At 67.6% G+C, this 57,671-nt stretch carries 50 protein-coding genes (2 of these 50 cut by a window edge); 36 read left to right on the top strand and 14 right to left on the bottom strand.

The window, feature by feature from the left end:
- From xylA to WS89_RS26115, 5 genes are all read left to right on the top strand, one after another.
- Window position 1: a 1-nt sliver of a xylose isomerase gene (xylA, locus tag WS89_RS26135; RefSeq protein WP_059506318.1), read on the top strand. It extends 1,322 nt beyond the left edge of the window; a 1-nt sliver of its 1,323-nt coding sequence is all that appears in the window; its start codon lies off the left edge, out of view; the stop codon is cut by the window's left edge — 1 of its three bases falls inside, at window position 1.
- Window positions 2–5: 4 nt separating this feature from the next.
- Window positions 6–1,484, top strand: coding sequence for a xylulokinase (xylB, locus tag WS89_RS26130; protein WP_059794535.1), 1,479 nt, complete (start codon window positions 6–8; stop codon window positions 1,482–1,484).
- An 86-nt stretch (window positions 1,485–1,570) separates the two neighbouring features.
- Window positions 1,571–2,599, top strand: coding sequence for a D-xylose ABC transporter substrate-binding protein (gene xylF / locus WS89_RS26125; RefSeq protein WP_059506261.1), 1,029 nt, complete (start codon window positions 1,571–1,573; stop codon window positions 2,597–2,599).
- Window positions 2,600–2,664: 65 nt separating this feature from the next.
- Window positions 2,665–4,224 carry a D-xylose ABC transporter ATP-binding protein gene (gene xylG, locus WS89_RS26120; protein ID WP_059794532.1) on the top strand — a complete coding sequence of 520 codons (1,560 nt, stop codon included), beginning with the start codon at window positions 2,665–2,667 and terminating at the stop codon, window positions 4,222–4,224.
- Window positions 4,221–5,432, top strand: a complete 1,212-nt coding sequence (locus WS89_RS26115; RefSeq protein WP_059794529.1) for a sugar ABC transporter permease — start codon at window positions 4,221–4,223, stop codon at window positions 5,430–5,432. The genes xylG and WS89_RS26115 overlap by 4 nt, the downstream gene beginning before the upstream one ends.
- Window positions 5,433–5,697: 265 nt before the next feature.
- On the opposite strand, the gene WS89_RS26110 is transcribed toward WS89_RS26115, so the two are convergent.
- The gene (locus WS89_RS26110) at window positions 5,698–6,654 is read right to left on the bottom strand and encodes a mannuronate-specific alginate lyase (protein ID WP_059794527.1); all 957 of its coding nucleotides are present in this window, start codon (window positions 6,652–6,654) and stop codon (window positions 5,698–5,700) included.
- Between the two features lie 325 nt (window positions 6,655–6,979).
- Complete coding sequence (locus WS89_RS26105; RefSeq protein ID WP_059794524.1) at window positions 6,980–9,085, bottom strand: TonB-dependent siderophore receptor; 2,106 nt, start codon at window positions 9,083–9,085, stop codon at window positions 6,980–6,982.
- A gap of 394 nt (window positions 9,086–9,479) precedes the next feature.
- Here WS89_RS26105 and WS89_RS26100 point away from each other — a divergent pair, with 394 nt between their 5' ends.
- From WS89_RS26100 to WS89_RS26060, 9 genes are all read left to right on the top strand, one after another.
- The gene (locus WS89_RS26100; RefSeq protein ID WP_059794521.1) at window positions 9,480–11,060 is read left to right on the top strand and encodes an acetolactate synthase large subunit; all 1,581 of its coding nucleotides are present in this window, start codon (window positions 9,480–9,482) and stop codon (window positions 11,058–11,060) included.
- Between the two features lie 49 nt (window positions 11,061–11,109).
- Window positions 11,110–11,922, top strand: coding sequence for an SDR family NAD(P)-dependent oxidoreductase (locus tag WS89_RS26095; RefSeq protein ID WP_059794519.1), 813 nt, complete (start codon window positions 11,110–11,112; stop codon window positions 11,920–11,922).
- A gap of 15 nt (window positions 11,923–11,937) precedes the next feature.
- Window positions 11,938–12,975, top strand: a complete 1,038-nt coding sequence (locus WS89_RS26090; RefSeq protein WP_059794516.1) for a WD40/YVTN/BNR-like repeat-containing protein — start codon at window positions 11,938–11,940, stop codon at window positions 12,973–12,975.
- Window positions 12,976–12,987: 12 nt separating this feature from the next.
- Window positions 12,988–13,503, top strand: coding sequence for a VOC family protein (locus WS89_RS26085; RefSeq protein WP_059794513.1), 516 nt, complete (start codon window positions 12,988–12,990; stop codon window positions 13,501–13,503).
- A 49-nt stretch (window positions 13,504–13,552) separates the two neighbouring features.
- Window positions 13,553–14,158, top strand: coding sequence for an amino acid synthesis family protein (locus tag WS89_RS26080; RefSeq protein ID WP_059794508.1), 606 nt, complete (start codon window positions 13,553–13,555; stop codon window positions 14,156–14,158).
- Between the two features lie 27 nt (window positions 14,159–14,185).
- Window positions 14,186–15,073, top strand: a complete 888-nt coding sequence (locus WS89_RS26075; RefSeq protein WP_179949889.1) for an alpha/beta fold hydrolase — start codon at window positions 14,186–14,188, stop codon at window positions 15,071–15,073.
- Window positions 15,070–16,698 (top strand): bifunctional 3-(3-hydroxy-phenyl)propionate/3-hydroxycinnamic acid hydroxylase, encoded by a 1,629-nt coding sequence (locus WS89_RS26070; RefSeq protein WP_059794504.1) that lies wholly within the window; start codon window positions 15,070–15,072, stop codon window positions 16,696–16,698. Before WS89_RS26075 ends, WS89_RS26070 begins: the two co-directional genes overlap by 4 nt.
- Complete coding sequence (locus tag WS89_RS26065; protein WP_059794501.1) at window positions 16,688–17,020, top strand: NIPSNAP family protein; 333 nt, start codon at window positions 16,688–16,690, stop codon at window positions 17,018–17,020. Before WS89_RS26070 ends, WS89_RS26065 begins: the two co-directional genes overlap by 11 nt.
- Before the next feature lie 83 nt (window positions 17,021–17,103).
- A complete protein-coding gene (locus WS89_RS26060; protein WP_059794498.1) occupies window positions 17,104–18,555 on the top strand; it encodes an NAD-dependent succinate-semialdehyde dehydrogenase in 1,452 nt (483 codons plus the stop codon).
- Window positions 18,556–18,609: 54 nt separating this feature from the next.
- Here the strand turns inward: WS89_RS26060 and WS89_RS26055 are convergent, their stop codons facing one another.
- Window positions 18,610–19,338 (bottom strand): IclR family transcriptional regulator, encoded by a 729-nt coding sequence (locus WS89_RS26055; RefSeq protein WP_059794495.1) that lies wholly within the window; start codon window positions 19,336–19,338, stop codon window positions 18,610–18,612.
- Between the two features lie 279 nt (window positions 19,339–19,617).
- Here WS89_RS26055 and WS89_RS26050 point away from each other — a divergent pair, with 279 nt between their 5' ends.
- A complete protein-coding gene (locus WS89_RS26050) occupies window positions 19,618–20,673 on the top strand; it encodes a porin (protein ID WP_059794492.1) in 1,056 nt (351 codons plus the stop codon).
- A 60-nt stretch (window positions 20,674–20,733) separates the two neighbouring features.
- Here WS89_RS26050 and WS89_RS26045 read toward each other — a convergent pair whose 3' ends face one another.
- From WS89_RS26045 to WS89_RS26020, 6 genes are all read right to left on the bottom strand, one after another.
- A complete protein-coding gene (locus WS89_RS26045) occupies window positions 20,734–21,882 on the bottom strand; it encodes a porin (RefSeq protein ID WP_059794489.1) in 1,149 nt (382 codons plus the stop codon).
- A 195-nt stretch (window positions 21,883–22,077) separates the two neighbouring features.
- Entirely contained in the window at window positions 22,078–22,641 is a 564-nt protein-coding gene (locus WS89_RS26040) for a cytochrome b (RefSeq protein ID WP_059794486.1), read from the bottom strand.
- A 151-nt stretch (window positions 22,642–22,792) separates the two neighbouring features.
- A complete protein-coding gene (locus WS89_RS26035; RefSeq protein WP_059794483.1) occupies window positions 22,793–24,157 on the bottom strand; it encodes an aspartate aminotransferase family protein in 1,365 nt (454 codons plus the stop codon).
- 62 nt (window positions 24,158–24,219) lie between these two features.
- On the bottom strand, window positions 24,220–25,665 hold the full coding sequence (locus WS89_RS26030; protein ID WP_059794480.1) for an aldehyde dehydrogenase family protein: 1,446 nt from the start codon (window positions 25,663–25,665) through the stop codon (window positions 24,220–24,222).
- Window positions 25,666–25,925: 260 nt separating this feature from the next.
- Window positions 25,926–27,365 carry an APC family permease gene (locus tag WS89_RS26025; RefSeq protein WP_059794477.1) on the bottom strand — a complete coding sequence of 480 codons (1,440 nt, stop codon included), beginning with the start codon at window positions 27,363–27,365 and terminating at the stop codon, window positions 25,926–25,928.
- A 291-nt stretch (window positions 27,366–27,656) separates the two neighbouring features.
- The gene (locus WS89_RS26020) at window positions 27,657–28,565 is read right to left on the bottom strand and encodes a helix-turn-helix domain-containing protein (RefSeq protein ID WP_257128229.1); all 909 of its coding nucleotides are present in this window, start codon (window positions 28,563–28,565) and stop codon (window positions 27,657–27,659) included.
- Here WS89_RS26020 and WS89_RS34005 point away from each other — a divergent pair.
- A complete protein-coding gene (locus tag WS89_RS34005) occupies window positions 28,554–28,886 on the top strand; it encodes a hypothetical protein (protein WP_179949887.1) in 333 nt (110 codons plus the stop codon). The two genes, WS89_RS26020 and WS89_RS34005, sit on opposite strands and share 12 nt — an antisense overlap.
- A gap of 258 nt (window positions 28,887–29,144) precedes the next feature.
- Window positions 29,145–30,473, top strand: a complete 1,329-nt coding sequence (locus WS89_RS26015) for an MFS transporter (RefSeq protein ID WP_059794474.1) — start codon at window positions 29,145–29,147, stop codon at window positions 30,471–30,473.
- A gap of 173 nt (window positions 30,474–30,646) precedes the next feature.
- On the opposite strand, the gene WS89_RS26010 is transcribed toward WS89_RS26015, so the two are convergent.
- Window positions 30,647–31,348, bottom strand: a complete 702-nt coding sequence (locus WS89_RS26010) for a FadR/GntR family transcriptional regulator (protein ID WP_034209092.1) — start codon at window positions 31,346–31,348, stop codon at window positions 30,647–30,649.
- A gap of 233 nt (window positions 31,349–31,581) precedes the next feature.
- Here WS89_RS26010 and WS89_RS26005 point away from each other — a divergent pair, with 233 nt between their 5' ends.
- The 9 genes from WS89_RS26005 to WS89_RS25965 all read left to right on the top strand — a co-directional run bounded on the left by WS89_RS26005 (window position 31,582) and on the right by WS89_RS25965 (window position 41,180).
- Window positions 31,582–33,126 (top strand): sugar ABC transporter ATP-binding protein, encoded by a 1,545-nt coding sequence (locus tag WS89_RS26005; RefSeq protein WP_059794471.1) that lies wholly within the window; start codon window positions 31,582–31,584, stop codon window positions 33,124–33,126.
- Window positions 33,119–34,150, top strand: a complete 1,032-nt coding sequence (locus WS89_RS26000) for an ABC transporter permease (protein ID WP_059794468.1) — start codon at window positions 33,119–33,121, stop codon at window positions 34,148–34,150. The genes WS89_RS26005 and WS89_RS26000 overlap by 8 nt, the downstream gene beginning before the upstream one ends.
- A 42-nt stretch (window positions 34,151–34,192) precedes the next feature.
- A complete protein-coding gene (locus WS89_RS25995) occupies window positions 34,193–35,140 on the top strand; it encodes an ABC transporter substrate-binding protein (protein ID WP_059794465.1) in 948 nt (315 codons plus the stop codon).
- A 36-nt stretch (window positions 35,141–35,176) separates the two neighbouring features.
- Window positions 35,177–36,193, top strand: coding sequence for an aldo/keto reductase (locus tag WS89_RS25990; protein WP_059794462.1), 1,017 nt, complete (start codon window positions 35,177–35,179; stop codon window positions 36,191–36,193).
- A complete protein-coding gene (locus WS89_RS25985; RefSeq protein WP_059506235.1) occupies window positions 36,190–37,065 on the top strand; it encodes an amidohydrolase family protein in 876 nt (291 codons plus the stop codon). The genes WS89_RS25990 and WS89_RS25985 overlap by 4 nt, the downstream gene beginning before the upstream one ends.
- Before the next feature lie 22 nt (window positions 37,066–37,087).
- Window positions 37,088–38,098, top strand: a complete 1,011-nt coding sequence (locus WS89_RS25980; protein WP_059794459.1) for a zinc-binding alcohol dehydrogenase family protein — start codon at window positions 37,088–37,090, stop codon at window positions 38,096–38,098.
- 31 nt (window positions 38,099–38,129) lie between these two features.
- Entirely contained in the window at window positions 38,130–39,308 is a 1,179-nt protein-coding gene (locus tag WS89_RS25975) for a D-mannonate oxidoreductase (RefSeq protein ID WP_059794456.1), read from the top strand.
- Window positions 39,305–40,828, top strand: coding sequence for a UxaA family hydrolase (locus WS89_RS25970; protein ID WP_059794452.1), 1,524 nt, complete (start codon window positions 39,305–39,307; stop codon window positions 40,826–40,828). Before WS89_RS25975 ends, WS89_RS25970 begins: the two co-directional genes overlap by 4 nt.
- Before the next feature lie 67 nt (window positions 40,829–40,895).
- On the top strand, window positions 40,896–41,180 hold the full coding sequence (locus WS89_RS25965) for a hypothetical protein (protein WP_257128228.1): 285 nt from the start codon (window positions 40,896–40,898) through the stop codon (window positions 41,178–41,180).
- Here the strand turns inward: WS89_RS25965 and WS89_RS25960 are convergent.
- Window positions 41,161–43,122 (bottom strand): phosphatase PAP2 family protein, encoded by a 1,962-nt coding sequence (locus tag WS89_RS25960; protein WP_059506226.1) that lies wholly within the window; start codon window positions 43,120–43,122, stop codon window positions 41,161–41,163. The genes WS89_RS25965 and WS89_RS25960 overlap by 20 nt on opposite strands.
- Window positions 43,123–43,309: 187 nt before the next feature.
- On the bottom strand, window positions 43,310–44,896 hold the full coding sequence (locus WS89_RS25955; RefSeq protein WP_059794447.1) for a methyl-accepting chemotaxis protein: 1,587 nt from the start codon (window positions 44,894–44,896) through the stop codon (window positions 43,310–43,312).
- Between the two features lie 251 nt (window positions 44,897–45,147).
- Here WS89_RS25955 and WS89_RS25950 point away from each other — a divergent pair, with 251 nt between their 5' ends.
- The gene (locus WS89_RS25950) at window positions 45,148–46,965 is read left to right on the top strand and encodes a methyl-accepting chemotaxis protein (protein ID WP_059794445.1); all 1,818 of its coding nucleotides are present in this window, start codon (window positions 45,148–45,150) and stop codon (window positions 46,963–46,965) included.
- Window positions 46,966–47,005: 40 nt separating this feature from the next.
- Here the strand turns inward: WS89_RS25950 and WS89_RS25945 are convergent, their stop codons facing one another.
- The gene (locus WS89_RS25945; protein ID WP_059794443.1) at window positions 47,006–47,950 is read right to left on the bottom strand and encodes a LysR family transcriptional regulator; all 945 of its coding nucleotides are present in this window, start codon (window positions 47,948–47,950) and stop codon (window positions 47,006–47,008) included.
- A gap of 274 nt (window positions 47,951–48,224) precedes the next feature.
- Between WS89_RS25945 and WS89_RS25940 the strand changes: the two genes are divergently transcribed.
- The 9 genes from WS89_RS25940 (at window position 48,225) to WS89_RS25900 (ending at window position 56,903) form a co-directional block, all read left to right on the top strand.
- Window positions 48,225–49,556 (top strand): cation:dicarboxylate symporter family transporter, encoded by a 1,332-nt coding sequence (locus WS89_RS25940; protein ID WP_059794440.1) that lies wholly within the window; start codon window positions 48,225–48,227, stop codon window positions 49,554–49,556.
- Between the two features lie 23 nt (window positions 49,557–49,579).
- On the top strand, window positions 49,580–50,140 hold the full coding sequence (locus WS89_RS25935) for a carboxymuconolactone decarboxylase family protein (RefSeq protein WP_040129930.1): 561 nt from the start codon (window positions 49,580–49,582) through the stop codon (window positions 50,138–50,140).
- A gap of 13 nt (window positions 50,141–50,153) precedes the next feature.
- Entirely contained in the window at window positions 50,154–50,981 is an 828-nt protein-coding gene (locus WS89_RS25930) for an SDR family NAD(P)-dependent oxidoreductase (RefSeq protein ID WP_059794438.1), read from the top strand.
- Window positions 50,981–51,814: an amidohydrolase family protein gene (locus tag WS89_RS25925; protein ID WP_059794434.1), complete on the top strand. Its 834-nt coding sequence runs from the start codon at window positions 50,981–50,983 to the stop codon at window positions 51,812–51,814. The genes WS89_RS25930 and WS89_RS25925 overlap by 1 nt, the downstream gene beginning before the upstream one ends.
- 78 nt (window positions 51,815–51,892) lie before the next feature.
- On the top strand, window positions 51,893–52,678 hold the full coding sequence (locus WS89_RS25920) for a substrate-binding domain-containing protein (protein ID WP_059794431.1): 786 nt from the start codon (window positions 51,893–51,895) through the stop codon (window positions 52,676–52,678).
- Window positions 52,679–52,710: 32 nt separating this feature from the next.
- Window positions 52,711–53,601: an alpha/beta fold hydrolase gene (locus WS89_RS25915; protein ID WP_082741973.1), complete on the top strand. Its 891-nt coding sequence runs from the start codon at window positions 52,711–52,713 to the stop codon at window positions 53,599–53,601.
- Between the two features lie 62 nt (window positions 53,602–53,663).
- A complete protein-coding gene (locus WS89_RS25910) occupies window positions 53,664–54,557 on the top strand; it encodes an alpha/beta fold hydrolase (protein ID WP_306454019.1) in 894 nt (297 codons plus the stop codon).
- Between the two features lie 173 nt (window positions 54,558–54,730).
- A complete protein-coding gene (locus tag WS89_RS25905; protein WP_257128227.1) occupies window positions 54,731–55,546 on the top strand; it encodes an amidohydrolase family protein in 816 nt (271 codons plus the stop codon).
- Window positions 55,547–55,550: 4 nt separating this feature from the next.
- Entirely contained in the window at window positions 55,551–56,903 is a 1,353-nt protein-coding gene (locus WS89_RS25900; RefSeq protein ID WP_059794425.1) for an MFS transporter, read from the top strand.
- A gap of 87 nt (window positions 56,904–56,990) precedes the next feature.
- On the opposite strand, the gene WS89_RS25895 is transcribed toward WS89_RS25900, so the two are convergent.
- Window positions 56,991–57,671, bottom strand: the 3' portion of a protein-coding gene (locus WS89_RS25895) for a fumarylacetoacetate hydrolase family protein (RefSeq protein WP_059794422.1). It continues 501 nt past the right edge of the window; 681 of the gene's 1,182 nt are visible here — the last part of the coding sequence; the start codon falls outside the window, past its right edge; the stop codon is at window positions 56,991–56,993.

Here is a 57,671-nt window from a genome sequence, read left to right as displayed (position 1 = left end):
ACGCCATGTACATCGGACTCGATCTCGGCACGTCGGGCGTGAAGGCGGTGCTGCTCGACCGCGACGGCGCGGTGCGCGCGAGCGCGAGCCGACCGCTCGCGGTGAGCCGGCCGCAGCCGCGCTGGTCCGAGCAGGCGCCGCGCGACTGGTGGGACGCCGCATGCGGCGCGCTCGCCGCACTCGTGTCGGATGCGCGCACTGCCGGCATCGACCCGCGCGACATCGATGCACTCGGCCTGACCGGACAGATGCACGGCGCGACGCTGCTCGATGCCCACGGCGACGTGCTGCGCCCCGCGATCTTGTGGAACGACGGCCGCGCGGATGCCGAGTGCGAGGAACTCGAACGGCTCGCGCCCGCGCTGCGCACGGTGGCCGGCAACATCGCGATGCCGGGCTTCACGGCGCCCAAGCTGCTGTGGGTGCGTCGTCACGAGCCCGACGTGTTCGCGCGCATCGCCTACGTGCTGCTGCCGAAGGATTATCTGCGCTACCGGCTGACCGGCGCGTTCGCGACCGATCCGTCGGACGCCGCCGGCACGCTGTGGCTCGACGTCGCGAAGCGCGACTACGACGACACGTTGCTCGCCGCCTGCGGGCTGTCGCGCGCGCAGATGCCGGCCGTATTCGAGGGCAATCGCATCACCGGCACGCTGCTGCCGGCCGTCGCACGGGCGCTCGGCCTGCGCGAGATCCCGGTGGTGGCCGGCGGCGGCGACAACGCGGCCGGCGCGGTAGGCGTCGGGATCGTGCGGCCCGGCGACGCGCTGCTGTCGCTCGGCACGTCGGGCGTGTATTTCGCGGTGTCGGACGGGTTCCGCGCGAATCCCGAATCGGCGGTGCACAGCTTCTGTCATGCGCTGCCGGGCACGTGGCACCTGATGTCCGTGATGCTGAACGCGGCCGGCTGCGTCGACTTCACCGCGCAACTGGCCGGTTACGACGGCGTCGCGGCGCTGCTCGACGATGCGGAAACGAACGCACGCGCGAGCCGGCCGTGGTTCCTGCCGTACCTGAGCGGCGAGCGCACGCCGCACAACGACGTGAACGCGAAGGGCGTGTTTTATGGGCTCACGCCCGACACGCGGCGCGCGGATCTCGCGAACGCGACGCTCGAAGGCGTCGGCTTCGCGCTGCTCGACGGCATCGACGCGCTGCATGCGGCCGGGCTCGCGCCCGACGGCATCACCGTGATCGGCGGCGGCTCGCGCAGTGCGTACTGGACGCAGATGCTCGCGGACCTGAGCGGCCGTGCGCTGACGCTGCGCGCGGGCGGCGAGGTGGGGCCGGCGCTCGGCGCCGCGCGCCTCGCGCATCTCGCGCTCGAACCGGATGCGGCGCTTGCCGACGTGTGTCCGCAACCGCCGGTCGTCGCGGTGCGCGAGCCCGATCCCGCGCGGCACGCGTGGTATCGCGACGTGCGGCGGCCGACGTTTCGCGCGCTGTATCGTGCGCTCGAACCGGTGTTTGCGACGGGCGCGTGACGCACGTTGCCGTGACTCGATGCGGGCGGTGCAATCCGGCGGCCGCCCGCGGTTCGTGAGGTGGTTCCATAACAAGGAGTGGAGACATGAAATCCGTGACGCGTCGTACCGTATTGAGTTCGCTTGCCGGCGCCGCCGCGCTGGCAATGCTCGCGCTGGGCACGCCGCTCGCGCACGCGAGCAAGGACAAGCCCGAGATCGGCTTCTGCATCGACGACCTGCGCGTCGAGCGCTGGTCGCGCGATCGCGACTATTTCGTCGCGGCCGCGACGAAGCTCGGCGCGAAGGTGTCGGTGCAGTCGGCCGATGCAAGCGAGGAGCGGCAGATTTCGCAGATCGAGAACCTGATCTCGCGCGGCGTCGACGTGATCGTGATCGTGCCGTTCAACTCGAAGACGCTCGGCAACGTCGTCGCCGAAGCGCGCAAGGCCGGCATCAAGGTCGTGTCGTACGATCGCCTGATCCTCGACGCGGACGTCGACGCCTATATCTCGTTCGACAACGAGAAGGTCGGCGAGCTGCAGGCGCAGGGCGTGTTCGACGCGAAGCCGAAGGGCAATTATTTCCTGCTGGGCGGCGCGCCGACCGACAACAACGCGAAGATGCTGCGCGAAGGACAACTGAAGGTGCTCAAGCCCGCGATCGACCGCGGCGACATCAAGGTCGTCGGCCAGCAGTGGGTGCCCGAATGGAGCGCGTCGACCGCGCTGCGGATCGTCGAGGACGCACTGACCGCGAACAACAACAAGATCGACGCGATCGTCGCATCGAACGACGGCACGGCCGGCGGCGCGATCCAGGCGCTCGCCGCGCAGCATCTGGCCGGCAAGGTGCCGGTGTCCGGGCAGGATGCGGATCTGGCCGCGGTCAAGCGCGTGATCGCCGGCACGCAGACGATGACCGTCTACAAGCCGTTGAAGCTGATCGCGAGCGAAGCCGCTAAGCTCGCGGTCGATCTCGCGAAGGGCACGAAGCCCGCGTTCAACGCGCAATACGACAACGGCAAGAAGAAGGTCGATACGGTGCTGCTGCAGCCGACGCTGTTGACCAAGCGCAACGTCGACGTCGTCGTGAAGGACGGCTTCTATACCCAGGCCCAGCTGGCGAGCCAGTAAGCGTACGACGGGCGCGACGCGCGGTCGCCGCGACGGCGGCCGCGCTTACTGCGAGGCATGAACGAATGACGGAACCCTTGCTGACGATGCGCGGCATCGTCAAGGCATTCGACGGCGTGAAGGCGCTCGACGGCATCGACCTGACCGTGCGGCCCGGCGAATGCGTCGGGCTGTGCGGCGAGAACGGCGCGGGCAAGTCGACGCTGATGAAGGTGCTGTCGGGCGTATACCCGCACGGCACGTGGGACGGCGAGATCCGCTGGGAAGGCGCACCGCTCGCGGCCTCCGGCGTGCGCGACACCGAGCGCGCGGGCATCGCGATCATCCACCAGGAGCTGATGCTCGTGCCCGAGCTGTCGGTGGCCGAGAACATCTTCCTCGGCAACGAGATCACGCTGCCGGGCGGGCGCATGAACTTCGCGGCGATGGTCCGGCGCGCCGAGGAGCTGCTGCACGAATTGCGGATCGACACGATCAACGTCGCGCAGCCGGTGATGAACTACGGCGGCGGCCACCAGCAGTTGATCGAGATCGCGAAGGCGCTGAACAAGCACGCGAAGCTGCTCATCCTCGACGAACCGTCGTCGTCGCTGAGCGCGTCGGAGACGCGCATCCTGCTCGACATCGTGCGCGACCTGAAGCGCCGCGGCGTCGCGTGCGTCTACATCTCGCACAAGCTCGACGAGGTGGCGGCCGTATGCGACACGGTCACCGTGATCCGCGATGGACGTCATGTCGCAACCGAGCCGATGAATGCGCTGACCACCGACCGGATCATCGCGATGATGGTCGGCCGCGAGATCCGCGACCTGTATCCGCGCGAGCCGCACGAGATCGGCGACGTCGTGCTCGACGTGCGCCACGTGACGTGCCGCGACGTGACGAACGCGCGCCGCAAGCGCGTCGACGACGTGTCGTTCAGCGTGCGGCGCGGCGAGATTCTCGGCGTGGCCGGACTCGTCGGCGCGGGCCGCACCGAGTTGATGCAGGCGATCTTCGGCGCGTATCCGGGCGCGTGCACGGCGAGCGTGACGATGAACGGCCGGCCATTGTCGATCCGCTCGCCGGCCGACGCGATCCGCGCCGGCATCGCGATGGTGCCGGAGGACCGCAAGCGCCACGGCATCGTGCCGCAGCTCGGCGTCGGCCACAACATCACGCTGGCGGTGCTGCAGCGCTTCGCGGCGCGCGGGCGGATCGACGCGGCCGCCGAGCTCGACGCGATCCGCACCGAGATGCAGCGGCTGTCGGTGCGCGCCGCGCATCCGTTCCTGTCGATCGCGAGCCTGTCGGGCGGCAATCAGCAGAAGGCGGTGCTCGCGAAGATGCTGCTGACCGAGCCGCAGGTGCTGATCCTCGACGAGCCGACGCGCGGCGTCGACGTGGGCGCGAAGGCCGAGATCTACCGGCTCGTCTTCGCGCTGGCCAAGCGCGGCGTCGCGCTGATCGTCGTGTCGTCGGAACTGCCGGAGGTGCTCGGCCTGGCCGATCGCGTGCTGGTGATCGGCGAAGGCGAGTTGCGCGGCGATTTCGTCAACCAGGGCCTCACGCAGGAACAGATTCTCGGCGCCGCGCTGAAGCCCGCGCGGCTGCCCGCCGAACCCACCGCAGCGAGTGCGATATGAATTCCGAACTTTCTTCCTCGACCCCGGCGGCGCCGGATGCGGACGCGCGTCGTCCGGACGGCCGCGCGCCGCGGCTGGCGTTGCGCCATGTCTTCACGCGCTACAAGGTGCTCGCGCTGCTGTTCGCGGTCGTCGCGATCTGGGCGTTCTTCTCGGTGCTGACGGACGGCGCGTTCGTCACGCCGCGCAACGTATCGAATCTGCTGCGGCAGATGTCGATCACCGGCATGCTCGCGTGCGGCATGGTGTTCGTCATCATCGCGGGCGAGATCGACCTGTCGGTCGGCTCACTGCTCGGGCTGCTCGGCGGCGTCGCCGCGATCCTCGACGTCAACCGCCACTGGCCCGTTGCGGCGACGGTTCCGGCCGTGCTCGCGCTCGGCGTGCTGATCGGGCTTTTCAACGGCTGGTGGTCGACCTATCGGCGCGTGCCGTCGTTCATCGTCGGGCTCGGCGGGATGCTCGCGTTTCGCGGCATCCTGCTCGGCGTGACGGGCGGCTCGACGATCGCGCCCGTGTCGGACGGCTTCGTGTTCATCGGGCAGGGCTATCTGCCGCGCCTGGCCGGGGACGGCCTCGCGGTCCTGCTGTTCGCGGTCGCGACGCTGCTGGTGGTGCGGCAGCGCGGCACGCGGCGGCGCTACCGGCTCGCGGTCGCCCCGTTGTGGCAGGACGTCGCGAAGATCGTCGGCGCCGGGGCGGTGCTGTTCGCCTTCGTCGCGACGCTCGATCGTTACGGCGGTATTCCGGTGCCCGTGCTGCTGCTGCTCGTGTTGCTCGGCGTGTTCTCGTGGATCGCGACGCAGACCGTGTTCGGCCGGCGTATCTATGCGGTGGGTTCGAACCTGGAGGCGACGCGGCTGTCGGGCGTCGACACCGATCGCGTGAAGCTCGTGATCTTCGCGCTGATGGGGCTGATGTGCGCGTTTGCCGGCCTCGTCAACACGGCGCGGCTCGCGGCCGGGTCGCCGTCCGCCGGCTCGATGGGCGAACTCGACGCGATCGCCGCGTGCTTCATCGGCGGCACGTCGATGCGCGGCGGGTCGGGCACGGTCTACGGCGCGCTGATCGGCGCGCTCGTGATGGCGAGCCTCGACAACGGGATGTCGATGCTGGACGTCGACGCGTACTGGCAGATGATCGTCAAGGGCGCGGTGCTCGTGCTGGCGGTGTGGATCGACGTGGTGTCGCGGTCGAACCGGCGGTGACGAAGCCGTGTCGGTCGCGCATCGACACGGAGAAAGACCATGGCGCGAAACGCGATGCGCTTGCCGGACGGTGCCGGCGCCCGGGCCCTTCGCGATGCCGGATGCAGGGGCAGTGCCCGGCCTGGACGACCCGCGCTACCGGCAAGTGATCGCGGATGCACTGCGGCGCTGCTGCGCGAGCGTTTCGACGCGCTTGCCGAAGCACTCGCGTTCGCGATGCGCATCGCCGACCCGTGCGGCCGGCCGCGGCCCGATGCGCCGCGCGTCATGGCAGCGGCGCGCCCCATGCCGCCGTCACGTCGCCGCCGAGCCGCCATTCGCTGAACGGACGGCGCGGCGCGACGATCGCCGGCAGGCGGCGATCGTGAAAGCGCGCGTAGTACGGCTCGACCCAGCTCAGTTCGTCGCGAAACGTCCAGGGGAACAGGTCCTGCTTGATCGGCGTGATCTTCGTGAAACTCGCGGGATCTTCCACTGCGTCGATCACGAGGTTCGCGAGGCGGCCGATCGCGCCGTCGTTTTCGCGGTAGAGATCGATGTTGCGCCGCTGAACGAGTTCGGCCGCGAATACGAGAGGCAGCAGCGCGAACGTGTGATAGTGAAGCGCGCGGGCGCCGCGCTTGACCTCGCGCTCGAGCGAACCGTCCGGGCGGATGTCGCGGATGCCTTCGCGCACCCGCAGCAAGCCGGAATCGATCAGGCTTGCATTGTCGGTCACGGTGCCGATCGCGATCAGGTCGAGCCCGGCCCAATACACGAGGTTGTTGTGCAGATGGTTGATCGCTTCGGCATTGCGGGTCGCGATCGCGATGCGTTCGAGCCACGGGTCGATCGCGTTGAATGCCGCGCGATTCGCTTCGCGCAACCCGTGCGGCATGCGCAGGATCACCATCGCGAAATCGGTGCCGGCCCACGAACGTTCGTAGTAGCCCTGATAGCCGGAGATCGGGCCCATCAACGCATCCGATTGCGCCCAACCGTCGAGTAGCGTCAACGCGCACGACCAGTCGCCGCGATCCGCCGCCGTGTTCAGCTTCGCGACGAAGTCGCGCATCGGCTTCACGTCTCGCGCATAGCCGGTGGGGTCGTCGTAGTAGCCGGGCGGGTCGATCGTCCGCACGGGCGGCGGCACTTCGCATGCATGGCTGGCGGAGGCCGTGCCGGCGAATGTGCCGACGGCGAACAGGACGGCGCACAAGGTTCGAACGGAAAGGGCGCGCATGGGGCTCGACGGGGAAGTTTCGGGCGGGATGCCGAACCGAAGGCAGTCTAGCGCCCGGGGCTTTCGCCCGGCTTTCCACGGCGAGCCGTTGCCGATCCGGCCCGGCTGGCCGTCGGCGCGACGCGTCGCAGCCGTGGCGGCTGCGCGCGACATGCAATACGCAATTCTGTCGTCCTCGACTGCCAGCCCGATCCGATGAAGCGTCCGGCGTTCTCCACCCAACTCGTCATGCCGTGGGCACTCGTCGCGGCGCTGCTGCTCGCGCTGGGCGCGCGGTTCGTGGTTGGCGGCTGACGCGCGATGCCGGTCAGCCGCCCCGGTCGACTCAGAACGAGTACGCGAGCGACGCGAACAGGCTGCGCGGCGCGCCCGGCGTGACCCACAGGCTGTTGTACGAGCTGACGTAGGTCGTGCGATTGAACAGGTTGTTCAGCACGACCGACGCACGCAGGTGCTTGTTGACCTGAAGATAGCCGTTGAGTTGCACGGTCGCATAGGCCGGCAACTCGAAGCCGTCCTGCGTGTTGGCGGTGTTGCCCGCGCGGCGCCCGACGTAGATCACGCCGGCACCGGCGCCGGCCTTGTCCGCGAACGGCAGGGTCGTCTCGTACATGAGCAGCGCGCTGCCGCTCAACCGCGGTACGTCGACGAGGCGCGAGCCGGGCGCCAGCACGGTATCGTGCGTGACCTCGGCGTCGACGTACGCGAAGTTGGCGATGCCGCGCAAGCCGTGACCGAGATCGCCGCTCCATTCGAATTCGACGCCGCGGCTGCGCACTTCGCCGGCCGCGCGCGAGAAGCCGGCATTGGCCGGATCGGCGGTGAGCACGTTGCGCTTGGTGACGTAGAACGCCGAGACGGTCGTGAGCCAGCGTGTGCCCGCCCATTTCGCGCCGGCTTCGTAGCCGCGGCCCTTTTCGGGATCGAACGCACGGCCGCCGACGTCGGCGCCGTTGTTCGGCCGGAACGAATACGCGGTGTTCGCATACAGCGACAATGCCGGGCTCATTTCGTACACGACGCCGAGACGCGGGCTCACCGCGGTCTGCAACTGGCTCGTCGTCACGCCTTTCAGGCGGTTGTCGATCGACTGGTGGAAGCGATCCCAGCGCAGCCCGGCCAGGATCTTCCAGTGCGGCCCGAACGCGAGCGTGTCCTGCGCGTAGACGCCTTGACCGTCGTCGCGTTCGAGCAGGTTGGTCGCGGTGCGCGGCGTCGGCGCGGGCTGGCCGTAGACCGGATCGAAGATGTCGATCGCATACGGCGCGGCGGCGGTCGGTGTGGAGCGGGTGACGAACTGGTCGTAGTTGAAGCGGTACGCATCGACGCCCATCACGAGCGTATGGCCGATGCCGCCCGTGCGGAACGAGCCGGCCGTCTCGAGGCGGCCTTGCAGGTCGTTCGAGTGAAACGCGACTTGCCGGTAGCGGCGCCACAGCGTGCGGCCGTCCTTCTGCAATGCGAAGGCTTCGGACGAGCGCCCCGACAGGTCGGTGTTGCGTTGCGCGACGCCGGCATTGATCGACCAGCTGGAATCGATGCGATGCTCGAGCGTGAACTGGTGGCCCGTGTTGCGCACGTCGTAGTCGCCGTCGCGCGGCTCGCCGAGGAAGCGCGACGCGGGGATCGCGCCAAGCTGCCCGTTGACCGCGAGCACGCCGCGATCGAGCGGCGCGCGCTGACGCGCACTCTCGAACTCGTAGTGGAGCGTCGTGTCGGCGCCGATGTCCCAGGTGAACGACGGCGAGAACAGGTAGCGCTTGCTCGACACCGTGTCGCGAAAGCTGCCGTTGTTCTCGTTCATCGCGACGAAGCGGTACGCCAGCGATTTCGTGACGGGGCCGGTCGAATCGAGCGTCTGGCGCAATGCGCCGTAGCTGCCGGCCGACACGCCGATGGTGTTCGCGCGTGCGAATTGCGGCTGCTTCGTCGTGTAGCTGATGATCCCGCCCGGATCGCCGCGGCCATACAGCGCGGACGCCGGCCCCTTGAGCACTTCCATGCGCTCGAGGTTGACGGTGTCGCGCGGCACGCTCATCCCGCGATTCCACGAGAAGCCGTTGACCAGATAGTCGGTGCCGGACGTGTTGCCGTCGCCGGCGAAGCCGCGCACCGCGTAGTTGTCCCACAGGCCGCCGAAGTTGTTCTGGCGCGAGACGCCCGCGACCCAGTCGTAAAGATCGTCGCCGCGCGTGGCGGCCACCGTCTGGATCAGCTTCGTATCGACGCTGCTGACCGCGAACGGAATCTCCATCACGTCCGCCTCGCTATGCGTCGCGCTCGTCGATTCGCGCGTGCGAAACGGCGCCGTCGCGCGTTGCGCGGACACCTCGATGGTCGGCAGCGCCGCTTCCTGTGCGTCGGCGGCGCCCATGCCGGCCGTGCCGACGACGATGGCCATCGGTGCGGCCGCCCAGTTCCTCCTGCTCATACTCCTCCCTTTTTGGTGTGTTTCGCGTTCGGGCACGGCGGGCGGCCTCGCGCCGACATCGGTGTTCCAAACAGTACATTTGCGCGGCAATTTAATGCAAATGAGAGGCATTTGCAATCGTAATTTTGAGATTGGGTGGGGGAAGGGTGGCGGCGTGCTACACGGAAGCGATCGCGGGGATGTGTGAATTTATTGAAATTCCGAAATGCGGGATTATTTCGATATGTGATGGTGGCCGGATAGAGCTTTCACATCAAAAATACGGCGCATTTTCGCCAAATTAAGGGTAAACGTGAACTTCGCCAGGGCGTGAAAGCGAAGTGAGTGTGTTTGACAAATCCCGTAATTCGGGATTAAAGTAAAAACACTTCAGCCAACCCCGTCGAGCAGCCGCATGAACAACCCCCAGTCGGACAGCGATACCGAAGCAAGAAGCGGAGCGAGTGTCGTGCTCGCGACGGCGCGAGACGCCGGCGTCGACGTCTGTTTTGCCAATCCCGGCACGACCGAGATGCCGTTCGTCGGTGCGCTCGACACCGTGGCGGGCATGCGCTCGATCCTCGGGCTGTTCGAGGGCGTGTGCACGGGCGCCGCGGACGGCTACGGCCGCATGGCCGGCAAGCCCGCGATGACGCTGCTGCACCTCGGGCCGGGCCACGCGAACGGCATTGCCAACCTGCACAATGCGCGCCGCGCCCGCACGCCGATCCTGAACATCGTCGGCGATCACACGCGCGAGCATCTGAAGTACGACGCGCCGCTGACGTCCGACATCGAATCGCTCGCCCGTCCGGTGTCGGTGTGGTATCGCAGCGTGGCGCGCGATACCGATCTCGCGACGGATACGGCCGACGCGATTTCGGCCGCGATGGGCGCGCAGCGCGGCGTCGCGACCCTCGTGCTGCCCGTCGATCTCCAGTCGGCCGTGGTGCGTGGCGCGGCGGCGCCCGCCGTCGTTCGCCCGGCCACGGTGTCGTTCGATGCCGCTCGAGTCGAACGCGTGGCCGATCTGCTGCTCGGCGACCAGCGCACCGTCCTGCTGATGGGCGCCCGCGCACTGTCGGCACGCGGGCAGCGTGCGGCGGCGCGCATCGCGGCGGCCACCGGCGCGACCTGCTTCAGCGAGACTTTTCCGGCGCGGGCGGAGCGCGGCGGGGGCCTGCCGGACATCGACCGCCTGCCTTATTTCCCCGAGCCGGCGCGGGCCGCGCTCGCCGGCCGGCGCGTGGTGCTGGCCGGCGCGCTCGCGCCCGTCACCTACTTCGGCTACGAAGGCATTCCGGGCGAACTCGCGCGGCCCGAGGACATCGTGATGCTGGCGGCGCCGGGCGATGCGGCGGACGACGCGCTGGTGGCGCTGGCCGATCGTATCGGCACGGCAACGAACGACGAGGGTGTCCGCGTCGAGCGCTGGCGCGTGGAGGACGGGCCGCTCACGCCGCAGGCCGTCGGCCGCGTGCTCGCGAATGCGTTGCCCGACGACGCGATCGTATCGATCGAAGGCGGTACGTGCGGCTATCCGTTCGTGACCGCGTCGGCGCGCGCCCGTCGCCACACGATCCTGACGAACACGGGCGGTGCGATCGGCCAGGGCCTGCCGGTGGCGCTCGGCGCCGCCGTCGCCTGCCCCGGCCGCCGCGTGTTCGCGCTGCAGTCGGACGGCAGCGCGCAGTACACGATCCAGTCGCTGTGGACGATGGCGCGCGAGCGTTTGCCGATCGTGATGCTGATCGCATCGAACCGACGCTACGGCATCCTGCAGACGGAGCTCGCGCGCAGCGGCTTGCCGGCCGACACGCCGCACGCCAGCCGCCTGACGCAACTGGACGACCCGCCGATCGACTGGCTCGCGCTGGCGCGCGGCTATGGCGTGCCGGCCGGGCGCGCGAGCACGGCGCAAGCGCTGGTGCAGGCGCTCGACGACGCACTCGCGCATGCCGACGGGCCGACGCTCATCGAAATGCAGTTGTCCTGATCGCACAACCCGGTCCTTTCTCCAATCCCGACTCTCACCTTTCATCGTTATGGATCTGCAACTCCACGGAAAAGCCGCATTCATCACCGGCGGCAGCATGGGCATCGGCAAGGCGGTCGCGCTCGAACTGGCGCGCGAAGGCGTCAACGTCGCAATCGCCGCGCGGCGCATGGAACACCTCGAAGCGGCGGCCGTCGAGATTCGCGCGGCGCTCGCGCCGCTGGGCAACGCGGCCGGCGCAATCCTGCCCGTCACGGTGGACACGACCGACATGGTGTCGATCGAAGCGGCGATGGCCGCGAGCGTCGAGCGCTTCGGCCGGCTCGACATCCTGCTGAACGGCGCCGCGCATCCGGGCGGCCTCGTGCGGGCCGAGCTCGAACACGCCGATCCGCAGGGGCTGCTGCAGGACATCGATATCAAGGTGGTCGGCTATCTGCGCTGCGCGAAAGCGGCCGCGCCCTACATGCGGCGCAACGGCTTCGGCCGAATCGTCAACGTCGGCGGCCTGACGGGGCGCGGCAGCAAGCAGCTGTCCGGCATGCGCAACGTGGCGATCGTGCACCTGACCAAGACGCTGTCCGACCAGCTCGGCCCGTTCGGTATCACGGTCAACACGATTCACCCGGGCGTCGTCGAGACGCCGCACATTCACGAACTCTACGAGAAGGAAGCGCGCAAGCAAGGGCTCACGGCCGCGGAGGTCGAGGCCAACTACGTGAAGGCCACGCCGATCCGCCGCGTGCTGCAGCCGGCGGAAATGGGGTGGATCGTCGCGTTTCTCGCGTCGCCGAAGTCCGGCTCGATCACCGGCGAGTCGATCGGCTGCGACGGCGGGCTCACGCGCGGCATTTTTCTCTGACACAAGGAGCATTTCATGACCGCAACCGTACTGGTCGCCACCGCAGGGCAAGGCATCCTGCGCTCGAACGACGACGGCAAGACCTGGCACCGCCTCGGGCTCGCCGAACCGATCGAGTTCGACGGCATCGTGCGCGCGCTCGCGGTGGATCCCGCGACGCCGTCGCGCGTCTATGCCGGCGCCGATTCGGGGCTGTGCATCAGCGAGGATGGCGGCGCGCACTGGTTTCGGCCCGAAAACCTGCTGAACGGGCAGACGGTCTGGTCCATCGCGATCGACCCCGCGAATCCGGCGGTGCTCTATGCGGGCACCGGCGCGCCGTCGCGCGCCGCGCTTTACAAGTCGAGCGACGCGGGCGTGACCTGGGAGAGAACGGCGCCCGAGCTTCCGGAGTTCTGCTCGGGCGTCAATCGTCCGCGGTTGCTGACGATCTGCGTGGATCCGGACGACAGCCGCAACGTCTGGTACGGCGTGGAAGAGGGCGGCGCATGGCGCAGCCGGGATGCCGGTGCGAGCTGGACGCGGGTGGACGGCCCGGGTACGGCGATTCGCAACAGCGATATTCATGCGATCGTGATCCTGCCCGCCACGCAGGGCCGGCCGAAGACCACCGTGCTGCTGACGGTCAATGCGGTGTACGTGAGCGAAGACGACGGCCGTTCGTGGGACGGCAAGCTGTCGCGCGACCGCTTCGACGGGCTGTACTACACGCGCACCGTCGTGCAACTGCCGCAGCCGGAAGGCGACCTGCTGATGGCGATCGGCGACGGTACGCCCGGCACCCGCAGCCGCATCTACCGCTCGACCGATCGCGGCTACGCGTGGCGCGAGACGGATCTGCACACGGCGCCGAACTCCACGTTCTGGGCGTTCGGGGTGCATGCGGCCCAGCCGGCGCTCGTCTATGCGGGCACCAAGTACGGACACCTGTTCCGTTCGCGCGACGGCGGCCGGAACTGGACCAAGGAATGGCGCGATTTCAGCGAGATCACGGCGGTTGCGTGGACCCCGTTCGAGGCGCCGCTTGCCGCCCACGCGCAATCGACCCACTGAGCGGAGCGAACGATGACACCGTCCGATATCCGGCAACACGCCGAGCGTGCGAACGCGAGCGGCCTGCCGCTGCCGACGCCGCGCGTGCAGCGCACGCACCTGTCGCTGTTCGTACGGGACCCTGTCCGTTCGAGCACCTGGTACGCCGAGGTGCTCGGCATGACGGAAACCGCGCGCGGCGAGCAGTGGGTGTTCATGTCCTTCGGCCAGAAGCACCACGACATCGCGCTGATTCGGGCGGCGTCCGATGCGGAACTCGGCACGATCGGCCTGCAGCACTACGGCCTCGAAATCGCCGGCGGCCTGACCGAACTGCGTCGCTTGTACGGCATGCTGATTCGCCGCGACGTGCCGATCGTCAAGATCACCGATCACAAGGTCGGGATCGGCGTGTATTTCACGGACCCGGACGGCAACCGGCTCGAATTCTTCTGCGAAACCGTCACGGACGACGAGGAGGGCAAGCGCGTGCTGCATCGGTACAACGCGCCGAGCGATCCCGTCCAGCTGGAACCGCTGTTCGACTGACGCGCTGCGTTTCAACACGCATCATCGACGTTTTTATAAAGGAATACTAATGAGCAAGACAGCCAATTTCGAAGGCTTTCATATCCGCAAGTGGTACACGCAGATCGAAGATGCGCTCGCAAACGAATCCGGCCAGCTTGCGGATGGGGAGCCGCTGCGCAAGATCGTGATCGCCGCGGCCGTTCACAACCCGTATGCGGGGCGATTCAGCGAAAACCTCGACGACCTCGTGCGCCCGTCGCCCGCACTCGGCAAGGAGTTCGCGCGGCGCATCGAGTCGCTTGCGGCCGGGCGGGCGATCGAGAGCTACGGCAAGGCCTGCCTGGTCGGTTCGGCCGGCGAATACGAACACGGCAACGCGTTCCTCACGTCGATCTTCGCGGAGCCGATCCGGGCCGCGCTGGGCGGCGGCAAATCGTGGGTGCCGTCGAGCGGCAAGCGAGGCCCGATCAATACGGTGATCGACGTGCCGCTCGCGCACAAGGATGCGCTCTACGTGCGCTCGCACTACGACACGGTGACGTGCCTGTTTCCCGATGCGCCCAACGACGACGAAGTGCTGGTGATCTTCGCGTTCGCGACGCGCGGCCGGTTGCACGCACGTCTCGGCGGCCTGAAGGCGAGCGAGATCGTCGGTCGCGACGGTCTCGTCTGATCGCGCATGCCGGTCGAGGAGCAGATGATGAATACGGCATCCGCCAAGGATGGATGGGTCGGCAACGATGGGCTGAGGCTGCACTACGTGAGCTGGGGGCGCGACGATGCGCCGGCCGTGGTGATGCTGCACGGCTTGCGCAGTTACGCGCATACCTGGGCGCCCGTCGCCGCCGCGCTGGTCGACCGCTACCGGGTCGTCGCGCTCGATCAGCGCGGACGCGGGCTGAGCGACTGGGATCCGCGGCGGGACTACTATGCGCCGGCCTACGTGCGCGATCTCGACGCGCTGGTGCGCGCGCTCGACCTGCGGCGATTCGTGCTGGTCGGGCACTCGATGGGCGGCGCCAATGCGCTCGTCTACGCCGCGGCGCAACCGGAACGGCTCGCGGGTCTCGTGATCGAGGACATGGGCCCCGGCGCGTCGGCCGGCTCGCCGGGTTCCGAGCGCATCAGGCGCGAGCTGCAGGACACGCCGGACGCGTTCGCATCGTGGGACGACGCGCGCGCGTTCTGGCGACGCCAGCGGCCGAACATCGCGGAATCCGCGCTCGATTCGCGCGTTGCGCACTCGCTGAAAGAGAGCGCGCCGGGGCGGATCGTATGGCGGCACGACGCGCAAGGGATTGCCGCGGCACGGCTGGCCGCGACGCCTGAGCAGCTCGTCCATCTGTGGCCGTCGATCCTCAATCTGCACGTGCCCACCTTGTTGTTGCGCGGGGGCGACTCGGACTTCCTGTCCGCGGACGTGGCGGCCGAAATGGCGGCCGCCAATGCGGAAATCGAGCGGATCGACATTCCGGGGGCGACGCATTACGTGCATGACGATCAGCCGGCCGCGTTCAATCGCGCATTGCGCACCTGGCTCGATCGCCTCGAGGATCCTGCATGGCGCGCGGGAGGCGCGGACGAATGAAAGCGAACAACCGGAACCGGACCTCGGTCGCGATCGTCGGCGCGGGGCCGAACGGCGTGGCGATGGCGAACCTGCTCGGCCTGTACGGCGTCGATACGATCGTCGTCGAGCGGGCGCCGCAGATCGTCGAATTTCCGCGTGCGGTCGGCATCGACGACGAGGCGCTGCGGCTGTTTCAGACGGCCGGTCTGGCCGACGAACTGAGCCGCGACATCATCCAGAACGTGCCGCTGCGAATGTTCAACGCGAACGGCGAATGCTTCGCCGACATCCGTCCGTCGATACGCGAGTTCGGCTGGTGGCGCCGCAACATCTTCATGCAGCACCTGGCCGAACGCACGCTGCGCGATGCATTGGCCCGCTATTCCCATGTGTCGCTGCGTACGGGCGAAGAGGTCGTCGGTTTGGCGCAGGACGAAGAATGCGTGACGCTTCAGGTGCGCGCGGCCGACGGGCGGCAATACGAACTCGACGCCGACTACGTGGTCGCGGCCGACGGCGGGCGCAGTCCCGTCCGCGAGATGCTCGGCATCGAGCTGGCCGGGACGACGCATCCGATGAAGTGGGTGGTGGTCGACGTCAGGAACGCGCAACTCGACCAGCCGTGTACCGCGCTGAACTGCGATCCGCGACGCCCGAACGTCTGCATCTATCTGCCGTTCAACTATCGGCGCTGGGAATTTCTCGTGTTTCCGCACGAGGACGAAGAGGCGATCGCGCAACCGGAGTCGATCCGCGCGCTGATCGAACCGTACGTCGACGACGTCGAGCAGCTCGAGATCGTGCGGGCGCGTACCTATACGCATCACTCCCGCGTGGCCGAACGTTTCGTCGCCGGACGGGTGGCGCTCGTCGGCGACGCCGCGCATCTGAGCCCGCCGTGGATCGGCCAGGGGCTGAACGCGGGGCTGCGTGACGTCGGCAATCTGGCCTGGAAGCTTGCGGGGGTCGTGAACGGCACGTTGCACCGGAGCGTGATCGCGACGTACGAGTCGGAGCGCCGCGATCACGCGAAGGCGATGATCGATCTCGCGGACACGTTCGGCGCCATGCTGATGCCGACCAGCCGTCCGATCGCGTTCCTGCGCGACCGATTCCTCGCGTTCGCACGGTATGCGCCGGGCCTGAAGGATTACGTGCTGCAGATGCGTTTCAAGCCGATGCCCAGCTATACGCGCGGGATCGTGGTCGCGGGTACGTCGGACGCAGTCGGGCGGATGATCGCCCAACCCGACGTCGAAACGGCCGACGGCGCGCGCCGCAAGCTCGACGACGTGCTCGGCCCGTGGTTTTCGATCATCGGCTGGCGATGCGATCCACAGGCGTGCCTGAGCGACGACGATCGCGCGTTCTGGACCGCGCTGGGCGCGAAATTCGTGCAGATCGTACGGTCTCGCAGCGGAACGTGCCGTGAGCAGCGCATCGCGAGCGCACACGACAGCGTGTGCGTCGAGGACGTCGACAACGCGATGGCCGAATGGTTCGACAAGCATGCGGGGCCGCTCGTCGTCGTCCGTCCGGACCGGTACGTGGCAGCGCAGACGGACGCCGTCGGCATGGCCGGCGTGACCGCCGCGTTCCGGGCGTTTGCAGCGCGACAACGGGAGACCGCGGATGTTTGTTGAGCAACGCACCTACACGCTGGTGCCGGGCGGCGTCGCCGAGTATCTGCGGCTGTATGCGGAATGCGGTCGCGCGCCGCAGGAGCAGGCGCTCGGCACGATGGTCGGTTGTTTCGCGACGGAGATCGGACCGCTGAACCAGCTCGTCTATCTGTGGGCGTTCGAGTCGCTGGACGATCGCGCCCGCCGTCGTGCCGTGCTGATGGCCGATCCCGCGTTCAGGACGTTTCGCGGCAAGGTCCGGCATCTGCTCGTCCGGCAGGACAACCAGATCCTCCGACAGGAAATCGGCGGCCTGCTGCGCGTACCGCCACCGGCCGCGTGATGCGATCGACGCACTGTCCGGCCCATCGTGCAGTCTTTACCGAGGTATCCGTCTTGATTCCGTTTACGCCCCTGACTTCCCGCATGACGCCTGATGTGCAACGCGATTACGCATCGCTCGGGCTGTATATCGACGGCCGGTTTCTTCAGGCCGACGGCCGGCGCACGCAACCCGTTCTCGATCCGGGAACCGATGGCGTGCTCGGCGACCTGCCGCATGCGACACCGGACGATATCGACGCCGCGGTGCGCGCCGCACATCGTGCGTTCGCGACGTGGCGCCGCGAGTCGCCGCTCGCGCGCTCGGACATTCTGCGCCGGGCAGCCGCGCTGGTGCGCGAACGGGCCGAGGCGATCGGCCGTCACATCACGATGGACCAGGGCAAACCGCTGCGCGAGGCGATCGCCGAAGTCGTGTCTTCAGCCGAGCAGCTCGAATGGCATGCGGAGGAGGGGCGCCGCACGTACGGCCGCGTCGTGCCGTCGCGCTCGCCGGACGTCGCGCAGACGGTGCTGCGGGAACCGATCGGCGTGTGCGCGGCATTCTCGCCGTGGAATTTTCCGTTCAGCCAGGCGATGCACAAGATCGCGGCCGCGCTGGCATCGGGCTGCACGCTGGTGCTGAAAGGGCCGGAGGAGTCGCCGAGCGCGATCGTCGCGCTCGCGCGCATCTTTCACGATGCCGGATTGCCCGCGGGCTGCCTGAACATCGTCTGGGGCGTGCCGGGCGACGTGTCCAGGCAACTGATCGAATCGCCGCTCGTGCGCAAGATCTCGTTCACGGGGTCGGTGCCGGTCGGCAAGCAACTGGCGGCGCTCGCCGCGTCGCACATGAAGCGCATGACCATGGAGCTGGGCGGGCATGCGCCGGTGCTGGTCTGTGCGGACGCCGAAATCGAGCGCGCTGCGACGATGCTGGCAGCATACAAGTTTCGCAATGCCGGGCAGGTGTGCGTATCGCCGACGCGTTTTTTCGTGCAGCGCCCGGTGTTCGAACGGTTCGTCGTCGCGTATCTCGAGGCGGTCGGCAAGATTCGCGTCGGCCATGGGTTGGACGAGGCGACCACGATGGGGCCGCTCGCGCATGCGCGCCGCGTATCCGCGATCGATGCCTTCGTTGCCGACGCGAAGGCAAAAGGGGCGGAGATTGCCGCGGGCGGGACGCGCTTGCCGGGGCCGGGGCACTATTTCGCGCCGACGGTCGTGCTGGGCCCCGCGCGCGATACGCGGCTGATGAACGAAGAGCCGTTCGGCCCGATCGTCGGAATCGTGCCGTTCGATGCGCTCGACGATGCGCTCGACGAAGCCAATCGCTTGCCGTTCGGCCTTGCGTCGTACGCGTTCACGACGTCGGCGCGCGATGCGCACCGGATCGGCCGTGCGCTCGAGGCCGGCATGGTCAACATCAATCACTTCGGCATGGGGCCGGCGGAGATCCCGTTCGGCGGCGTCAAGGACAGCGGCTTCGGCAGCGAGGGCGGAACGGAGACGTTCGACGGTTATCTGGTCACCAAGTTCATCACGCAGATGAACTGACCGCGTATGCGTCGGCGATCGGGCGCGGCGTCGCGCGCGATGCCGCGCGAATGCTCAGGTGGCGCCGCCGATCTGGGCGGTGGCGTCGATCAGGAGCTTGCCGAGGACGTGTTCGTCGAACAGTGCGAAGTGTTCGGCGCGGAAGATCAGCGACAGGCTGCTGTTGACCTCGCCGCTGCTGGCGGTGCGAATCGGTGCGGCGATGCCGACGAATCCTTCATCGAGTTCGCCCCGCGAGATCCAGTATCCCGCGTCGACGATCTGCTGGCAGGCGCGCCAGAACTGCGTCCAGTCGGCGGCGAACTCGCCGAGCTCGGCGTTGTGCCGTTCGTGCAGGCGCTTGAGCCGCGCGCGCGACATCGCGGCCACGATCACTTTCGACGAGGCGCCCTGGAACAGCGGCATGATGCGGCCGCGGCCAAAGCCCAACTGCAGGTTCTCGGCGCCGGTTTCGTGCATCACGTTGATGATCTGCTCGTCGAACAGCGTCGAGACGAGCGCATCGCCGCCGGTGACCTGAACCAGTTTCTGGATGACGGGCTTCGCGGCGGTGAGCGTCGGGTCCGACTGCCGCATGTTGTAGTCGAGATGGATGATGCGCGGGCCCAGCGTGTAGCGGCCGTTGCTGCCGACGAGCAGGCCGACGGAAGCCAGTTCCTTCACGTAGCGGTAGCACGTGGTGCGCGAAAAGCCCATGTGTTCGGCGATTTCCTCGGCGGTCATCGACGTCGCGGACGAAGAGAAGACGTCGAGGATGGACAGCATTTTGGTGAGGCTCGACATGACGTGATCCGGGATTCAGACGGCTTGCGGCAATGGAACGGACGGACGAATGCGGTTCGGGCTGCCGGCCTGCGGCACGGGATGCGCCGCCGCGGGCGACAGGCCGTAGTCTAACGTAAGTCGTGCAGGCGGCAACCGGAACGGCGTTGGGGTGGATCGCTTCGGCGCAATTGATATGGATTCCTATTCTAACGGGTGAAATTTTACCGGATCGATGTTGCTGCCGTGTCGGTCGCTTCACGGGCGCATCGGCCGGAACGATTCGATGAGGAGAAGACGATGAAAGCGTGGTTCAGGATGGTGGCATGGTGCGGCTGCGGTGCCGTTGCGCCGGCGTTTGCGCAATCGAGCATGACGCTTTACGGTTCGCTGGACACGGGGCTGACCTATACGAGCGACGTGGCGTCCGCCCCGCGCGGCGGGCGTCAGCTCGCGTTACAGGCCGGCGTGTCGCGCAACGACGTGTGGGGCCTGACGGGCAGGGAGGATCTCGGCGGCGCCAACTTCGCGATCTTTCGGCTGGAGAGCCAGTTCCAGACCTCCGACGGCGCGTTGACCGTGCCGGGCTCCGCGTTCAGTTCGCAAGCGTACGTCGGGCTCGGCGGCGACTGGGGGACCGTGACCCTCGGGCGGCAGTTCGATTTCGTCGGCGATCTCCTGCCGGCCTTCGCGGTCGGCGCGAATACGCCGGCCGGCCTGCTCGCGTGGGGGTTGCCGACGAATGCGTCGGCCGGCGGCGCGTTCGACAACCGCGTGTGGGGTGTCCAGGTGAACAATGCGGTGAAGTACGTGAGTCCGACATTCGGCGGTGTGGCGTTCGGCGGCATGTGGGGGTTCGGCAACGTGCCCGGCACCGTCGCGCGCAGCAGCGTGCAAAGCGCGATGCTGTCGTACACGCAAGGGGCGTTCAGCGCCGCGCTCGCTTATTTCGGTCAGCACGACGTGGCTGCCGGCGGCAATCTGCGCAATTTCTCGGGCGGGGCAGGCTATAACGTCGGGCCGTTCCGTGTCTTCGGCATGGTGTCGGACGTACGGATCAGCGCCGCCGCGTCGCAGCGGGCCACGACTTATGACGCCGGATTGACCTATGCCGTCACGCCGTCGTTGCAGCTGGGCGGCGGTTTCCAGTATCAGCAGCGCGGCGGCGATATCGGCTCGGCCAACCAGATCACGTTGAGCGCCGACTATTCGCTGTCGAAGCGTACCGGCCTTTATGCGGTATTCGCTCGCGGGCATGACAGTGCGTACGGCGCGCAGGTCGAAGCGGCGCTCGGCGGGGCGGCGTCCGGCTCGACGCAGACCGCGGTTCGGCTCGGGGTGCGGCATCAGTTCTGACGGGACGGGAAGACACGGGCTGCCGCGTACGCCGTGCGAGCCCGTGTTTTTCCGCAGCGTTCAGAAGCGGTGCATCATCCCGATGCGCAACGCCAGCTGGTTGCGGCCCGACGACTGCCCGGCCGTGCCGAGCACGTGCGCGTAGTCGAAGTCGGTGCCGGTATTGCCGGTTGCATGCTGGTACGCGCCCTGGATGTACGTCGAGGTCCGCTTGCTGAAATCGTAGTCGAGCATCATCGACACCTGGTGCCAGCTCGGCGACGCATCGCCCGCCGCCGTTGCGACATGCGCGTGCGTGTAGGTATAGGCGGCGCCGAGCCAGACGTCCGGGCGGAAGAAGTACTGGCCGTTGACCTCGACGTTGTCGAATTTCCACGCGTTCTGCGAGCCTGCCGCCGGCTGATTCGCGAAGTAGAGATTCGACTCGGGGTTGGTCACGTCCACGTGCGAATACGCGGCGGACACCGTCAGCTTGTCGCTGAACTTGTACGACGCGCCGGCCTCGATGTTCTGCTGCGAGCGGCCGCTGAAGACCGTATCGTCGCCCGACAACGCACCGCCCGCGGTAGCGCCGCCGTCGTTGGCCTTCAGGTACGCGACAGCAGCGGAAAAAGCGCCCGCCTGGTATTGCACGGCGGCGCTGTAGACGCGGTTCCGGGCAAAGCCGCCAGCCTGGTTCGCGAGCCCGTAGAGCACTTCGCCCTTGAAGCCCGCGTACGCGGGCGACACGTACTTGACGCTGTTCTGGATGCGGTAGTCCCAGTCGGCGTTGTCGTTGTCGTACGGGTGCGCGCCGAAGTCGCCGAGCCAGTTGCCGGTGGCCGTGAAAGGGCTCCACATGTCGAGCGTGGGATCGTACTGGCGGCCGAACGCGAGCGTGCCGAACCGGCCGGAATCGAGCCCGACGTAGGCCTGCCTGCCGAACATTCTCGACGCCACGCCGAGCGCGCCGGTGCTCGCGTTGAAGCCGTTCTCGAGCTGGAACAGCGCTCTCAGGCCGCCGCCGAGGTCCTCAGTGCCTTTCAGTCCCCAGTTGCTGCCGACGGTATCGCCGCTGACCATCTGGTAAGCCTTGCTGCCGCCCGCGTTGCTCGTGAAATTGATGCCTTCGTCGATCAGGCCGTACAGCGTCACGGTGCTTTGCGCATGGGCCGTCAGGCCGAAACCCATGGCGCTCGCGGCCGATACGGCCGCCATCATTTTCTTCATCGTCGATCTTCCAGGTGTGGGCGGCCCACGCGAAACACGCGGTTTCCGACGGTGCGCGGTGGCGCCGGACGCGTGCCGCGTGTCCGTTTATAGTTAGTAAAACGAAATAGGAATCGGGAAGAAAATCGGTCCGCTGCGATCGAGCGGACCGAATGCGTGGCCCCGCCGGGCGCGAGGCTCCGCGTGGCGTCGGCGTTACAGCATCCGCCGCAGCACGTCGTTTTCCGGGTTGCGGTCGAAGAAGCGGTGCTTCAGCGCGCCAAGTACATGCAGCACGACGAGCGCGAGCAACGTGTAAGCGAGCGTCCGGTGCAACCACTGAAACGCCTCGAACCAGTGGTCGTTCTTGGGCAGCAACTCGGGTACGCGGAAAAAGAAGAACGGCACGCCGTCGCTCTGCGTAAACGTACTGGACATCGAATATCCCATCAACGGCACGACGATCGCCAGCGCGTACAGCAGGTAATGACCGACCTTGGCGAGCTTGCGGTCGAGCGCCGGTAGCGTGGAAGGCAACGGCGGCAGCGGCTTCATCGAGCGAATCGCCAGTTGCGTGACGACCACCAGCAGCGTGAGCACACCGAACTCCTTGTGCGTCGGGTAGTACCAGTCGAACTTGGCCGGCAGGTTGTCGTCGAGCCGGACCATCGTCCAGCCGGTCCAGAGCTGCGCGCCGATCAGGATCGCCCTGACCCAGTGCAGCAGCCGAAGCGCGAGCGGGTATTTCTCTACCGTGAATGCAATGGCCTGGTGTTCCATTTGATTTGTCTTCCTTTGAAACGACACTGCGACAGGCGGGACGCCGGTCATCCATTTCGACGTTCCGCACCGATCTTCGTCGAACCGAGGCCGGATGGCGATGCGCACGAACCTTCGACGAAAAGTCCGTGCGCCGGGCTGTTTCGGGCGGTCAGGCGATCGCGAGCGAATCCGCGCAGCACTCCTGCAGCGCTTCGCGCAGGGTCACAGCGATGAAGTCGGCCTCGTCCTGCCGCAGCGTCAACGGCGGCGACATCACGATCTTGTTCGCGATCGCCCGCACCAACACACCGCGCCGGCGCGCGGCATCGGCCACGCGTGCGGCGAATCCTTTGCCCGGATCGAGCGGCGTGCGGCTGGCCTTGTCGGTCACCAGGTCGAGCGCCAGCATCAGCCCCTTGCCGCGCACGTCGCCGACGGTCTCGAAGTCGGCCTTCAGCGGCAGCAATTGCTCGAGCAGGCGCTGGCCAACCCGTGCCGCATTGCCCGGCAGATCCTCGGCCTCGACGATGTCGAGCACGGCGAGCGCGGCGGCGCACGCGAGCGGATGCCCGCTGTACGTATAGCCGTGCATGACCACGTGCGAGAAGCCTGCGCCGTGTTCGATCGCGTCGGCGATACGCCCGTTGTACAGCGTCGCGCCGAGCGGGACGTACCCGGCGGAAATGCCTTTGGCGACGCACAGGATGTCGGCGGCGACGCCCCAGCCGCGGCTGCCGAGCAGGTTGCCGGTGCGGCCGAAGCCGGTGACGACTTCGTCCGCGATCAGCAGGATGCCGTTGCGGTCGCAGACGGCGCGCACGCGCGCCCAGTAGTCGGAGGGCGGCACGATCAGCCCGCCGGCGCCTTGTACTGGCTCTGCGACGAACGCGGCAATGGTCTGCGGACCGTGGAACGCGATCGTTTCCTCGAGCTGCCGGATGCAGTGCTCGACGAGCTGGCGCGGATCGTCGCAGTTCCACGGGTTCCGATAGAGCCACGGCGTGTCGAGCAGCACGCAGCCGGGCAGCAGCGGGCCGTGATTGTAATGGTAGACGCCGTTGCCGCCGATCGACGTGCCGCCCATGTGCACGCCGTGATAGCCGTTGCGCAGCGACAGGAATTTCGTGCGCGACGGCTCGCCCGCGGCGATCCAGTACTGGCGCGCCATCTTGAGCGCGGTCTCGATCGCGTCGGATCCGCCGCTGCCGAACATCACCCGCTGCATGTCTTCCTGCGCGAACATTGCGCACAGGCGGTCGGCCAGATCGTAGACGCGCGGATGGGCGACGCCGTCGAAGGTCTGGTAGTACGACAGCTCGTCCATCTGCCGGGCGATCGCGCTTTTCACTTCCGGCCGGTTGTGGCCGACGTTGACGTTCCACAGTCCGCCCACGCCGTCGAGCATGCGGTGGCCGTCGACGTCGTACACGTAGTTGCCGTCGCCGCGCGCGATGACGACGGTGGGGGTCGTATGTCCGGCGGCCGCCGAGCTCATCGGATGCCAGAATCGTTTTTGACGCTTTTGATAGTCCATGGTGTCTCTCGTCTCTCTTACGAAGTGCTTGAACAGGAGGCGGCGCGGTGTGCGCCGCGGGGTCACAGGGCGGCGGTGACGATTTTTTCCTCGAGGTACGAATCGAGCGCGGCCTTCGACAGGTCGCGCCCGATCCCGCTTTGCTTGGTGCCGCCCCACGGCAGGCGTGCGTCGATCGGGCTCCACGCATTGATCGCGACGGCGCCGACGTCGAGCCGCTCGGCGACGCGGTGCGCGGTGCCGACGTCCTGCGTCCAGATCGAGGCGGACAGGCCGAACGGCGTGTCGTTGGCGATGCGAACGGCGTCGTCCTCGGCATCGAACGGCATGACCATGCCGACCGGGCCGAACACCTCGTCGCGGGCGATCCGCATGCCCGGATGGACGCCGCCCAGGATCGTCGGGCGCATGAAGCAGCCGCGCGGCGGCACCTGTTCGTCGCCGGCCAGCATGACCGCGCCTTCGGCGAGTGCGCCGTCGACGAGCGCACGTACGCGCGCGAGGTGACGCGGGTTGATGAGCGCGCCCATCTGCACGCCGGGTTCCGAAGGCGGACCGACCCGGATCGCGCGGGCCGCGTCGGCGAGCCGCTCTTCGAGCGCGTGCGCGATCGAGCGGTGCGCGAGCACGCGCGAGCCGGCCGCGCACGTCTGCCCCTGGTTCGCGAACATGCCGGCCATCAGCGACGGAATCGCGCGGTCGAGATCGGCATCCGCGAAGACGATCTGCGCGGCTTTTCCGCCGAGTTCGAGCGTGACGCGCTTGAAGGTCTTCGCCGCGACGCCGGCGATCGCGCGGCCGACTTCGGTGCTGCCGGTAAAGCTGATCTTGCTCACGAGCGGGTGTGCGACTAGCGCGGCGCCGACTTCCGCGCCCACGCCGTGGACGATGTTCACGACCCCGGCGGGCATGCCGGCTTCGCAAACGAGCTCGCCGAGCCGGGCGACGGCCAGCGGCGCGTCCTCCGACGGCTTGATCACCACCGGGCAGCCGGCCGCGAGCGCCGGCGCGAGCTTCCACACGGCGATCATCAACGGCGCGTTCCACGGGATGATCTGACCGGCGACGCCCACCGGCGCACGCCGCGTGTAGCTGAGCGTCGGGCGGCCCATGAAGCCGTCGGTCGGAATCGTGCGGCCCTCGAGCTTGTCGGCCCAGCCGGCGAAGTAGCGCAGCGTGTCGACGCACATCGGCAGGTCCATCATGCGCATCTCGGCAAGCGGGCGTCCCTGTTCGACGGCCAGCAATTCCGTCAGTGCGTTGCCATTGCGCTCGACCAGGTCGGCCAGCCGAAGCAGCCAGCGGGCGCGGGCCGGGCCGCCCGCGCGTGCCCATGCGTCGTCGTGCAGTGCGGCGTGCGCGGCACGCACCGCGCGATCGACGTCCTCGGCCGTGGACGCGGGCACGGCGGCGAGGCGGTCGCCGGTCGCGGGCGCCAGCTTGTCGAAGGTGCGGCCGGCCGCTGCGTCGCAATGCCGGCCGGCGATCAGATTCTGAATTTTCATCATGGTGTCCGTGTTTCCCAGGGGCGAATCGTCGGACCGAACGGTTGAGGACGATGGCAGCCGCCACGGTCCGGTTTCGACGTCGCATTCACTGTATGTCGATGAAAGCGCGCGTCTTGTCCGCTATCGGCAATCGTTGACGCGCGCTCGGAATAGGGAATACCCGCGCCGGCGCGACGCATCGCAGGTCGCGTCGGCGGCGGGACATCCTCGGGGAACGCGCAATGAGACGACGGTGCGGCGCGGCACCGTCCGGGCGGCGGCTACTGGACGGCGCGTCCGAGTGCGCGGTACAGGTCGGGGTCGCTGCGCTTCAGCCGCAGCGCGGCACGGATGCCGAGCGCGCCGACGGCGATCAGGAAATACGGAAACATCGCGACGAAGGTCGAATCCGATCCGCTCAGCACGGACAGGTTGCGCACGACCAGCACGAGGCAGGCGCCGAGCGCGATCACGCTGACGAGCGGCGCGATCAGGCGGTGCACGACGCCGGCGTCCCGATGGTCGCGCGCGAAGAACGCGATCACCGAGGCCGCCACCAGGATCTGCACCGCGATGATGCCGATCGTGGCCAGCGCACTCATCCACGAGAACACGACCGCGAACGGGTCGAGGCGAAAGGCCGCCGAGCCGGCGATGGCCGCGAGCGCGATCAGCGTCTGCACCTTGCCGGCGACGTCCGGGCAACGATGCACGGGGCACGTATGGCCGAGCTTGCGCCACAACACGCGCTCGCGGCCCATCGCGTAGAAATAGCGCGTGATCGTGTTGTGGAACGACAGGATGGCCGCGAAGAGGCTGGTGACGAGCAGGACGTTCATCGCGTCCGTCGCGATGCCGCCGAGCAGCCGGCCGCTGACGGCAAACCAGAGATTGGCCGGATCGCGCGCGGCCTGCGCGGCGATCCCGCTCTCGCCCCAGGCCTCGACGATCGCCCACGACGACAGCGCGTAGAACGCCATGATGAGGATCACGGCCAGATAGGTGGCGCGCGGAATCGTGCGCTTCGGGTCGCGCGCCTCCTCGGAGAAGATCGCCGTCGCCTCGAAACCCATGTACGAACCGAGCACGAACACGAGCGCGGTGCCGAGCCCGGGCGCGAACACCATCGCTGGGCTGAACGGTTTCGCGCTGAAGCCGCCGGCGCTCGCGCCGTGCACGACGATCGCGAGATCGAGCAGCATGACGATCGCGATCTCGCCGATCATCAGCATGCCGAGCAGCCGGCCGCTGAACTCGATGCGCCGCGCGCCGCAGACGTGCACGGCGACGACGCACGCAAGCGCGAACGCCCACCACGGCACGTCGACGCCGTAATGCCGCTGGATGCTGTCGTTCAGGAAGAAGCCGAACATGCAGTAGATCGCGATCTGCACCGCGTTGTACGCGACGATCGCGACGAATGCGCCGCCCACGCCGGCAGGGCGGCCCAGTCCGTTCGCGATGTACGCATAGAAGGCGCCCGCATTGGAGATGTGTCGGCTCATCGCCGCATAGCCGATGCTGAAGATCAGGTACATGATGCCTGCCAGCACGAATACGCCGGGCACGCCCGGGCCGTTGCCGAGCGAGAATGCGGCGGGTGTCGCGCCGACCATCGCGGTGAGCGGCGCGGCCGCGGCGACGACGAAGAAAACGATGTGAGAAAGTCCGACGGCGTTCTGGCTGAGCCCCGCTTCGGACCGGGGTGACGATTCGTTCATGGGTAGTCCTGCTGGCCGGATCGTCCGTCAGGAGTCGACACCGGCATGCCTGATCGATATTCCCGTGCCGTGCGCCGATCCTGACGAGCCGGCAATCGATGCCGACCTCCGCTGACGACACGGGTGTGCGCTTCGACGGCCGCTCGATGCGGTGCAGCACGCATGCGAGCAGGGCCGACGACAAAATTTACGGTGCCGAAAAGACGGGCGTTGTCCGTTATCGGCAATCCGCATGCGCCGGGGCGGCAGGGGATTACCCGGATGCGCCGTCGCCATGCGTCTGTCGTGCGCTCAGCTCAGGCGCGGCGTGTGCGACGGCAGCTCGTGGAAATGCTGCTGGTAGTACGCGGAGAAGCGTCCGAAGTGACAAAAGCCGAATTGCGCCGCCGCGTCGCCGATCCGCATCGTGTCGGGCGTCGTCATCAGGAAGCGGCGCACGGCGTTCAGCCGGATCGAGCGGAGATAGGCGGTCGGCGTGGTGCCGGCCACGTTCTGGAAACTGTATTGCAGCGTGCGGCGGCTGATGCGCAGGTGGTGACAGAGATCGATCACCGTCGGCACGTCGTCGCATTCCAGTGCGATTTCCTGGCTGCGGCGCACGATGTAGCTTTGCGTCGAGGCCGACGGCAACGCGCCGGCATCCACATCGTCGGACTGCACGAGGTCGAGCAGGATGCCGACGACACTGTACGCGAGCACGCGTTCGTCGAATGTATCGCGCGCGGTGAGCGAACCGCTGTCGAGCGCCTGGCAAAGCACGCGCTCGAGCGCGTCCAGCGCTTGGCCGTAGCGTGCGGGCGAGATCGGCAGCACCGGCTGCTTCAGGATGCGGGCGGGCAGGTTCGCGAGTTCGTTCAGTTCGCGATCGGCCGTGAGTGCGCCGTCGATCGTGAAGGCGAGCACCTCGGTGTCGCACGGCAGATGCGCGACGAACTCCTCGCCGCCGCGCAGAGTCAGCAGGCTCGGGCGCTCGACGGTGCGCCCCTGGACCACGGGCGCGACCGCACTGGCGATCGGCAGCGCGAAGCAGAGCCGGTCGCGCGGCGCGAGGCCGTGCTGCATCACGCGCTGGTTGATGCGTTCGCGAAAGACGTGGAAACGCTGGCCGGCGACCTGGCGCAGTGTGGTCGTCGCGGTGCCCGGACTGATCTGGTCGTAGTGCTGCGACCAGTTCACGATCGCCTGGGAATGGAGGAACACATCCGAGAAGCACAGTGTTTCGGCGCGCAGGTTCATGGCGTGGCTAATGCATTCCGTCTCAAATTCGATGCCGGCAGAAGCCGGTTCATGCTGCCAGAGCGCGGGCAGCGCGATCGCGACATGCGTGCGGCCGGCATGGATCGCTTCCGAAGGCGCCATGCGACGCGACCGGTGCTGCCGGCGATCATATCCAGAAAAAAACAGCCGGTGACGCGATCGAAACCCGTTGACGACCATATTTTTTTGAAATCTCATTATAAGGGATTCAATTTATTTTTAAGGTGGGGTTTACGCATGGCGTCGTGCGATACCTTGCAATGAAGGCGCAGTGATCAATGCAACCGTAGAGCATCGCTATTTTCTTACAATTCTGACGAATGAAGGGAGGGGGGGCAGCACGCGCGGGCCCGGCATATTCCCTCGTGTTAACTACCAATAAATCCCGAAATACGGGATTTGTATAATTACCCTGCGGCTCTTTCCCTGCTCGTGCACGCGCAACGCACGTCGGCGCCGTCGATCGCGGCCCCGAGCAATGCAGGCGGCTGCCGACGTATTTCCACCTACCGGGAGCGGTCCATGTACGAATCACCCCCTGCCGTCTTGTACCGTCGGATCGCGCTGCGCGTGATTCCGTTCCTGTTCCTTTGCTATGTCGTCAACTTCGTCGATCGCGTCAACATCGGGTTCGCCAAGCTGCAGTTCCTGCAGGACCTCGGCTTGAGCGAAGCCGTGTTCGGCTCCGCGACGGCCATCTTCTTCATCAGTTACGCCGCCTTCGAGGTGCCGAGCAACCTGGTGCTGGCGCGCATCGGCGCGAGCCGCACGCTGATGCGGATCATGGTGCTGTGGGGCCTTTGCACGGTGGCGCAGATGTTCGTGACCGGCAGCGTGTCGCTGTACGTGGTGCGCTTTCTGCTCGGCGCCGCCGAGGCCGGTTTCTTTCCGGGCCTGATCCTGTACCTGTCGTACTGGTTTCCGGATACGGTGCGCGCCCGTGTCAACAGCGTGCTGCTGCTCGCCGTTCCGGTGGCCGGGATGATCGGCGGGCCGCTGTCCGGCTGGATCATGGCGCACATGCAGGACACGATGGGGTTGCGCGGATGGCAGTGGCTGTTCCTGATCGAGGGATTGCCGGCCATCGCGCTCGGCCTCGTTGCGCCGCTGATGCTGAGCGACCGGCCGGAACAGGCGGCATGGCTGTCGCCGCCGGAGCGGCAAGCGCTCCTGCGTGATCTGGACGCGGAGCGGGCCTCGGCCGTGGTCGGCCATGGCCGGGTCGGCGTGCTCGACATCGTTCGCAACGGTCGTGTGCTGGGGCTTGCGGCGATCTATTTCTGCGTCTACGTCGGCATGGGGACGGTGACGTTCTGGTCGCCCACGGTGCTCAAGGCGGCCGGCGTGGCGAGCGTCTCCGGAATCGGTTGGTTATCCGGACTGATTTCCGTGTTCACGATGATCGGCAACGTGGCGATCGCATGGAGTTCCGACCGATTTGGCGAGCGCCGGTGGCATACGGTGGTGTGCATGCTCGTCACCGCGTGCAGCCTGTTGCTCCTGCGCTTCTCGGTCGGTCATGTGTGGATCACCGTGGCCTTGCTTGCGATCGCGCAACTGTGCGCGTTCACCGTGCCGATCGTGTTCTGGACGATTCCGGCGGCCCAATTGACCGGCCGCGCGGCGGCGGCGGGCATCGCGGTGATCAGCATGCTGGGTTCGCTGGGCGGCGCGTTCAGTTCGTGGCTGGTCGGCGCGCTGTTTGCGCGGACCGGCACGCCGTATGCCGGGCTCGCGGTGGCTGCGGGGCTGCTGGTGGTCGGCTCGGTGCTGGTGACGAGCCTGGTGCCGCGCACACTGTCGCCGCGCCGCACGGCGAGCGAACGGGCGGCGTTGCAGGGTCTCGAATAGCGCGTTGCTGGCATCGGCTCGGGCGAACTAGGCGGCCTCGGTCGACGCCGGACGCGGCGATCCTGCCGCATTCGAGCAGCAAGCACCCGGGTTTTTCAACCAGGATCGGGACGGAAGCCGGGCCGGCCTCGCGTGACGACGCGCTTGCCGACGCGTGCGGCGAGCGCGTGCGCTCAATCCGGATCGGCTTTGAGCCCGCCTTCGATCCACCGCGCTTCTGACGCACGCAGATGCGCGCGGATCGCCGTCTGCGCGGCGATCGGGTCGCCGGCTTGCAGTGCGAGGAGCACGTCCTCGTGCTCGCGCACGGCGGCGGTCCAGGTCTGAGGATTCTCCGCGTGGCCGCGCATGGCCGTCGCGATCGGGTCGTGGCGGCTGTCGAACAGCTCGCCGACGAAGCGGGTGAGCACCGAATTGCCGGCGGCTTCCGCGATCAGCATGTGGAACTGCCGGTCGGCTTCGACCGGCGATTTGCCGGCCTCCGCGAGCCGCTTCATGCGCTGCACCGTGCGGCGTAGGCGCTCGAGCATCGCGGCCGTCATCCGCGCGGCGGCCAGCGCGGCGACGCTGCCTTCGACGGCCGCGCGGGCCTGCATCAATTCCGACGGGCTGTCGCCGAGCGTGGCCATCGGGCCGACAGCATCGGCCGCCGTGTCGCGCACATACACGCCGGAGCCCATCCGGATCTCGATCTGGCCGCCGATTTCCAGTGCGATCAGCGCCTCGCGAAGCGACGGGCGCGAGACGCCGAGCGTCAGCGCCAGCTCGCGTTCCGGCGGCAGCCGCTCGCCGATCGCGAATTCGCCCTGGCGAATCAACGCGACGATCTGGGCCGCGACCGATTGGTAAAGCCGCTTGGGTTCTGTCGATTTCATCCGATGCAGTGGGATCAATGCGCTTTCGGCGCAAGCGCGTGTCGCGGAGTCTATCACGCGCGCCGCTTTGCCCAGTGTGGCGGCCCGTTGATCCCGATGTCCGGGTTTTCACCATTGGTAAGATCAGATGTGAATAGTTAAATTGGCTTGACCAAAATTGGTTTGATTGCTGTAATTCGTCTAAATTGGACTGACCAGAGGATGCCGAGGTCGATCCACCCCAAGGAGACGCAATGGCATTGCCTCGCAATCTGCCCGATCAGGTCGTCCAGGACGAAGCGGACCGGGAGATCCTGTGCCTGGAAGGGATTCGCAAGCGCTTTCCGGGCGTGCTGGCGCTCGACGGCATTCGCCTCGACCTGCGCCGCGGCGAAGTGCATGCGGTGTGCGGCGAAAACGGTGCGGGCAAATCCACGCTGATGAAGATCATCAGCGGTCAGTACCTCCCCGACGAGGGCGTCGTTCGCTATCGCGGCGCGCCGGTGCGCTTTCGTTCGGCCTCCGAAGCGCAGGCGGCCGGCATCGCGATCATTCACCAGGAGCTCAATCTCGTCCCGCACCTGAGCGTGGCGGAGAACCTGTTCCTCGCACGCGAGCCGCGGCGCGGGCCGTTCGTCGATACGAGGCGCATGAATGCGGACGCGGCGCGCTGCATCGCGCGAATCGGCCTGAACGTCGCGCCGACGACGAAGGTCGGCGTGCTGTCCATCGCGCAGCAGCAAATGGTCGAGATCGCGAAGGCGCTGTCGCTCGATGCGCGCGTGCTGATCATGGACGAACCCACGTCGTCGCTGACGGAAGCGGAAACGGTGCAGCTCTTTCGCATCATCGAGGAACTGCGCGCCGACGGCGTGGCGATTCTGTATATCTCGCACCGGCTCGACGAAATGGCGCAGATCGTCGATCGCGTGACGGTGTTGCGCGACGGGCGCCATATCTCGACGGACGATTTCGCCGACGTGAGCATCGACGACATCGTCGCGCGCATGGTCGGACGCTCGCTCGACGACGCCTATCCGTCGCGGCAGTCGGCGCCGACGGACGACGTGCTGCTCGACGTGCGGGACCTGCGCCGCGACGGCGTGTTCGGGCCGGTGTCGTTCGCATTGCGCCGCGGCGAGATCCTGGGTTTCGCGGGATTGATGGGCGCCGGGCGCACCGAGATCGCGCGCGCGATCTTCGGTGCGGACCGTCCCGACGGCGGCACGATCGCGCTGCACGGCCGGCCCGTGACGATCCGCTCGCCGCGCGAGGCGATCCGGCACGGCATCGCGTATCTGTCGGAGGACCGCAAGACGGAGGGGCTCGCGCTGTCGATGCCCGTCGCGGCGAATCTCACGCTCGCGAACGTGCGCGGCATCGCGTCGCGTCTCGGGTTCCTGCGCTTCGACGACGAATTGAACGTGGCGCGCCGCTACGTGCAGGACCTCGCGATTCGCACGCCGTCCGTGCATCAGCGCGTGCGCAACCTGTCCGGCGGCAACCAGCAGAAGGTCGTCATCGGCAAATGGCTTTACCGCGGCTCGAAGATCCTGTTCTTCGACGAGCCGACGCGCGGCATCGACGTCGGCGCGAAATTCGCGATCTACGGGCTGATGGACCGGCTCGCCGCCGACGGCGTCGGCGTGGTGCTGATCAGTTCGGAACTGCCGGAGCTGCTCGGCATGACCGACCGGATCGCCGTTTTTCACGAAGGTCGATTGACCGCATTGCTCGACACGAAACACACCAGTCAGGAGGAGATCATGCACTACGCGTCGGGGCGTTCCCATGCTTGAAATGACATCCGATCGAAGCCAGGCCGACGAACGGGCGGCGCGACAGCGGCGGCGCGACCTGATCCAGAAGTTCGCGGCGCTGGGCAGTCTCGTCGTGCTCGTGTTCGCGTTCTCGATCTCGAGCGCGGCGTTCTTCTCGGTCGACAACCTGATGACGGTCGGCCTGCAGGTCACGTCGATCGCCTATCTGGGCGTGGCCGCGACCTGCGTGATCATCACGGGCGGCATCGACTTGTCGGTCGGCTCGGTGCTCGCGCTGGCCGGCGTGTGCGCGGCGCTGCTGGTCAAGGCCGGCGTGCCGGTGCCCGCCGCGATGGCGGCGGGCGTCCTGGTCGGCGCGCTGTGCGGGCTCGTCAACGGCATCTGCGTGACGCAGATGGGCCTGCCGCCGTTCATCGCGACGCTCGGCATGATGCTGGTCGCGCGCGGCATCGCGCTGCAGATCACGGGCGCGCGGCCGGTATCGGATCTCGGCGACGCGTTCGGCGCGCTCGGCAACGGCGCGCTGTTGCGGATCTCGCGCATCGGCGCGGACGGGTTCCCCGACACGACCTTTCCCGGCATTCCGTATCCGGTCGTGATCATGGTCGTGCTGTTCGTCGTGGTGTCCGTCCTGCTGTCGAGAACGGCGCTCGGCCGTCATATCTACGCGGTCGGGTCGAACGCGGAGGCGGCCCGGCTGTCGGGCGTGAACGTGCAGGGCGTGAAGCTGTTCACCTACGTGCTGTCCGGCGCGCTCGCGGGCGTGACCGGCTGCGTGCTGATGTCGCGGCTCGTCACCGGGCAGCCGAACGAGGGCGTGATGTACGAGCTCGACGCGATCGCCAGCTCGGTGATCGGCGGCACGTCGCTGATGGGTGGCGTCGGCACGATTTCCGGCACGGCGATCGGCGCGTTCGTGATCGGCGTGCTGCGCAACGGCCTGAACATGAACGGCGTGTCGAGCTTCATCCAGCAGATCATCATCGGCGTCGTGATTCTGGGCACGGTGTGGATCGACCAGTTGCGCAATCGCCGGCCCTGACCGGCAGCAAGCAGTCCCTACCAACGAGAAGCGGAGCGAGACATGAACAAATCCATCCTGCTGGCGGCATCGGCGTGCGTGTTCGCGGTATGCAGCAGCGGCGCGCAGGCGGCGGGCGGCGAGATCGCCGTGATCGTCAAGACGGTCAATTCGAATTATTGGCAGAACGTGCAGAAAGGCGCGAAGGCGGCGCTCGACGGAGCCAAGGGCTACACGATGACGTTCCAGGGGCCGGCGGCCGAGTCGGACATCAGCGGGCAGGTCAACATGGTCGACAACGCGGTCACGCGTCATGTTGCGGGCATCGTGCTCGCGCCGTCCGACCCCGATGCACTCGTCCCCGCGATCAAGAAGGCGTGGGAAGCGCACATTCCCGTCGTGCTGATCGACTCGGCCATCGCGGACGCCGGCAAGCCGTATTACCAGGCGTTCCTGTCGACCGACAACGAGAAGGCGGGCGCGCTGTGCGCGAAAGCGCTGATCGACCGCGTCGGGCAATCCGGCAAGATCGCGATCATGTCGTACGTGCCGGGCGCGGGCTCCGAGGTCAGCCGCGTCGGCGGGTTCCGAAAATATATCGAGAGCCATTCGAAGCTGCAGATCGTCGGTCCGTACTACTCGCAATCGCAAATGGCGACCGCGCTGAACCAGACGACCGACGTGCTGTCGGCGAACCCGGACCTGAAGGGCATCTTCGGCGCGAACGAGCCGACCGCGGTCGGGATGGGCCGCGCACTGAAGCAGTCGGGCAAGGCGGGCAAGGTGGTGGCGATCGGGTTCGACGGCAACGAGGATCTGCAGGGCTTCGTGCGCGACGGCACCGTGCAGGCGATCGCCGTGCAGGGATCCTGGCAGATGGGGAACCAGGGCGTGCGCACGGCGCTCGACGTCATCGCGCGCAAGCCCGCGCCGAAGCTGATCGATACCGGCGTCGTGATGGTCGACAAGCAGAACCTCGATTCGCAGGCGGCGAAGAATGTCCTGTACTGACCGGCCGTGCCGCTTTCCCGTATCGAGTCGCGACTCATGAACGCAAACGACACGCACAGCTTGCCGCGCAGCGGGATGACGATGTCGGCCCTCGGTCTCGGCTGCTCGCAGCTGGGTGGCCTTTATCGCCCGATGTCGGCCGTCGATGCCGCTGCGCTCGTCGACGCCGCGTGGGCGGCCGGCCTGTGCTATTTCGATACCGCGCCGTTTTACGGCTACACGCTGTCCGAGCGGCGCGTGGGGGCGGCGCTCGCCTCGCGCGAGCGCGGCGCCTTCACGCTCAGCACGAAGGTCGGGCGGCTGATGCGCGCCGACGCGAGCGTGCGGCCGGGCGACGACGGCTGGGCCGAGCCGCTGCCGTTCCGGCCGGTCTACGACTACAGCTACGACGGGATCATGCGCTCGCACGACGACAGCCGGCAACGGCTCGGGCTTGCGCGAATCGACATGCTGTACGTGCACGACATCGGCGCGATGACGCACGGCGATCGTCACGCGCACTATTGGGAACAGTTGACTCGCGGCGGCGGGTTTCGCGCGCTGGAGGCGCTGCGCTCGGGCGGCGAGATCGGCGGGTTCGGTCTCGGCGTGAACGAATGGGAGGTCGCAGCCGATGCGCTGAACGAAGCGGCGCTCGACGCCGTGCTGCTGGCCGGCCGCTACACGCTGCTCGAACAGACGGCGCTTGAACCGCTGCTCGACGCGTGCGCCCGTGAAGGGACGGGCATCGTGATCGGCGGCGTGTTCAACTCCGGCCTGCTCGCCGGCAACGGCAAGTTCAACTATGCGGACGCGAGCGCCGACGTGATCGACAAGGCCACGCGGCTCGGCACGCTGTGCAGCCGCTTCGACGTGCCGCTTCCCGCCGCTGCGTTGCAGTTTCCGTTCGGCCATCCGGCCGTCGTGTCGTGCGTGGTCGGCGCGCGCAGCGTGGCCCAGTTGAAGCAGAACATCGCATGGTTCGAGCGCCCCGCACCGGCCGAACTATGGGATGCGCTGCGCGACGAAGGCCTCATCGCTGCGCACGCACCGGCTCCGGGAGCATGCGCATGACCGTTCGCATCGACGCCCATCAGCACTACTGGCGAATCGGCGCGCGAGCCGGCTGCTGGCCGCCGGCCGAACTCGACGCGATTCACCGGGATTTCGGCCCCGCCGATCTGGCGCCGCTGCTCGATGCCGCGCGCATCGACACCACCGTCCTCGTGCAATCGCTGCCGAGCGAAGCCGACACGCGCTTTCTGCTCGATCTCGCGGCCGCCACGCCGAGCGTCGGCGCCGTGGTCGGCTGGGTCGACATGAAGGCCGACGACGCGCCGGCGCGGATCGCCGCGTTCGCCTCCGCGCCGAAGGCGCGCGGCTTGCGACCGATGCTGCAGGATCTGCCCGACGACGCGTGGATCGACGATCCGCAACTGGATCGCGCGGTCGCCGCGATGCTCGAGCATCGGCTCGGTTTCGATGCGCTGGTGATGCCGCGCCATCTCGATGCGCTGCATGCATTCGCGCGACGCCATCCGGATCTGCCGATCGTGATCGACCACGGCGCGAAGCCTTTCATCGAGCGCGGCGTGCTGCAGCCGTGGCTGTCGGCGATGCGCAGGCTCGCGAGCCTGCCGAACCTGCATTGCAAGCTGTCCGGCCTGTGGACGGAGGCCGGGCCGTCGGCCGGCCCGGATGCCGTGCGCGCGCGCACGCGGCCGTATGTCGATGCGCTGGCCGAGCTGTTCGGGCCGACGCGCCTGATGTGGGGCAGCGACTGGCCGGTGTTGCGGCTGGCGTCGGCGTGCGGCGGCTACGGCGAATGGCTGGCTGCATGCGAGGACGACTGCGCGCGGCTGCTCGGCTCCGCTGCGCTGGCCGACCTCTTCGGCGGCAACGCGCGCCGCTTTTACCGGATCGACACAGCACGCCACGACGAATGAACCATAACGAAAGGAACCCGACATGCTCAGCGTGATTTGCGAATCCCCCGGCGTGCTGCGCGTACAGCAGCGCGAGCTGCCCGTGCGCGGCAGCGGCGAAGTGCTGTTGCGCGTGCAGCGCGTCGGCATCTGCGGCACCGATCTGCACATCTTCACCGGCAACCAGCCGTATCTCGACTATCCGCGCGTGATGGGGCACGAGCTTTCCGCGGTCGTCGTGGAGGCGGAACCCGAGTCGGGGCTCGGCGCCGGCGACGCGGTGTACGTGATGCCGTATCTGTCATGCGGACACTGCGTCGCATGCCGTCACGGCAACACGAACTGCTGCGTGAACATCAAGGTGCTCGGCGTGCATCGCGACGGCGCGCTGGCCGAATACCTCAGCGTCCCTGCACAATTCGTCCACAAGGCCGACGGCATTTCGCTCGATCAGGCGGCGATGCTGGAATTTCTCGCGATCGGCGCGCATGCGGTGCGGCGCGCCGACGTCCGTGCCGGGCAGCGGGCGCTGGTCGTCGGCGCCGGGCCGATCGGCATGGCCGCGATGATTTTCGCGAAGCTGCGCGGCGCAGACGTCACGTGCCTCGACACGCGGGCCGACCGGCTGGCGTTTTGCCGTCAGCACCTGGCGGTCGATGCGGCGGTGGAGGTGGGGGCAGACGATGCGGCGCACCTCGCGTCGTTGACGAACGGCGAGTATTTCGATGCGGTATTCGACGCGACGGGCAACCTCGATGCGATGAATCGCGGCTTCGAATTCGTCGCGCACGGCGGCAAATACACGTTGATCTCGATCGTGCGCGGGCACGTCACGTTTTCGGATCCCGAATTCCACAAGCGGGAAACCACGCTGCTCGCGAGCCGCAATGCGACGGCCGAGGATTTCGCGACGGTGCTCGACGCGATGCGCGCGGGGCGCATTCCGGATCGCGCGCTGAACACGCACCGGATGCGGCTCGAAGAGGTGCCGGACGCGTTTCCGCGTCTGCTGGAAGCGGGGCAGACCGTCGTGAAGGCGCTCGTCGAATGCTGAGCGAACGAATCCGGCACGCGGAGCGCACGCGATGACGCCGCCGATCCTGCAGTTCGGCACGAGCCGCTTCCTGCTGGCGCACGTCGACCTGTTCGTGTCCCAGGCGCTGGACGACGGCAACGCGATGGGCGGCATCGGTATCGTGCAGACGACCGGCAATCCGGCCAGCCGCGCCCGCATCGACGCGCTGCGCGCCACCGGTCGCTATCCGGTGCGGATTCGCGGGCGCGACCGCGGCGGCATCGTCGACGAAGTCGTCGAATGCCGCGCCGTGCAGCGCGCGTGGGATGCCGAGCGCGACTGGGCGGAGATACGCCGTGCCGCGGTCGAGACGGTGCGCGTCATCGTGTCGAACACCGGCGACGCAGGCTATCGCGCCGATCCGCGCGACGCCGCGGACTTGCTGGACCGGCCGGAGCAAACCCCGCGCGGCTTTCCGGCAAAGCTGCTCGCGCTGCTGCATGCGCGCTGGCAGGTGCGGCCCGACGACGGCATCTCCGTCCTGCCTTGCGAATTGGTGACCAACAACGGCGACACGCTGCGCGACATCGTGCTGGACCTCGCGCGCCGGTGGCGGCTGCCCGACGCGTTCGCCGACTATCTGTGCAACCGCTGCGTGTGGGTCAACTCGCTCGTCGACCGCATCGTGTCCGAGCCGCTGCATCCGGTCGGCGCGATCGCGGAGCCCTATGCGCTGTGGGCGATCGAACGGCGTGCCGGCATGGCGCTGCCGTGCCGGCACGCGCAGATCGTCGTCACCGACGATTTGCGCAGCCACGAGCGCCTGAAGCTGTTCTTCCTCAATCTCGGGCACAGCTGGCTCGCGGAGCAGTGGCTCGCGGCGGGGCGCGACGCATCGGAAACCGTGCTGGACGCGATGCACGATGCGCGGCTGCGCGACGGCCTCGAGACGGTGTGGCGCGATGAGGTCGCGCCGGTATTCGTCGCGCTGGGCTTGCGCGAAACGGCGGAACGGTACGTCGACAGCGTGCGCGAGCGTTTTCTCAATCCGTTTCTCGCGCATCGCATCGCCGATATCGCGGTCAACCATCGCGAGAAGGTGGCGCGGCGGATCGAGCCGTTGCTCGCGCTCGCGGATTCGCTGACGCTGACGGCCGAACAACCCCGGTTGCGGCAACTCGTCGCCCGCCATGATCCGGCGGCCGGCGATCCGGCGGCCGGCGCAACGACAGGGAGACATGCATCGTGAAGCAACCGGCAATCGTGATCCTGCACGGCGACGACAACGTCGCCGTCGCACTCGACGCACTGGCGCCGGACGTGCCGATCGACGTGCGCGGCGCGCCGTTGCGGCCGGCGGCCGCGGTGCCGGCCGGCCACAAGATCGCCACGGCGCCGATCGCGCGCGGCGACGCGATCGTCAAATGCGGGCAGCCGATCGGCCTCGCGCTGCGAGACATCGACGCGGGCGAGCACGTGCACGTGCACAACGTCGGGATGCCCGAGCGACATGCGCATGACGACGCGCGTGCCGGCGACGCGCACGAGGTTCCGGCCGATCGCGCCGATACCTTCGACGGATTCGTGCGGCCCGACGGCAGCGTGGGAACCCGCAACTACGTCGGCGTGATCGCGAGCGTCAACTGTTCGGCGAGCGTCTGTCATGCGATCGCCGATGCATACCGGCACGGCGCGCTCGATGCGTTCGGTCATGTCGACGGCGTCGTCGCGATCACCCATCAGAGCGGCTGCGGCATGTCGGCAACCGGGGACGGCATCGAACTGCTGCGGCGCACGCTCGTCGGCTATGCACGGAACCCGAACTTCGCCGGCGTGTTGCTCGTCGGCCTCGGGTGCGAGGTCAACCAGGTCGGGGCGCTCGCGCAACGGCTCGATGCGGCCGCGCCGGGCACCGTGCGTACGCTGGTCATCCAGGACGAGGGCGGGGTGCGCGATACCGTGGCCCGCGGCGTGTCGATCGTGCGCGAATTGGTGGAGGCGGCCGACGGCGCGCGTCGCAGCGCGGTGCCGGCCTCGCGGCTGAAGGTCGGCCTGCAATGCGGCGGGTCGGACGGCTACTCGGGCATCACGGCGAACCCGGCGCTCGGCGTGGCCGTGGATCTGCTGGTCCGCAACGGCGGCACCGCGATTCTGTCCGAGACGCCCGAGATCTACGGCGCGGAGCATCTGCTGCTCGCGCGGGCGGCCTCGCGCGACGTGGCCGAGCGTCTGCGCGGCAGGTTGCAGTGGTGGGAGCGCTACGTCGCCGATCACGGCGGCGAAATGAACAACAATCCGTCGCCCGGCAATCTCGCCGGCGGCATCACGACGATTCTCGAGAAGTCGCTCGGCGCGGTGTCGAAGGGCGGGCGCTCGCCGCTGCGCGCGGTCTACGATTATGCGGAGCCGGTGAGGCAAGCCGGGCTCGTGTTCATGGATACGCCCGGTTACGACCCGGTGTCGGCCACCGGGCAGATCGCCGGCGGCGCGAATCTCGTGTGCTTCACGACGGGCCGGGGTTCGGTGTTCGGCTCGAAGCCGGTGCCGACGATCAAGATCGCGACGACGACCGGCCTGTTCGAGCGGATGCGATCGGACATGGATTTCGACAGCGGCGGGATCGTCGCCGGTTCGCTCACGGTCGACGAAGCGGGCGCGCGGCTGTTTCGGCTGATGCTCGACGTCGCCTCCGGACGACGCTCCCGCAGCGAGGACAACGGTATCGGCGAACGCGAGTTCGTGCCGTGGCTGCGCGGCGCGGTCATGTGACGCGAAAGGCGATGTGCGACCGCGTGCGCAATCGGACAGCGAAGGAGAAGCCGCGATGGAAACCCGCATGAGCGAGCCGGCGATCGGCGAAACCGGCCACGGCGGCTCGCTGTCGGAACTGGAGAAGGGATTGCTCGATGAGGCGCTGCGGCTGCTCGCCGAGACGCGCGCGCGTGCGCTGGAACTCTGTGTCGAGGTCAGCCGGCGGCAGGGCGCCGCCGCGCCGGATGTTCACGATTTCAACCTGCCGACGATCATCGAACTGCAACGGCGCTTCGGTACGCGGTCTTGCCCGTGGGCGGCGCCGTTGCAGGATCGATCTTCGCGGCCGGCTACGCCGCCGACAGCGTGATCGACACGCCCGTCGCGGTGTAGACCGGCGTGGCCTTGAAGCCGTCGACCGTCACCGTCGAGAACTTCGCGGCAGCCGCCGCGCCGTCGATCAGCGCGATGGTGTCGCCGGCCTTCGGCGCGTAGCCGTTCACGAACTTCACGTGCAGCGTGCCGCCCGCGATGGTGAGCGGGCCGCCCACGCGAAGCCGCCCGCCGCCGTTGCCGTCGATGTCGAGTTCGAGCGTCGCGTTGTCGAGCTGCGTGTAGCGCGCGGCGATCGTCACCGGCGCGGCGGCCGCGATGCGCACGCTGCCGCCCGGGCCGACGTACACGTCTCCTTTGCCGAACGCCGTCGTCGACGCGGCTGCCAGCGTGCCGCCGCTCACCTGCGTGCCGCCCGTGTAGCCGTTGTTGCCCGCCAGCGTCAGCGTGCCGCTGCCCTGCAGCGTCAGCTTGCCGGCGCCCGCGACGTCGTTGCGCCACAGGTCGGCGGCATTGAAGCCACCCTGCGACGCATCCATCGACACGATCACGTTGCCGTTGAACGCGCCGTAGCCGTCGGCCGCGGCGAACAGGTTCAGGCGGCCCCAGCCTTCCGCGTCGTCCATGACCGGATAGCCGGACGGCAGCTCGGTCGTTTTCAGCACGACGCGCCGCTGGTCGGCGCTCAGATACGGAAAACGCGTCTGCAGCAGAATCTCCGCGCCTTTCGGTACGACCGGCGGTGCGTTCGTCGATTCGAGCGCGCCGAAGCCGAACGTCATGCGGCGCAGGAACGCGGCGCGGTTCGCCGTGTAGTCGGCGAACCGGTCGGTGGCCGTCGTGCCGGAATGCGCGAATGCGGAGAACGTCGTGGCGCTCGTTCCCGTCAGCTGCTGCAGCGTCTGATGGGCTTGCGTGTAGGCGGCCTGCGCGTCGCCGGCGTACGCGGTCAGGTTCGCCGCGCTGACGGCCAGGGCGAGCATGCGGCCGCCGATCACGTCGAGCGGCGAATGCATGCCGGCCAGAATCCGGTTCTCGCCGAGCTCGAGGCCGCGGCTGACCATTTCCTGGAAGCGTTCCGGCACGAGCCACGCCATCGTCGTCGCATCGCGCACCGCCTCGGCCGTGTGGCCGCTGATGAAGCCGCCGTCGGTCGCGGGCGTCGCGCTTTCGGCCGGCACGAGCGTCGGCGCGACGATCACGCTCGTGCTCCAGCGGTACGGACGCGCGTATTTGAAGAAGCGCTTGGACGGTTCGGTCGACGCGTTGTTGCCCATTTCGTTGAGCAAGTCGACGACCTTGCCGAAGCTGGCGTTGCCGCCGCTGCTGCCGACGCCGACGTTGTTGCCGGCGTCGTTGTACAGCACGGTCGTCGCATCGGCGGGCACGCTGGTGATGCTGGTCGTCTGCTGGGCCGCGGTGCGCCACGCGGCGGTGAGCGGGCCCATGCCGTCGGTCACGCTGTATCCCTTGCCGCGCCGGTCGTCGTAGTACGCGGCATCGGCCTGTTGCGGCGTGCGCGCGGTCGTCGCGTCGATCACGTACTGCACGTTGGCCGACAGCACCGCATCGTTCAGGATCGTGCCGCACGGCACGCCGCTGTTCGGCAGCCCGGAGCAGGTTGACGGCGAGACGGCCGGAAACGCGCCGTTCGCCGGCGCGGACACGCCCGCGTCGACCAGCATCGTCGACGGTTGCCAGAGATCGAGGAAACGGCTCAACACGCGTACCGCGGCGTTGGTCGACAGCGTCGCATAGCGCGCATCGCCGCGCTGGTTGGTCGCGACGTTGTCGACGAAAGCGGGCGCGCTCGGGATCGGCGCGCTGTCGACGAAGCCGGGGTCGGCGGGCGGCGCGGGCACGGCCGCGGCGATCGTGCCGGTCGACGCGACGTCGTCGCCGCCGCCGCAGGCAGCCAGTACGATCGCACTCGACAATGCCGCGACGTGCAGCGGGAAACGGCTTCGTGACGCAAACATGCAAGACTCCATCCTGATGGTCGAAGAGGGAGGATTGTGGTGAGCGATCGTTACGCGGCCGTTACGGAATTGTTTCGCGTCGTCGTCGATACGCGACATTCCCACTATCTGGTTAATTTCCGCTACTTAACATGACGGGTGCGCGAACGCGTGCACCCGTCACCGATACGGGGCGGCGGACGCCGGCCTACGCGCCGGTCGCACGCGCGTCGAGCCGGAACAGCGATACGGCCTCGGCAAGCCGGCTGCCCTGTTCCTCGAGCGACTTCGATGCGGCGGCGGCCTGCTCGACGAGTGCCGCATTCTGCTGCGTGACTTCGTCCATTTGCGTGATGGCCAGATTGACCTGCTCGATGCCGCGGCTCTGCTCGCTCGATGCCGCGGCGATCTCGCCCATGATGTCGGTCACGCGCGAGATCGCATGCGTGACCTCGCTCATCGTCTCGCCCGCATTGTTCGCGATATGCGAGCCGTCCTGGATTTTGCGAACCGATTGCGAGATCAGCTCGCGAATCTCCTTCGCGGCGCTCGACGAACGCTGCGCAAGACTCCTGACTTCGCTGGCCACCACCGCGAAGCCGCGACCCTGCTCGCCGGCGCGGGCGGCCTCCACGGCTGCGTTGAGCGCGAGAATGTTGGTCTGGAACGCGATGCCTTCGATGATGCCGGTGATCTCGGCGATCTTGGTGGAGCTCGTGCTGATGTCCGTCATCGTGTCGACCATCAGGCCGACCGCCGCACTGCCGCGCTGGGCGACCTCCGATGCGTTGTTGGCCAGGCCGCTCGCCTGCTGCGCATTGTCGGCGTTCAGGCGCACGGTGGATGTCAGCTGCTCCATGCTCGACGCGGTTTCCTGCAACGATGCGGCCTGCTGCTCGGTGCGGGAGGACAGGTCCTGGTTGCCGGACGCGATTTCGCCGGCGCCTGTCGCGACGTTGCCCGATGCGGTACGGACTTCCGAGATCAGGAGAATCAGGTTCGCCTGCATGTCGCGCATGGAAGCCAGGACGCTGCCGGGCGGCGCGGCGCCGGTCGTGGATTCGGCGCCGAGGTTGCCGGCGGCGATATGGCCGGCGATCTCGCTGAGCGCGGCAGGCTCCGTGCCCAGCGCGCGCAGCAGGCCGCGGGTGATGAAGACGCCCGAGATGGCCGCCGCGGCCGCCGCCGCGATGCAGATGGCGATCAGCATCAGTCGTCGCGAGGTATAGCGGTCGTTCGATTCCGTCACCAGTTGGGCGGCCCGCAAGTGCGCGTACGTCGCATATGCGTCGGTGGCCGCGACGAGTTGGGCCAGCAGCGGGCGGCACTGTTCGTTGATCATCGCGATCGCCTGATCGCGCCGGTTGTTGGCCGCCGCTTCGACGATGGCGCGCGCCACGGGGCCGTACTGCGCCTCGACCGCCACGATTTGCCGAACCAGTTCGCGCGATTTGTCGGACGCGCCGCTTCCCTCGCGAACCGCGTTCGTCAGCTCGCCCAGCAGCGCACCGACGTCGCGGTCGGCCTGCAGTGCCGCTTCCTTCTCGACGTCCGCATCGCGCGCCCCGGTCGCCAGGACCTGGTTGCGGGCGGCGATCGCGCGCCGGTCGACCGCGACGCGAACCTTGTCCGCCAGCGTGGCGCGGGCGTTGGTGCCGTTGACGTAATGCTCGAATGCCGCGTTCGCGTTGCCGAGCGACACGATGCCGAGGAGGGAGACGAGCACAACCGTGCACGTCAGCAGTCCGAAGGCGATGATCAGCTTCGTGCGAACCGTTAACCGTCGATCGTTCATGGGGAAATTCCAGTCGTGAGTATCAAATAGCTTTCCTTATTATCGGAATGGTGAATGAACAATTTAGGACCGCCGCCCGCGCAATCGTTTGCGCGTGACCGACCAGCGAAAAAATTCGGGCTTCGCGCCGCACGCATCACGCCTTCGTTCCGGCATCGCTCAACTTCCCGCCCCCGGTGCCGTTAAATGGATCAGGATCGGCCTGTTCACCGATCCAGTTCAATTACGCGGTAACGGAGACCCAAGTCATCATGCTGTCATCAATTCGCGCCCGGATACTGGCGACGTGCGTCGCCATCGTAGTGACGGCGCTGGCCGTAACCGGGGGGCTCGTCTATTACGTCGTCAAGACCCACAACGACGAGGCCATCGACCAGAATCACAAGTCGATCCTCGCCGGCCACGCACTCGCGATCGACGAATGGGTGGCGAGCCGGGCGCGCGAAACCCAGGCGCTCGCGGACACGATCGCGATCGGCGAGGGCGATCCGGTGCCGGCGTTGAAGCTGCTCGGCAAGTCGGGCGGCTTCGAGGTGCTGACGCTCGGCCTGCCGGACAAGACGGCGTTCTCGAACGTGCCGCTCGCACCCGGCTATGATCCGACCGCCCGGCCCTGGTACAAGCAGGCCGTCGGCGCGGGCCGTCTGGTCGTGACGGCGCTTTACCGCGATGCGACGAGCGGCAAGCCGGCCGTGGCGTTCGCGGTGCCCGTGGTGCGCGACGGCGCGGTGAAGGGCGTGCTGGCAGCCAGCCTGTTCATGGAGAACGTGAGCTCGATCGTGACTTCCGTTCACCCGACCCCGGCGAGCTTCGCGTTTCTGGTCGACAAGAGCGGGCGCGTGATCGCGTCGGCCAGGACCGACCTGATCATGAAGCCGGCCACTGGTCTCTCGCCGGAACTCGATGCCGATCGCCTCGGTGCACTGCAGACGGCGTCCGCGCCCGTCGCGGTCGACATCGACGGCGCCGCCAAGCTGATGCGCGCGCAACCGATCGTCGGCACCGACTGGTCGCTGGTGCTCGCGCTCGACAAGGGCGACGTGACGGCCGGCATGCGGGCGGTCGCGACGACGACGCTGCTGGCGATCGTGATCGTCGCCGTCGTCGCGGCCGCGCTCGTCGGCGCGATGACGAACGCGGCCTTCAAGCGCATCCTGATGGTGCGCGATGCGCTCACGGACGTATCGAGCGGCAGCGGCGACCTGACGAAGCGCCTGCCCGCCGACGGCGCGGACGAAGCCGCGCAGATCGCGCGAGCGTTCAACGCCTTCGCCGAGAAGATCAGTGCGATTCTGCTGCAGATCCGCGAGTTCAGCACGTCCGTCAACCTCGCAAGCGCCGAGATCGCGCAGGGCAACCAGGATCTGTCGGCCCGCACCGAACACGCGGCGTCGAGCTTGCAGGAAACGGCCGCCGCGCTCGAGGAGATCGCGGGCACGGCCCGCAATTCGGCCGATGCGGCGAGCCAGGTGAACCGTCTGGCGGAATCGGCGTCGGATGTCGCGCTGCGCGGTGGCACGGTCGTGCGCGAGGTCGTCTCGACGATGAACGACATCACGCAGGCATCGGGAGAGATCGCCAACATCGTCGGCGTGATCGACGGCATCGCATTCCAGACCAACATTCTCGCGTTGAACGCCGCCGTCGAGGCGGCACGTGCGAACGAGCATGGCCGCGGCTTCGCGGTCGTCGCCGGCGAGGTGCGTGCGCTCGCGCAGCGCAGCGCGCAGGCCGCGCGGGAAATCAAGCAACTGATCCATGCGTCGGTCGAGAAGATCGAGGGCGGCTCCGGGCTCGTCCAGACGGCCGGCGCGACGATGGACGAAATCGTCGACGGCGTGCGCAACATCACGAGCGTGATCGCCGAAATCAGCGTCGCCGCGAAGGAGCAGAGCACGGGGCTCGAGCAGGTGAATCAGGCGGTGTCGCAGCTCGACGATACGACGCAGCAGAACGCGGCGCTCGTCGAGCAATCGGCGGCTGCCGCGACGTCGCTCCGCGAGCAGGCGGCCCGGCTCGCGCAGACGGTCGGCGAGTTCAAGCTCGCGGAGCGCACCGTGCCGGCGTGACGGTCCGGTCGACGAGGCCGGCCCAATCGTCCCGGGCGGGCTATTCGCCCGCGCCGCCGGCGAGCCACACGACCTGGTCGCTCCAGGTCTGGTCGCGCGTGAAGCTGAACAGTTTGTCCTTGAGCAGACGAATCCACGCGTCGACGAGCCGTGACGGACGATTCTCGCGCAGCGTGCTGATCGATACCGTCGAGCGGATCGCCGGGCGCTCGATCGCGATCGCCTTCAGCTCGCCGCGCGCCAGTTCTTCCTGGATCGCGACATACGTGAGCAGCGAATAGCCGACGCCCGCGCGCACGAGCTGCTTGGTCAGCGCGACGCTGTCGATTTCGAACTCGATGCGCAAACGCACACCGTGCTGAACGGCGGCCTGGTCGATCAGCCGCCGGTTGCTGTGCGGCAGCCCGGGCAGGATCAGCGGCACGTTGGCGAGATCGCGAATCTGCATGTTCCGGGTCGCCAGCACCGAATCGGGCGGTGCGACGAGGATCAGCGGCTCGCTGAAGAGCGGCACGATGTCGAACGCCTCGAGCGGCGGCTGGTTGTAGACCACCGCGAGGTCGACGCGCCGGTCGAGCACCCATTCCTGAAGCGAATTGCTGAGCCCTTCGCGGACATGCAGCGACACGCCGGGCCACCGCGCATGGAAATCGCGAACGAGATCGGTGCCGATCAGCCTGCCGATCGTCGGCGGCAGCCCGACCGCGAGATAGCCGCGCTCGGCATCCGCCGATGCACGCACCTGATCCGCGGTTTCGCTGACCATTCGCGTAATCATCTCCGCATGCTCGAGGAGCCGCGAGCCGGCGGCGGTCAGGCGAACGCCGCGCCCGTAGCGCGTCAGCAGCGCGACGCCGATCTCCTCCTCGAGCTTGGCGATTTGCCGGCTCAGCGCGGGTTGCGCGATATACAGCTCCGCCGCCGCGCGGCTGAAGCTGCCCGCGCGGGCCACGTGTATGAAACTGCGCAGTTCTCGAATGTCCATGTCGATCCGAAGCTATGCCGTTACGGCATAGAAATACATGTCCATAAGGTCTTTGTCAAAGAGTCTGCTCGGATCTATGCTGGCAACACATAGCAAACCAATCCAATAACGCCTTCGGAGACATCATGAACCCAGCTCATCCCGCCAGTCCGCCGCCCGTTCGCGTCGGCATCGCCGTGTCCAGCCGCCGCCGCGTCGCGCCGTCCATCTGAGCCGTCGCCGCCGGCTTTCGTTCGACCGGAACGTCACATCCACGGTATAAAAAGGATTACTGATGAAGAGCTTGAGGAAGCTGCACGTCCAGGTATTGATCGGCCTGGCCTGCGCAATCGTGCTGGGGCTGCTCGCACCGAACACCGCGATCGCGATGAAGCCGTTCGGGCAGGGATTCATCGCGCTGTTGAAGATGATGCTCGCGCCGATCATCTTCTGCACGCTGGTGCAGGGCATGGCCCACGTGAAGGACCTCAGGATGCTGGGTCGAATGGGCGTGAAATCGCTCGTCTACTTCGAAGTGGTCAGCACGGTCGCGATGGTGCTGGGCTTCGTGATGGTCAACGTGTTCCCGCCGGGAGCGGGCCTCCATGCCGCCAACATCGCCGAGAGCGCCGAAGCGCTCAAGACGACGTCGCACGCCGGCGAGATCTCCGTCGTCACGTATTTGCTGAGCCTCATTCCGCATACGCTCGTCGATGCGTTCGCGAAAGGCGACATCGTGCAGGTGCTGATCATATCGATCCTGGCCGGGCTCGCGCTGAACGTATCGGTCGGCGCCGATTCGGTGCTGCTGCGCGGCATCGACGAGGCGCAGAAGGTGCTGTTCCGGATGCTCGCGTTCATCATGCGCCTCGCGCCGCTCGGTGCGTTCGGCGCGATGGCGGCCGCGGTCGGCAGTTACGGCGGCGTGACGCTGCTGTACCTGCTCAAGGTCATCGTTCTCTACTACGCGACGTCCGCGATCTTCGTGTTCGGCGTGCTCGGCGCGATCAGCTGGTCGATCGGCCTGCCGTTCGCCGGGATCATGCGGCTGATTCGCGACGAGCTTCTGCTGACGCTCGGTACGGCCTCGAGCGAAGTGGTGTTTCCGCGCCTCGTCGAAAAGATGAAGCGCGCCGGCTGCGACGAGGTCGTGGTCGGGTTCGTGCTGCCGGCCGGCTACAGCTTCAATCTCGATGGCACGGCCATCTACATGGCGATCGCGATCGGCTTCATCGCACAGGCGACCGATACGCCGTTCTCGCTCTGGCAGCAGCTCGGCCTGCTCGCGATTCTGAGCCTGACGTCCAAGGGCGGCACGACGGTTGCCGGCGGCGCATTCGTCAAGCTGGCCGCCACGCTGCAGTCGGTCCGCTCGTTGCCGCTCGCCGGGCTCGGCCTGCTGTTCGGCATCGACCGGATCATGGCGACCGCGACCGCACTCGTGAACGTGGTCGGCAACACGATGGCGGTATTTGCGATCGCCCGCTGGGAAGGGTTGTTCGACGCGGCTGCGTTCAACCGCGAAACCGGGCGCACGGCACGACGTTCGATGCTGCGCTCGCGCACCGCGGCCGCCCAGGCCGAGGCGCGGACCGAACGGTCCGGTGCGGCCGCCGAAGCCAACTGAATTCTGTCGAGGTGATTTCATACATGGAACGCATTTCCCCGCTCGCGCCCGAGCAATTGTCCGACGAGCAGCGCCAGGTGTACGACGCCATCGCCAGCGGCCCCCGCAAGGGCGTGCGCGGCCCGCTCGCCGTCTGGCTGCATCGTCCGAGGCTTGCCGCCTGTGCACAGGCGCTCGGTCAGTACTGCCGGTATGACAGCAGCGTGCCGCCGCGGCTCTCCGAGCTGGTCATCCTGTCGATGGGGCGCCACTGGCTGGCCGAGTACGAATGGGCCGCACACAAGCCGTTCGCGCTGGAGGCCGGGCTCTCGATCGACGTGATCGATGCGATTCGCGACGGCGTCGAGCCGCCGTTCGTCCGCGACGACGAAAGGCTCGTCCATGCATTCGTCAAGCAACTGCATGAACGGCATGAAATCGACGACGCGCTGTATGCGGCGCTCGTCGACACGCTCGGCGAAGGCGCGGTCGTGGATCTCGTCGGCATTGCCGGCTACTACACGCTCATCTCGATGACGATCAAGGTTTTCAACGTGCCGCCGCCGGCCGGCGTGGCACCCGAACTTCCCGCAACACACGGTTGAATACGCACACATCATGAACGACACATCCATCACGGAAGCAGGCGCAGGCCGCCTGCAAGGCAAGGTCGCGATCGTTACCGGCGCCGGCTGCGTCGGGCCCGGCTGGGGTAACGGCCGCGCGGTGGCCGCATTGTTTGCCGCCGCCGGCGCAAAGATCTTCGCGGTCGACATCAACATGGACGCGATGGCCGAGACAGTCCGTCGCGTGACCGAGCTTGGCGGAGAGATCATCGCGCACACGTGCGACGTCACGGACAGCGCGGCCGTCGCGGCCATGGTCGATGCGTGCCGCGAAACTTACGGGCGCGTGGACATCCTCGTCAACAACGTCGGTGGCTCGGCGGCGGGCGGCCCAGTTGCGTTGTCCGAGGAGGCGTGGGACAAGCAGGTCGCGTTCAACCTGAAGAGCGTGTACCTGACCTGCAAGCACGTGCTGCCGATCATGGAGCAGCAGGGGGCCGGCGCGATCGTCAACACGGCGTCGACCTCGGGCATCCGCTGGACCGGCTCCGCGCAGGTCGCGTACGCCGCGTGCAAGGCCGGCGTGATCCAGTTGTCGAAGGTGGTGGCCGTCGAATACGCGAAGAAGGGCATCCGCGTCAACACGGTCGTGCCGGGCCAGCTGCATACGCCGATGGTCGAGGCGCGCCTCGCCGGGCAACGCTCCGGCGGCGACGTCGACAAGCTGCTGGAGAGCCGGCTCGCGCGCATTCCGCTCGGCTTCATGGGCGACGGACGCGACACGGCGAACGCCGCGCTGTTCCTGGCTTCCGACGAAGCGCGCTTCATCACGGGGACGGAAATCGTCGTCGACGGCGGCATGACGGCACGGTGCGACTGATGGCGCAAATTCCGCAAGGCGGCCAGGCCCGCAGCGTGTGGGATTGTCATACGCACATCTACGGACCGTGGGAACAGTTTCCAGTGCCGGCCGACGCGGCCTATCGACCGGAGCCGGCACCGATGTCGAGTTTGCTTGCGCTGCACGAACGACTCGGCGTCACGCATGGCGTGATCGTCCAGGCCGCGTGCTATCGGCACGATCACGCCGCCTTGCTTGCCGCGATCGCCGCGACCGGCGGCGCCTACCGCGGTGTCGCGCTCGTCGACGATACGACGGACGACGGCACGCTGCGCGAGCTGCACGCAGGCGGCGTACGCGGCATCCGGTTCAACTTCATGGGGCACCTGCCCGGCGAACGCGACACGGACAAGCTGTTGCGCACCGCCGAGCGGGTCGCGGCGCTCGGCTGGCACGTGCTGCTGCACGGGCGGCTCGCCGAATTGCTGCCGGTGCTCGACAAGTGGGCCGGCGCCGACATTCCGATGGTGATCGATCACATGGCGCGCCCGTCGTTGCACACGCCATGGACCGACGCCGAACGCGACGCGTTGATCGTCCATCTGGGCAATCCGCATCGCTGGATCAAGCTGTCCGGCGTGGATCGATTCGCGGGCGATGCACGTGCGTGGCCGGATGCGCGGCCGCTCGCGCGCCGATTGCTCGATGCCGCGCCCGACCGCGCGATCTGGGGAACGGACTGGCCGCATCCGAACATCGAAGGCGCGGCCCCGGACGACTTCGCGCTGCTGACTTTTGTCCGCGGTGTGTGCAGCGACGACGCGCTCGCTCATGCCGTGCTGGCCGACAACCCGCTGCGGCTCTACGGCTAAGCCGAAGCATCAGCCGAATGCCCTGCGGCGAATGAACACAAAACAGATTCGACCTGCAGTGAACCTCAAGGAGGAGACATGAAAGAGAAATCGGGCTGGCGCGCCTGGCTGGGCGCCACGGTATGGATGACGCTGTGCGCGGCGTCGCCGGGCGCGCATGCCGACGACGTTCGCGTCCTGGCGACCGGCGCGCTGCACGGCGCGTTCGACCAACTGGTGCCGATGTTCGAAAAATCGTCGGGCCATCGTCTCGACATTGCCTGGGGGCCGTCGTACGGCACCTCTGCCGAGGCTTTGCCGATGCGCCTGCGCAACGGCGAGAAGGTCGACATCTGCTTCATGATCAAGCCGGCGCTTCAGCAAGAGATCGATGCCGGCCGTTTCGACCGCGCCACGCTGTCGGACGTCGCCGCGAGCGGGATCGGCGTCGCGGTGCGCAAGGGCATCGCGGTGCCGGACGTCGGTACGGACGACGCGCTGCGTCGCGCGTTGCTGGCGGCCCGATCCGTTGCCTTCTCCGAAGGGGCGAGCGGCACCTACATCGTCGACACGCTGTTCAAGCGGCTCGGCATCGCCGAACAGATGAAATCGAAGAGCGTACTCATTCGCGGCAAGGAACTGGTCGGCACCGCACTCGCGCGCGGCGACGCCGAGCTCGGGCTGCAGCAGATCAGCGAGTTGAAGGTGACACCGGGCATCGACTTCGCGGGGCCGCTGCCTGCCGACGTGCAGAAGACGAGCGTGATCTCGTCGGCCATTGCCGTGAATGCGCGAGCCGTCGATGCGTCGCGCGCATTCGCCACTTTCCTGAAATCGGCGCCGGCCGTGGCCGTGCTGCAGAAAACCGGCCTCGATCCGCTTTGATACGACGGGCGGTATCGACCCATGAGGAGACGATGAAAGCAAACCGGATTCTGACGCGGCTGGTGCTCGCCGCCGCACTGGCAACAACGGTTGCCGGCTGCTCCACGCCGGATGCCGGCACGAACACGGTTCAACGCACGCTGGTGTCGAAGGGCGACGTCCGGATCGAAACGCTTGCACAAGGGCGCGGGCCGGTGATCGTGATCCTGCCGTCGCTCGCACGGGGCGCGGAAGATTACGACGAAGTCGCGCGCCTGCTCGCGGACGAAGGCTTCCGTGTGTTGCGGCCGCAACCGCGAGGCATCGGCCGAAGCACGGGGCCGATGCGCGACCTCGATCTGCATGCGTTCGCATCGGATGTCGCGCTCGTGCTCGACCACGAGCACACGGGGCCCGTCGTGATCGTCGGGCATGCATGGGGCAGCCAGCCTGCCCGCATGCTCGCGGTCGATCGCCCCGATCTCGTGCGCGGCCTCGTGATGGCGGCGGCCTCGGCGGGCAAGTTGCCGCCGGGATCGACCGAGAAGCCGTATGGCCGGCTGCGCGAAGCGATCGATGGTGCGGGCGACCCGCGGTTACCGGAGGCGCAGCGGCTGACGTACCTGCGGCAGGCGTTTTTCGCACCGGGGCACGATCCGCATGCATGGCTGACGGGCTGGTATCCGGAAGTCCACACGGCGCAGGCACATGCGCGCAACGTCACGCCGATCGATGCGTATTTCGGTGGCGGGACGGTACCGATGCTGGATCTGCAGGCGCAGTACGACGCCGTGGTCGTGCCGAACGTGTTCAAGCCGTGGCTGGGCGAGCGTGTGACCGTGCAGGTCGTCGCCGATGCCGGCCACGCGATGGCGCCCGAGCAGCCGCGCGCGATGAGCGATGCGATCGCGGCCTTTGCGCGCAAGGTCTACGGCACGAATTGATCGGCAGCGGTATGCGCCGAAAGAAGTGAATGGGTTCGTCAAACAATCAGGAGACGCGAAACATGATGAAGAGTTCGAAGTGCGGCATCGTCGCCGCATGCGTATTGTGGTGGGCGGCGTCCGCCTTTGCATCGTCCGATGCGGCCGCGGTCGACCGGGAAATCGTCCGGCACGGCGATGTGCAGATCGAGGTGATGCGCCAGGGGCAGGGTCCGCTGATCGTGATCCTGCCGTCGCTCGGCCGCTCGGGCCGGGATTACGACGCGGTCGCCGCGCGGCTCGTGGCCGACGGTTTTCGCGTGCTGCGCCCGGAGCCGCGCGGCATCGGGCAGAGCAAGGGGCCGATGGACAACCTGTCGGTTCACGATTTCGCGGCGGACGTCGCGACGGTGATCGAGAACGAACATAGCGGCCCGGCGATCGTCGTCGGCCACGCGTGGGGGAACTTCCCCGCGCGCATGCTGGCCGTCGACCGGCCCGATCTCGTGCGCGGCGTCGTGCTCGCGGCCGCGTCCGCCGGCAAGGTGCCGCCCGGCTCGACGGAGAAGCCGATCAGCGCGGAAATCCGGCAGGCGATCGACGGCGCGGGCGACCTGTCGCTGCCGGAAGCGAAGCGGATCGAATACCTGAAGAAGGCATTCTTCGCGCCCGGCAACGATCCGCGCGTCTGGCTGGACGGCTGGCATCACGCCACGCACGAAGCCGAATCGCATGCGCGCGAGACGACGCCGGTCGATGCATATTTCGCGGCCGGCACCGCGCCGATCCTCGATCTGCAGGCCGAACACGATGCCGTGGCGCCGCGGCGGTTCTCGAACGTGCTGAAGTCGATGCTCGGCGACCGCGTGACGATCGTGAGGATTCCGGATGCCGGTCATGCGCTTGCACCCGAGCAACCGGCCGCCATGGCCGACGCCATCGCGGCGTTTGCACGGAAGATCGCGAGCACGCAGTGAGCGTTCGTCGACGGTGGTTCGATCGAGCCGCCGGTTCGCTGTCGTTCGCCGGGCATGGATCGCACGGGCACAAGGAAACTATCGACATGACCATGACTTCTCCGCATGCCTCCGGGCACTCACGCAAATTTTCTCCGCCGCCGTTGGCCGAACCGCGTCGACCGGCCCTGCGCTTGCCGGCCAACAGCTGCGACGCGCATTGCCATGTATTCGGACCGTTCGACCGGTATCCGTTGCCCGACGATCGCAGCTTCGATCCGTCCGCTGCACCCGAGGCCAGATTGCGGCAGCTGCACGAGCGCCTCGGCTTCTCGCGCGCCGTGATCGTGCAGAGCCAGGGGCACGGGTTCGATCATCGCGCGATGCTCGATGCGTTGCGCGATGGAGCCGGCCGCTACAAGGGCGTCGCACTCGTTCGGCCCGACGACCCGGACGCGGTCCTCGCGGAGTACGACGCAAACGGAGTGTGCGGCGCACGGTTCAACTTCCTCGCGCATCTCGGCGGCCGGCCCGATCTCGATGCGGTCAGGACGGTCGCCGCGCGTATCCGGCCGCTCGGCTGGCATCTGGCGATTCACGTGTCCGGGCGGGACATCGTCGAATTTTCCTCGTTCATCCGCTCGCTCGACATGCCGGTGGTCATCGATCACATGGCGCGGGTCGACATCGACGAAGGGGCGGACAGCCCGTCGGTGCGTGCGCTGTGTGCGTTGCTCGATACGGGAAACGTATGGGTCAAGCTGTCGGGTGCAGACCGGATGTCGAAAGCCGGTGCGCCGTTCGAGGATACGCTGCCAGTCGCCCGCCGCCTTGCCGAACACGCACCCGAGCGCGTGCTGTGGGGCAGCGACTGGCCGCACGTCAACCTCGGCCATCCGATGCCGGACGACGGCGACCTCGTCGATCTGATCGCGCGGATCGTGCCGGACGACACGCGCCGCACCCGGATGCTGGTCGACAATCCCGCCCACTTCTTCGGATTCAGGTGAGCCCATGGCATCGACGCTCTCCGTTGCGCACGACCAGCCGGACGTGACGAACGACGCCGCGCTTCAGCGCGCGTTGCGCAAGAATCTGGTGCGCCTCGTCCCGCTGCTGGCGATCGGCTACTTCTTCAATTACATCGACCGGACCAACATCGGCTTCGCGGCGCTGACGATGAACCGCGATCTCGGCCTGACCGGCAGCCAGTTCGGCATGGCGGCCGGGCTGTTCTTCGTCGGGTACTGCGTGCTCGAGGTGCCGAGCAATCTCGCGCTCTACCGGTTCGGCGCGCGGCGCTGGCTGGCCCGCATCATGATCAGCTGGGGGCTGCTGTCCGCCGCGTGCGCGTTCATCCAGGGGCCGACCAGCTTCTATGTGCTGCGCGTGCTGACCGGTGCGGCGGAAGCGGGTTTCTTTCCAGGCGTGCTGTTCTATCTGTCGTGCTGGTTCCCGAAAGCGTGGCGCGTACGGGTACTGGCTTGGTTTCTGGTGGCGATCCCGCTGTCGTCGGTGGTCGGCGGCGTGCTGGCCGCGTTCATCATGCAGTTGGACGGCACCGGCGGGCTCAAGGGCTGGCAATGGCTGTTCGTCGTCGAAGGGTTGCCTGCGTGTCTGCTCGGCCTGCTGACCCTGTGGCTCCTGCGTGACCGACCCGAACAAGCCGAATGGCTGACGCGGGAGGAGGCCGCTGCGCTGGCCGACGTTCTTGCCCGCGAATCGGCCGAGTTGCCGAAAAGGAACTTCGCTGCCGTGTTTCGCGACGTGCGGGTCTGGATCATGGTCGGCATTCTGTTCTGCTACTGGATCGGCATCAACGGTATCGCGATCTGGCTGCCGCTGATGCTCAAGGGGCACGGACTGTCGACGTTTGCGGTCGGGCTGCTGTCGGGCGTACCGTACCTCGTCGCTGCCGTCGTCATGATCGCGTGGGCGCGGCTGATGGAGCGTCACGGGCGGCACCTGCTGCATCTGGCGCTCGCATGCGTCGTGTCGGCGGCGGGCTTGATATTCGCGGTCGCGTTTTCGTCGCTGCTGCCCGCGCTCGTCGGCATGGTGTTCGCGGTGATCGGGCTGAGTGCGGCCCGACCGGCGTTTTACAGCCTGCCGTCACGGTATCTGACCGGTGTGGCGGCGGCAGGCGGCATGGCGTTCATCAATTCGATGGGCAGCCTTGGCGGCTACGTCGGCCCGTGGATGGTCGGCGTGCTGAAGGACGCGACGCATTCGTATGCACCGGGCATGCTGGCGATGTCGGTATCGCTTGCGCTGGCCGCGCTGTTGACGTGGGGGCTGGCGGTTTATACGCGGCACGATGCGTCGGAGCAGGCGAGCGGCACATCGAGCGGATTCGATCGCACGTGACATTGCGCGATTGCTTCACGGACCGACCGTCGACCGGGCTGCCACCGCGCAATGCGCGGCGCGGTTCGCACGCCCCGTCTGCCGCCTTCACGCAGCAAGCAGCCCGCGCGCGGCCAGATTCGCATACAGCGCGCGCACGCCGAAGGTCCACGGCGCGATCTCCGTGCAAAGCCGCACGGTGTTGACGAGTGCGCCGAGCGCGGGCGTGGAGATGGTGACGCGATCGCCGAGGTGATGCGTGAATCCGCCGCCCGGCGCGTCGCGATCCTGGATCGGCGAGAACATCGTGCCGAGGAACAGCATGAAGCCGTCCGGATACTGGTGATGCGCGCCGCAGGTCTGCGCGACGAGGTCCGCCGGGTCGCGGCTGATCTCGCGCATGTGGCTGATGCCGTCGAGGACGAAGCCGTCGTCCGCGCCTTCGACACGCAGCGACACGCTGCATTCCCGCACGCTGTCGAGCGTGAAGCCGTCGTCGAACAGCCGCACGAACGGGCCGATCGCGCACGAGCCGTTGTTGTCCTTGCATTTGCCGAGCAGCAGCGCCGAACGGCCTTCGACGTCGCGCAGGTTCACGTCGTTGCCGAGCGTCGCGCCCACCGGCCGGCCGTCGCTGGCGACCGCCAGCACGATTTCCGGCTCCGGGTTGTTCCATGCCGACACGGGCAGCAGCCCCACGTCCGCGCCGAAGCCGACCGCGGACATCGGCTGCGACTTGGAGAACACCTCGGCATCCGGGCCGATGCCCACTTCCATGTATTGCGACCA

Source organism: Burkholderia sp. MSMB1072, from assembly GCF_001524725.1.
Taxonomy (GTDB): Bacteria; Pseudomonadota; Gammaproteobacteria; order Burkholderiales; family Burkholderiaceae; genus Burkholderia.
This window is presented reverse-complemented; position numbering and strand designations above follow the sequence as displayed.

Coding starts and splice junctions, on each gene's coding strand:
- WS89_RS26040 (WP_059794486.1), bottom strand. CDS start 22,641: ATGGAACACCAGGCCATTGCATTCACGGTAGAGAAATACCCGCTCGCG.
- WS89_RS25955 (WP_059794447.1), bottom strand. CDS start 44,896: ATGAACGATCGACGGTTAACGGTTCGCACGAAGCTGATCATCGCCTTC.
- WS89_RS26070 (WP_059794504.1), top strand. CDS start 15,070: ATGAAAGCGAACAACCGGAACCGGACCTCGGTCGCGATCGTCGGCGCG.
- WS89_RS25990 (WP_059794462.1), top strand. CDS start 35,177: ATGAACGCAAACGACACGCACAGCTTGCCGCGCAGCGGGATGACGATG.
- WS89_RS25930 (WP_059794438.1), top strand. CDS start 50,154: ATGAACGACACATCCATCACGGAAGCAGGCGCAGGCCGCCTGCAAGGC.
- WS89_RS25920 (WP_059794431.1), top strand. CDS start 51,893: ATGAAAGAGAAATCGGGCTGGCGCGCCTGGCTGGGCGCCACGGTATGG.
- WS89_RS25980 (WP_059794459.1), top strand. CDS start 37,088: ATGCTCAGCGTGATTTGCGAATCCCCCGGCGTGCTGCGCGTACAGCAG.
- WS89_RS25945 (WP_059794443.1), bottom strand. CDS start 47,950: ATGGACATTCGAGAACTGCGCAGTTTCATACACGTGGCCCGCGCGGGC.
- WS89_RS25935 (WP_040129930.1), top strand. CDS start 49,580: ATGGAACGCATTTCCCCGCTCGCGCCCGAGCAATTGTCCGACGAGCAG.
- WS89_RS26045 (WP_059794489.1), bottom strand. CDS start 21,882: ATGAAGAAAATGATGGCGGCCGTATCGGCCGCGAGCGCCATGGGTTTC.
- WS89_RS26115 (WP_059794529.1), top strand. CDS start 4,221: ATGAATTCCGAACTTTCTTCCTCGACCCCGGCGGCGCCGGATGCGGAC.
- xylG (WP_059794532.1), top strand. CDS start 2,665: ATGACGGAACCCTTGCTGACGATGCGCGGCATCGTCAAGGCATTCGAC.
- WS89_RS26065 (WP_059794501.1), top strand. CDS start 16,688: ATGTTTGTTGAGCAACGCACCTACACGCTGGTGCCGGGCGGCGTCGCC.
- xylB (WP_059794535.1), top strand. CDS start 6: ATGTACATCGGACTCGATCTCGGCACGTCGGGCGTGAAGGCGGTGCTG.
- WS89_RS26085 (WP_059794513.1), top strand. CDS start 12,988: ATGACACCGTCCGATATCCGGCAACACGCCGAGCGTGCGAACGCGAGC.
- WS89_RS26105 (WP_059794524.1), bottom strand. CDS start 9,085: ATGAGCAGGAGGAACTGGGCGGCCGCACCGATGGCCATCGTCGTCGGC.
- WS89_RS25985 (WP_059506235.1), top strand. CDS start 36,190: ATGACCGTTCGCATCGACGCCCATCAGCACTACTGGCGAATCGGCGCG.
- WS89_RS26100 (WP_059794521.1), top strand. CDS start 9,480: ATGAACAACCCCCAGTCGGACAGCGATACCGAAGCAAGAAGCGGAGCG.
- WS89_RS25965 (WP_257128228.1), top strand. CDS start 40,896: ATGAGCGAGCCGGCGATCGGCGAAACCGGCCACGGCGGCTCGCTGTCG.
- WS89_RS26110 (WP_059794527.1), bottom strand. CDS start 6,654: ATGCGCGCCCTTTCCGTTCGAACCTTGTGCGCCGTCCTGTTCGCCGTC.
- WS89_RS25950 (WP_059794445.1), top strand. CDS start 45,148: ATGCTGTCATCAATTCGCGCCCGGATACTGGCGACGTGCGTCGCCATC.
- WS89_RS26025 (WP_059794477.1), bottom strand. CDS start 27,365: ATGAACGAATCGTCACCCCGGTCCGAAGCGGGGCTCAGCCAGAACGCC.
- WS89_RS26090 (WP_059794516.1), top strand. CDS start 11,938: ATGACCGCAACCGTACTGGTCGCCACCGCAGGGCAAGGCATCCTGCGC.
- WS89_RS26010 (WP_034209092.1), bottom strand. CDS start 31,348: ATGAAATCGACAGAACCCAAGCGGCTTTACCAATCGGTCGCGGCCCAG.
- WS89_RS26055 (WP_059794495.1), bottom strand. CDS start 19,338: ATGTCGAGCCTCACCAAAATGCTGTCCATCCTCGACGTCTTCTCTTCG.
- WS89_RS25910 (WP_306454019.1), top strand. CDS start 53,664: ATGATGAAGAGTTCGAAGTGCGGCATCGTCGCCGCATGCGTATTGTGG.
- WS89_RS26035 (WP_059794483.1), bottom strand. CDS start 24,157: ATGGACTATCAAAAGCGTCAAAAACGATTCTGGCATCCGATGAGCTCG.
- WS89_RS25995 (WP_059794465.1), top strand. CDS start 34,193: ATGAACAAATCCATCCTGCTGGCGGCATCGGCGTGCGTGTTCGCGGTA.
- WS89_RS25940 (WP_059794440.1), top strand. CDS start 48,225: ATGAAGAGCTTGAGGAAGCTGCACGTCCAGGTATTGATCGGCCTGGCC.
- WS89_RS26005 (WP_059794471.1), top strand. CDS start 31,582: ATGGCATTGCCTCGCAATCTGCCCGATCAGGTCGTCCAGGACGAAGCG.
- xylF (WP_059506261.1), top strand. CDS start 1,571: ATGAAATCCGTGACGCGTCGTACCGTATTGAGTTCGCTTGCCGGCGCC.
- WS89_RS26015 (WP_059794474.1), top strand. CDS start 29,145: ATGTACGAATCACCCCCTGCCGTCTTGTACCGTCGGATCGCGCTGCGC.
- WS89_RS26075 (WP_179949889.1), top strand. CDS start 14,186: ATGAATACGGCATCCGCCAAGGATGGATGGGTCGGCAACGATGGGCTG.
- WS89_RS25900 (WP_059794425.1), top strand. CDS start 55,551: ATGGCATCGACGCTCTCCGTTGCGCACGACCAGCCGGACGTGACGAAC.
- WS89_RS26060 (WP_059794498.1), top strand. CDS start 17,104: ATGACGCCTGATGTGCAACGCGATTACGCATCGCTCGGGCTGTATATC.
- WS89_RS25960 (WP_059506226.1), bottom strand. CDS start 43,122: ATGTTTGCGTCACGAAGCCGTTTCCCGCTGCACGTCGCGGCATTGTCG.
- WS89_RS26080 (WP_059794508.1), top strand. CDS start 13,553: ATGAGCAAGACAGCCAATTTCGAAGGCTTTCATATCCGCAAGTGGTAC.
- WS89_RS25915 (WP_082741973.1), top strand. CDS start 52,711: ATGAAAGCAAACCGGATTCTGACGCGGCTGGTGCTCGCCGCCGCACTG.
- WS89_RS26095 (WP_059794519.1), top strand. CDS start 11,110: ATGGATCTGCAACTCCACGGAAAAGCCGCATTCATCACCGGCGGCAGC.
- WS89_RS26030 (WP_059794480.1), bottom strand. CDS start 25,665: ATGATGAAAATTCAGAATCTGATCGCCGGCCGGCATTGCGACGCAGCG.
- WS89_RS26050 (WP_059794492.1), top strand. CDS start 19,618: ATGAAAGCGTGGTTCAGGATGGTGGCATGGTGCGGCTGCGGTGCCGTT.
- WS89_RS34005 (WP_179949887.1), top strand. CDS start 28,554: ATGGAGGAACACATCCGAGAAGCACAGTGTTTCGGCGCGCAGGTTCAT.
- WS89_RS26000 (WP_059794468.1), top strand. CDS start 33,119: ATGCTTGAAATGACATCCGATCGAAGCCAGGCCGACGAACGGGCGGCG.
- WS89_RS25925 (WP_059794434.1), top strand. CDS start 50,981: ATGGCGCAAATTCCGCAAGGCGGCCAGGCCCGCAGCGTGTGGGATTGT.
- WS89_RS25975 (WP_059794456.1), top strand. CDS start 38,130: ATGACGCCGCCGATCCTGCAGTTCGGCACGAGCCGCTTCCTGCTGGCG.